Source organism: Streptomyces sp. NPDC003036 (assembly GCF_040611175.1).
GTDB lineage: Bacteria > Actinomycetota > Actinomycetes > Streptomycetales > Streptomycetaceae > Streptomyces.
In genome coordinates, this window is record NZ_JBEXNO010000001.1 from 112,984 (window position 1) to 170,238 (window position 57,255).

The 57,255-nt window shown below is 69.7% G+C and carries 53 protein-coding genes (2 of these 53 cut by a window edge); 22 read left to right on the top strand and 31 right to left on the bottom strand.

Translation table 11 applies throughout. The annotated features are described in order from the left end of the window. The 7 genes from gyrA to dnaA all read right to left on the bottom strand — a co-directional run. Positions 1 to 709: the 5' portion of a DNA gyrase subunit A gene (gene gyrA, locus ABZX67_RS00515; protein ID WP_355352149.1), read on the bottom strand. It extends 1,958 nt beyond the left edge of the window; the window shows 709 of its 2,667 coding nt (coding positions 1–709); it begins with the start codon at positions 707 to 709; its stop codon lies beyond the left edge, outside the window. A 41-nt stretch (positions 710 to 750) separates the two neighbouring features. Then, entirely contained in the window at positions 751 to 2,823 is a 2,073-nt protein-coding gene (gene gyrB / locus ABZX67_RS00520) for a DNA topoisomerase (ATP-hydrolyzing) subunit B (protein ID WP_355352152.1), read from the bottom strand. Positions 2,824 to 3,126: 303 nt separating this feature from the next. Further along, positions 3,127 to 3,759 (bottom strand): DciA family protein, encoded by a 633-nt coding sequence (locus tag ABZX67_RS00525; protein ID WP_355352155.1) that lies wholly within the window; start codon positions 3,757 to 3,759, stop codon positions 3,127 to 3,129. A gap of 11 nt (positions 3,760 to 3,770) precedes the next feature. Next, positions 3,771 to 4,892 carry a DNA replication/repair protein RecF gene (gene recF, locus ABZX67_RS00530; protein ID WP_355352158.1) on the bottom strand — a complete coding sequence of 374 codons (1,122 nt, stop codon included), beginning with the start codon at positions 4,890 to 4,892 and terminating at the stop codon, positions 3,771 to 3,773. Between the two features lie 69 nt (positions 4,893 to 4,961). Next, the gene (gnd, locus tag ABZX67_RS00535; protein ID WP_355352161.1) at positions 4,962 to 5,840 is read right to left on the bottom strand and encodes a phosphogluconate dehydrogenase (NAD(+)-dependent, decarboxylating); all 879 of its coding nucleotides are present in this window, start codon (positions 5,838 to 5,840) and stop codon (positions 4,962 to 4,964) included. A 136-nt stretch (positions 5,841 to 5,976) separates the two neighbouring features. After that, entirely contained in the window at positions 5,977 to 7,107 is a 1,131-nt protein-coding gene (gene dnaN, locus ABZX67_RS00540) for a DNA polymerase III subunit beta (protein ID WP_355352164.1), read from the bottom strand. 874 nt (positions 7,108 to 7,981) lie between these two features. Beyond that, complete coding sequence (gene dnaA, locus ABZX67_RS00545; protein ID WP_355352167.1) at positions 7,982 to 9,721, bottom strand: chromosomal replication initiator protein DnaA; 1,740 nt, start codon at positions 9,719 to 9,721, stop codon at positions 7,982 to 7,984. A 370-nt stretch (positions 9,722 to 10,091) separates the two neighbouring features. Between dnaA and rpmH the strand changes: the two genes are divergently transcribed. From rpmH to ABZX67_RS00590, 9 genes are all read left to right on the top strand, one after another. Then, on the top strand, positions 10,092 to 10,229 hold the full coding sequence (gene rpmH, locus ABZX67_RS00550) for a 50S ribosomal protein L34 (RefSeq protein ID WP_018846094.1): 138 nt from the start codon (positions 10,092 to 10,094) through the stop codon (positions 10,227 to 10,229). Positions 10,230 to 10,249: 20 nt separating this feature from the next. Further along, a complete protein-coding gene (gene rnpA / locus ABZX67_RS00555; protein WP_355352171.1) occupies positions 10,250 to 10,621 on the top strand; it encodes a ribonuclease P protein component in 372 nt (123 codons plus the stop codon). After that, complete coding sequence (gene yidD, locus ABZX67_RS00560) at positions 10,618 to 10,944, top strand: membrane protein insertion efficiency factor YidD (protein ID WP_355352174.1); 327 nt, start codon at positions 10,618 to 10,620, stop codon at positions 10,942 to 10,944. The genes rnpA and yidD overlap by 4 nt, the downstream gene beginning before the upstream one ends. Before the next feature lie 3 nt (positions 10,945 to 10,947). Then, complete coding sequence (gene yidC / locus ABZX67_RS00565) at positions 10,948 to 12,192, top strand: membrane protein insertase YidC (RefSeq protein ID WP_355352177.1); 1,245 nt, start codon at positions 10,948 to 10,950, stop codon at positions 12,190 to 12,192. Positions 12,193 to 12,206: 14 nt separating this feature from the next. After that, a complete protein-coding gene (locus ABZX67_RS00570; protein ID WP_355352180.1) occupies positions 12,207 to 12,716 on the top strand; it encodes a R3H domain-containing nucleic acid-binding protein in 510 nt (169 codons plus the stop codon). Between the two features lie 122 nt (positions 12,717 to 12,838). Beyond that, positions 12,839 to 13,549, top strand: coding sequence for a 16S rRNA (guanine(527)-N(7))-methyltransferase RsmG (gene rsmG, locus ABZX67_RS00575; protein WP_355352183.1), 711 nt, complete (start codon positions 12,839 to 12,841; stop codon positions 13,547 to 13,549). Between the two features lie 254 nt (positions 13,550 to 13,803). Beyond that, complete coding sequence (locus tag ABZX67_RS00580) at positions 13,804 to 14,880, top strand: ParA family protein (protein ID WP_355352714.1); 1,077 nt, start codon at positions 13,804 to 13,806, stop codon at positions 14,878 to 14,880. After that, entirely contained in the window at positions 14,877 to 15,989 is a 1,113-nt protein-coding gene (locus ABZX67_RS00585) for a ParB/RepB/Spo0J family partition protein (protein WP_355352186.1), read from the top strand. Before ABZX67_RS00580 ends, ABZX67_RS00585 begins: the two co-directional genes overlap by 4 nt. Positions 15,990 to 16,293: 304 nt before the next feature. After that, a complete protein-coding gene (locus ABZX67_RS00590; RefSeq protein ID WP_355352189.1) occupies positions 16,294 to 16,911 on the top strand; it encodes a GNAT family N-acetyltransferase in 618 nt (205 codons plus the stop codon). A gap of 63 nt (positions 16,912 to 16,974) precedes the next feature. Here ABZX67_RS00590 and trxA read toward each other — a convergent pair whose 3' ends face one another. The 7 genes from trxA to ABZX67_RS00625 form a co-directional block, all read right to left on the bottom strand. Then, positions 16,975 to 17,319: a thioredoxin gene (gene trxA / locus ABZX67_RS00595; RefSeq protein ID WP_355352192.1), complete on the bottom strand. Its 345-nt coding sequence runs from the start codon at positions 17,317 to 17,319 to the stop codon at positions 16,975 to 16,977. A 49-nt stretch (positions 17,320 to 17,368) separates the two neighbouring features. Next, on the bottom strand, positions 17,369 to 18,343 hold the full coding sequence (trxB, locus tag ABZX67_RS00600; protein WP_355352195.1) for a thioredoxin-disulfide reductase: 975 nt from the start codon (positions 18,341 to 18,343) through the stop codon (positions 17,369 to 17,371). Between the two features lie 126 nt (positions 18,344 to 18,469). After that, on the bottom strand, positions 18,470 to 19,411 hold the full coding sequence (locus ABZX67_RS00605) for a hypothetical protein (RefSeq protein ID WP_355352198.1): 942 nt from the start codon (positions 19,409 to 19,411) through the stop codon (positions 18,470 to 18,472). Continuing rightward, positions 19,408 to 20,115, bottom strand: coding sequence for an RNA polymerase sigma factor SigM (gene sigM, locus ABZX67_RS00610; RefSeq protein WP_355352201.1), 708 nt, complete (start codon positions 20,113 to 20,115; stop codon positions 19,408 to 19,410). Before sigM ends, ABZX67_RS00605 begins: the two co-directional genes overlap by 4 nt. Positions 20,116 to 20,142: 27 nt before the next feature. Next, a complete protein-coding gene (locus ABZX67_RS00615; RefSeq protein ID WP_355352204.1) occupies positions 20,143 to 21,870 on the bottom strand; it encodes a protein kinase family protein in 1,728 nt (575 codons plus the stop codon). Between the two features lie 129 nt (positions 21,871 to 21,999). Further along, positions 22,000 to 24,249: a murein biosynthesis integral membrane protein MurJ gene (gene murJ / locus ABZX67_RS00620; RefSeq protein ID WP_355352207.1), complete on the bottom strand. Its 2,250-nt coding sequence runs from the start codon at positions 24,247 to 24,249 to the stop codon at positions 22,000 to 22,002. Between the two features lie 46 nt (positions 24,250 to 24,295). Continuing rightward, positions 24,296 to 26,575: a DUF6049 family protein gene (locus ABZX67_RS00625; protein WP_355352210.1), complete on the bottom strand. Its 2,280-nt coding sequence runs from the start codon at positions 26,573 to 26,575 to the stop codon at positions 24,296 to 24,298. 162 nt (positions 26,576 to 26,737) lie between these two features. Between ABZX67_RS00625 and ABZX67_RS00630 the strand changes: the two genes are divergently transcribed. Beyond that, a complete protein-coding gene (locus tag ABZX67_RS00630) occupies positions 26,738 to 28,219 on the top strand; it encodes a CCA tRNA nucleotidyltransferase (protein ID WP_355352213.1) in 1,482 nt (493 codons plus the stop codon). 82 nt (positions 28,220 to 28,301) lie between these two features. On the opposite strand, the gene ABZX67_RS00635 is transcribed toward ABZX67_RS00630, so the two are convergent. From ABZX67_RS00635 to ABZX67_RS00650, 4 genes are all read right to left on the bottom strand, one after another. After that, a complete protein-coding gene (locus tag ABZX67_RS00635; protein ID WP_355352216.1) occupies positions 28,302 to 29,588 on the bottom strand; it encodes an MFS transporter in 1,287 nt (428 codons plus the stop codon). Positions 29,589 to 29,694: 106 nt separating this feature from the next. Then, positions 29,695 to 30,777 (bottom strand): inositol-3-phosphate synthase, encoded by a 1,083-nt coding sequence (locus ABZX67_RS00640; RefSeq protein WP_355352219.1) that lies wholly within the window; start codon positions 30,775 to 30,777, stop codon positions 29,695 to 29,697. A 50-nt stretch (positions 30,778 to 30,827) separates the two neighbouring features. Continuing rightward, positions 30,828 to 31,520: a helix-turn-helix transcriptional regulator gene (locus tag ABZX67_RS00645; protein WP_355352222.1), complete on the bottom strand. Its 693-nt coding sequence runs from the start codon at positions 31,518 to 31,520 to the stop codon at positions 30,828 to 30,830. A gap of 509 nt (positions 31,521 to 32,029) precedes the next feature. Next, positions 32,030 to 32,191, bottom strand: a complete 162-nt coding sequence (locus ABZX67_RS00650) for a hypothetical protein (protein WP_355352225.1) — start codon at positions 32,189 to 32,191, stop codon at positions 32,030 to 32,032. A 24-nt stretch (positions 32,192 to 32,215) separates the two neighbouring features. Here ABZX67_RS00650 and ABZX67_RS00655 point away from each other — a divergent pair, with 24 nt between their 5' ends. Together ABZX67_RS00655 and ABZX67_RS00660 are read left to right on the top strand one after the other, a co-directional pair. Next, positions 32,216 to 34,606: a transglycosylase domain-containing protein gene (locus ABZX67_RS00655; protein ID WP_355352228.1), complete on the top strand. Its 2,391-nt coding sequence runs from the start codon at positions 32,216 to 32,218 to the stop codon at positions 34,604 to 34,606. A gap of 202 nt (positions 34,607 to 34,808) precedes the next feature. Next, complete coding sequence (locus ABZX67_RS00660; RefSeq protein ID WP_355352231.1) at positions 34,809 to 36,317, top strand: glycosyltransferase 87 family protein; 1,509 nt, start codon at positions 34,809 to 34,811, stop codon at positions 36,315 to 36,317. Between the two features lie 48 nt (positions 36,318 to 36,365). Here the strand turns inward: ABZX67_RS00660 and ABZX67_RS00665 are convergent, their stop codons facing one another. From ABZX67_RS00665 to ABZX67_RS00675, 3 genes are all read right to left on the bottom strand, one after another. Further along, positions 36,366 to 37,397: an alanine racemase gene (locus ABZX67_RS00665; protein WP_355352234.1), complete on the bottom strand. Its 1,032-nt coding sequence runs from the start codon at positions 37,395 to 37,397 to the stop codon at positions 36,366 to 36,368. A gap of 72 nt (positions 37,398 to 37,469) precedes the next feature. Further along, a complete protein-coding gene (locus tag ABZX67_RS00670) occupies positions 37,470 to 38,588 on the bottom strand; it encodes a peptidoglycan bridge formation glycyltransferase FemA/FemB family protein (protein ID WP_355352237.1) in 1,119 nt (372 codons plus the stop codon). Positions 38,589 to 38,700: 112 nt separating this feature from the next. After that, positions 38,701 to 39,015, bottom strand: a complete 315-nt coding sequence (locus ABZX67_RS00675) for a hypothetical protein (protein WP_355352240.1) — start codon at positions 39,013 to 39,015, stop codon at positions 38,701 to 38,703. A 270-nt stretch (positions 39,016 to 39,285) separates the two neighbouring features. Here ABZX67_RS00675 and rpsF point away from each other — a divergent pair, with 270 nt between their 5' ends. From rpsF to rplI, 4 genes are all read left to right on the top strand, one after another. Then, entirely contained in the window at positions 39,286 to 39,576 is a 291-nt protein-coding gene (gene rpsF / locus ABZX67_RS00680; RefSeq protein WP_003956532.1) for a 30S ribosomal protein S6, read from the top strand. A 71-nt stretch (positions 39,577 to 39,647) separates the two neighbouring features. Beyond that, the gene (locus ABZX67_RS00685; RefSeq protein ID WP_355352243.1) at positions 39,648 to 40,226 is read left to right on the top strand and encodes a single-stranded DNA-binding protein; all 579 of its coding nucleotides are present in this window, start codon (positions 39,648 to 39,650) and stop codon (positions 40,224 to 40,226) included. 77 nt (positions 40,227 to 40,303) lie between these two features. Next, positions 40,304 to 40,540 carry a 30S ribosomal protein S18 gene (gene rpsR / locus ABZX67_RS00690; protein ID WP_005315025.1) on the top strand — a complete coding sequence of 79 codons (237 nt, stop codon included), beginning with the start codon at positions 40,304 to 40,306 and terminating at the stop codon, positions 40,538 to 40,540. Positions 40,541 to 40,558: 18 nt separating this feature from the next. Beyond that, positions 40,559 to 41,005 carry a 50S ribosomal protein L9 gene (gene rplI, locus ABZX67_RS00695; RefSeq protein ID WP_355352246.1) on the top strand — a complete coding sequence of 149 codons (447 nt, stop codon included), beginning with the start codon at positions 40,559 to 40,561 and terminating at the stop codon, positions 41,003 to 41,005. 110 nt (positions 41,006 to 41,115) lie between these two features. Here rplI and ABZX67_RS00700 read toward each other — a convergent pair whose 3' ends face one another. Further along, entirely contained in the window at positions 41,116 to 42,453 is a 1,338-nt protein-coding gene (locus tag ABZX67_RS00700) for an MATE family efflux transporter (protein ID WP_355352249.1), read from the bottom strand. A 423-nt stretch (positions 42,454 to 42,876) separates the two neighbouring features. Between ABZX67_RS00700 and dnaB the strand changes: the two genes are divergently transcribed. Next, entirely contained in the window at positions 42,877 to 44,367 is a 1,491-nt protein-coding gene (gene dnaB / locus ABZX67_RS00705; protein ID WP_355352251.1) for a replicative DNA helicase, read from the top strand. A 13-nt stretch (positions 44,368 to 44,380) separates the two neighbouring features. Here the strand turns inward: dnaB and ABZX67_RS00710 are convergent, their stop codons facing one another. The 3 genes from ABZX67_RS00710 to ABZX67_RS00720 form a co-directional block, all read right to left on the bottom strand. Further along, positions 44,381 to 45,385: a MerR family transcriptional regulator gene (locus ABZX67_RS00710; protein ID WP_355352254.1), complete on the bottom strand. Its 1,005-nt coding sequence runs from the start codon at positions 45,383 to 45,385 to the stop codon at positions 44,381 to 44,383. Between the two features lie 3 nt (positions 45,386 to 45,388). Next, positions 45,389 to 46,060 carry a HEAT repeat domain-containing protein gene (locus ABZX67_RS00715; RefSeq protein ID WP_355352257.1) on the bottom strand — a complete coding sequence of 224 codons (672 nt, stop codon included), beginning with the start codon at positions 46,058 to 46,060 and terminating at the stop codon, positions 45,389 to 45,391. Positions 46,061 to 46,133: 73 nt separating this feature from the next. Continuing rightward, positions 46,134 to 46,859 (bottom strand): dienelactone hydrolase family protein, encoded by a 726-nt coding sequence (locus ABZX67_RS00720; protein ID WP_355352260.1) that lies wholly within the window; start codon positions 46,857 to 46,859, stop codon positions 46,134 to 46,136. 141 nt (positions 46,860 to 47,000) lie between these two features. On the opposite strand from ABZX67_RS00720, the gene ABZX67_RS00725 reads away from it, so the two are divergent. Next, on the top strand, positions 47,001 to 48,041 hold the full coding sequence (locus tag ABZX67_RS00725) for a hypothetical protein (protein ID WP_355352263.1): 1,041 nt from the start codon (positions 47,001 to 47,003) through the stop codon (positions 48,039 to 48,041). Positions 48,042 to 48,149: 108 nt separating this feature from the next. Then, positions 48,150 to 49,526 (top strand): serine hydrolase domain-containing protein, encoded by a 1,377-nt coding sequence (locus ABZX67_RS00730; RefSeq protein ID WP_355352266.1) that lies wholly within the window; start codon positions 48,150 to 48,152, stop codon positions 49,524 to 49,526. 49 nt (positions 49,527 to 49,575) lie between these two features. Here ABZX67_RS00730 and ABZX67_RS00735 read toward each other — a convergent pair whose 3' ends face one another. Next, on the bottom strand, positions 49,576 to 50,028 hold the full coding sequence (locus tag ABZX67_RS00735; RefSeq protein WP_355352269.1) for a GNAT family N-acetyltransferase: 453 nt from the start codon (positions 50,026 to 50,028) through the stop codon (positions 49,576 to 49,578). 9 nt (positions 50,029 to 50,037) lie between these two features. After that, positions 50,038 to 50,505, bottom strand: coding sequence for a MarR family transcriptional regulator (locus tag ABZX67_RS00740; protein ID WP_355352272.1), 468 nt, complete (start codon positions 50,503 to 50,505; stop codon positions 50,038 to 50,040). A 140-nt stretch (positions 50,506 to 50,645) separates the two neighbouring features. Here ABZX67_RS00740 and ABZX67_RS00745 point away from each other — a divergent pair, with 140 nt between their 5' ends. Further along, entirely contained in the window at positions 50,646 to 51,860 is a 1,215-nt protein-coding gene (locus ABZX67_RS00745) for an MFS transporter (RefSeq protein WP_355352275.1), read from the top strand. Positions 51,861 to 52,343: 483 nt separating this feature from the next. Beyond that, a complete protein-coding gene (locus ABZX67_RS00750) occupies positions 52,344 to 53,888 on the top strand; it encodes a globin domain-containing protein (protein WP_355352278.1) in 1,545 nt (514 codons plus the stop codon). 11 nt (positions 53,889 to 53,899) lie between these two features. Here ABZX67_RS00750 and ABZX67_RS00755 read toward each other — a convergent pair whose 3' ends face one another. The 4 genes from ABZX67_RS00755 to ABZX67_RS00770 form a co-directional block, all read right to left on the bottom strand. After that, entirely contained in the window at positions 53,900 to 54,379 is a 480-nt protein-coding gene (locus tag ABZX67_RS00755) for an NUDIX hydrolase (RefSeq protein WP_355352281.1), read from the bottom strand. A gap of 41 nt (positions 54,380 to 54,420) precedes the next feature. Then, a complete protein-coding gene (locus ABZX67_RS00760; protein ID WP_355352284.1) occupies positions 54,421 to 55,317 on the bottom strand; it encodes a LysR family transcriptional regulator in 897 nt (298 codons plus the stop codon). Positions 55,318 to 55,551: 234 nt separating this feature from the next. Continuing rightward, a complete protein-coding gene (locus ABZX67_RS00765) occupies positions 55,552 to 56,697 on the bottom strand; it encodes a cystathionine gamma-lyase (protein WP_355352287.1) in 1,146 nt (381 codons plus the stop codon). Beyond that, positions 56,697 to 57,077, bottom strand: coding sequence for a phage holin family protein (locus tag ABZX67_RS00770; protein ID WP_355352290.1), 381 nt, complete (start codon positions 57,075 to 57,077; stop codon positions 56,697 to 56,699). Before ABZX67_RS00770 ends, ABZX67_RS00765 begins: the two co-directional genes overlap by 1 nt. A gap of 52 nt (positions 57,078 to 57,129) precedes the next feature. On the opposite strand from ABZX67_RS00770, the gene ABZX67_RS00775 reads away from it, so the two are divergent. Next, positions 57,130 to 57,255, top strand: partial view of a cupin domain-containing protein gene (locus ABZX67_RS00775; protein WP_355352293.1) — the 5' end (the start) only. It continues 192 nt past the right edge of the window; the window shows 126 of its 318 coding nt (coding positions 1–126); the start codon lies at positions 57,130 to 57,132; its stop codon lies beyond the right edge, outside the window.

Consider the following 57,255-nt stretch of genomic DNA (forward strand, 5'->3'; position numbering starts at 1 on the left):
AGTCCGGGCCCTTGATCCGCTCGATGAGCGCGTCGAGGAGCTCCTCGTGCGTGGCCTCGGGGTGCTCCAGCGCCCACTGGGCACCGGCGGCGACCTCGCGCAGGTTGTGCGGCGGGATGTTGGTCGCCATACCGACCGCGATGCCCGCGGACCCGTTCACCAGCAGGTTCGGGAAGCGCGCCGGCAGGACCGTGGGCTCCTGGTTGCGGCCGTCGTAGTTGTCCTGGAAGTCGACGGTCTCCTCGTCGATGTCCCGGAGCATCTCCATGGCCAGCGGCATCATCTTGCACTCGGTGTACCGCATGGCGGCGGCCGGGTCGTTGCCCGGGGAACCGAAGTTGCCGTTGGAGTCCACGAGCGGCATGCGCATCGACCACGGCTGGGCCAGGCGGACCAGGGCGTCGTAGATCGAGGTGTCGCCGTGCGGGTGGTACGTACCCATGACGTCACCGACGACGCGGGCGCACTTGTAGAAGCCCTTCTCGGGCCGGTAACCCCCGTCGTACATCGCGTACAGCACGCGGCGGTGGACGGGCTTGAGGCCGTCCCGTACATCGGGCAGCGCGCGGGACACGATGACGGACATCGCGTAGTCCAGGTACGAGCGCTGCATCTCCGTTTCGAGCCCGACAGGCTCGACACGCAGGCCCACACCGGGAACGGCGGGCTCCTCTTCGGGCATCACCACGGGGGTGTTCTCGTCGGCCATTGCTGGTCTTCAGTCCTTTCGTACGGTCAGCTGAGACCGACTCAGATGTCGAGGAAGCGGACGTCCTTGGCGTTGCGCTGGATGAACGAGCGCCGCGCCTCCACGTCCTCGCCCATCAGCACCGAGAACAGGTCGTCGGCCTGGGCCGCGTCGTCCAGCGTGACCTGGCCGAGCACCCGGTGGTCCTGGTCCATGGTGGTGATGCGCAGTTCCTCGGCGTTCATCTCGCCCAGACCCTTGAAGCGCTGGATGGAGTCCTCGCGGATGCGCTTGCCGTTCTGCTTGCCGAGCTCCACGAGCGCGTCGCGCTCACGGTCCGAGTACGCGTACTCGAAGTCGTCCCGGCCCCACTTGATCTTGTACAGCGGCGGGCGGGAGAGGTAGACGTGCCCCGCCTCCACCAGCGGCCGCATGAAGCGGAAGAGGAAGGTCAGCAGCAGGGTGTTGATGTGCTGGCCGTCGACGTCGGCGTCCGCCATCAGGATGATCTTGTGATAGCGGAGCTTCTCGATGTCGAAGTCCTCGTGCACACCGGTGCCGAAGGCCGAGATCAGCGCCTGGACCTCGGTGTTCTGCAGGATCTTGTCGATCCGGGCCTTCTCGACGTTCAGGATCTTGCCGCGGATGGGCAGGATGGCCTGGTACTCCGGGTTGCGGCCGGACTTCGCCGAGCCGCCGGCGGAGTCACCCTCGACGATGAAGATCTCGCACTTGGTCGGGTCGTTCGACTGGCAGTCGGAGAGCTTGCCCGGCAGGGACGCCGACTCCAGCAGGCCCTTGCGCCGCGTCAGGTCGCGCGCCTTGCGGGCGGCGACGCGGGCGGTGGCGGCCTGGATGGACTTGCGGATGATGTCCGCGGCCTCGTTGGGGTTGCGGTCGAACCAGTCCGTCAGGTGCTCGTTGGCGACCTTCTGGACGAAGGTCTTCGCCTCGGTGTTGCCCAGCTTGGTCTTGGTCTGGCCCTCGAACTGCGGCTCGCCGAGCTTGACCGAGATGATCGCCGTCAGACCCTCGCGGATGTCCTCACCGGTGAGGTTGTCGTCCTTCTCGCGCAGCAGCTTCTTGTCGCGCGCGTAACGGTTCACCAGACCGGTCAGCGCGGCGCGGAAGCCCTCTTCGTGCGTACCGCCCTCGTGCGTGTGGATGGTGTTCGCGAAGGAGTACACGCCCTCGGTGTACTGCGAGTTCCACTGCATGGCGATCTCGACCGAGAGCATGCGCTCCTTGTCCTCGGACTCCACCGAGATCACGGTCGGGTGGATGAGCTCGCCCTTGCGCGAGTTCAGGTACTTCACGAAGTCGACGATGCCGCCCTCGTAGTAGTACGAGACCGTCCGCGCGGGCGCCTCCTCGACCGACTCGGCGGCGTCCGGGTCGTCGGCGTTCATCGTCGCCTTGGCCGACTCCCGCTCGTCGGTCAGCGAGATCCGCAGGCCCTTGTTGAGGAACGCCATCTCCTGGAAGCGGCGCGAGAGCGTCTCGAAGGAGTACTCGGTCGTTTCGAAGACGTCCGGGTCGGCCCAGAACGTCACCGACGTCCCGGAGTCCTCGACGGCCTCGTGCTTGGCCAGCGGGGCGGTGGGCACGCCCAGCTTGTAGTCCTGGGTCCAGCGGAACCCGTCCCGCTTGATCTCCACGGAGACCCTGCTGGACAGCGCGTTCACGACGGACACACCCACGCCGTGCAGACCACCGGAGACGGCGTACCCGCCGCCGCCGAACTTGCCGCCCGCGTGCAGCACGGTGAGCACGACCTCGACGGCCGGCTTCTTCTCGACGGGGTGGATGTCGACGGGGATACCGCGCCCGTTGTCCACGACCTTGACGCCACCGTCCGCGAGGATGGTGACGTCGATGGTGTCCGCGTGCCCGGCCAGGGCCTCGTCGACGGAGTTGTCGACCACCTCGTACACCAGGTGGTGCAGTCCACGCTCGCCGGTCGACCCGATGTACATGCCGGGTCGCTTGCGGACCGCGTCCAGACCCTCGAGGACGGTGATCGCGCTGGCGTCGTACGACGATGAGGATGGCGTCGTCGCGCCGGCAGCAGTGGACGGAATGTTCTCGTTGGGGTTGCCGGAATCGGCCACGAAGCGCCCTTTCTGGCACAGCACAAGCCGTCTCTCCGGGTATCCGGGAGCGGCTGCGTCATTCGACATGTTCCGCAGTGGGCGGGATTACCTACCAGTGTACCGGTGACGCCGACACTCATGGGGGTTTGCCGGTACCTGAGTACGCATGTGCCGCCCTGAACCGGCGCCCACCTACTCCCCATATCCGGGAAGGGGCTCCAAGAGGCTCACGCCGCCACTCAGCGCTTCGACCTGTCAACCTCCAGCGACGGTGACGGGGGCCTCACTCTTCGCGTCCGCCGTCGCGTCCGCCGTCGCATCCGTCACCGGGGTCACGGGGCTCGGTCAGCCGTACGTGTCCCCCGGCCCCACACTCCCCGGCGCCCGCAGCGGCCCGTACCCCCGCCGCGGCCCCCCGGGCCCGAGCACCTTGATCACCCGCACGGTGCCCTGCCCCAGGTCCTCGTTCAACCGCGCCACCAGCCGCGGCGCCAGCAGCCGCAGCTGCGTCGCCCACGCCGTGGAGTCGCACTGCACCGTGAGCACCCGCTCCTCCGGGTCCTCGTCGTACCGCAGCGGTACGCAGTGCTTCGCCAGGTCCTCGCCCACGATCTGCGGCCACCGGCCCATCACGCCGCCGACCGCCGCCGGGGTCTCCCACCCGCGCTCGGTGATCAGCCGGTTGATCGCGGCGCCGAGCGGCAGCGGATCACGCCCGTCCGCCCGCGCGCCGGAGCGCAGGCCGCCGCCCCTGCGCGCCTGCTTCTTCTGCTGTGCCGCCGCGCCCCGCGCCTTCGCCTGCTCCTTCGCCGCGCGCAGCGCGACCCGCGCGAGGTCGACACCCGACGGCTCCGGCACGGAGGGCCCGGGTAGGGAAGGACCGGGCGGGTTCGTCCGGGGCAGATTGGTCCCGGGCAGATTGGTCCCGGGCAGGGCAGCTCCCGGTACGGAAGCCCCGGGGCGGGAAGGACCGGGCATCGAAGGTCCCGTCACAGCCGTTCCACCGTCCCTTCGGACACCGCATACCGCGCACCCGCCAGCACCCCCGGCACGTCGTCGTCGACCGCCGCCGTCACCAGCACCTGCTCCCCCGGAGCGACCAGCTCCGCCAGCCGCTCGCGCCGCCGCGCGTCCAGCTCCGCGAAGACGTCGTCGAGGACGAGCACCGGCTCGTTGCCCTCTCCGCGCAGCAGGTCGTACGACGCCAGCCGCAGGGACAGGGCGTACGACCAGGACTCGCCATGGCTGGCGTACCCCTTCGCGGGCAGCTCGCCGAGTTTGAGTACCAGATCGTCACGGTGGGGTCCCACCAGCGTGACGCCCCGCTCGATCTCCTGCTTGCGCACCTCGGCGAGCGCGGCGAGGAGCCCCTCGTACAGCGCCTCCCGCCCGTGCGCCCCGGCGGCCACCGGCCCCCGGTACTCCAGCGACACGGGCCCGCCGCCCGGCGCGAGCTGCTCGTACGCCTTGTCGGCCAGCGGCTGCAGCGTCGCCACCAGGTCGAGCCGCTGCGCGAGCAGCTCCGCGCCGACACGCGCCAGGTGCTGGTCCCACACGTCCAGCGTGGACAGGTCCATCGAGCGCCCGCCGTGCCGCCGCGCCATGGCCGCGGACTTCAGCAGGGTGTTGCGCTGCTTGAGCACCCGGTCGTAGTCGGAGCGCACCCCGGCCATCCGCGGCGAGCGCGCGGTGATCAGTTCGTCGAGGAAGCGCCGCCGCTCTCCCGGATCGCCCTTGACGAGCGCCAGGTCCTCCGGCGCGAAGAGCACGGTCCGTACGATCCCCAGCACATCACGCGGCCTGACCTGCGAGGACCGGTTGATCCGGGCGCGGTTCGCCCGCCCCGGGTTGAGCTCCAGCTCGACCAGCTGGGACCGCTCGCCCTGCCGGACCGCCGCGCGGATGACGGCGCGCTCGGCCCCCATCCGTACCAGCGGAGCGTCGGACGAGACACGGTGGCTGCCGAGCGTGGCGAGATAGCCCACCGCCTCGACGAGGTTGGTCTTGCCCTGGCCGTTCGCGCCCACGAAGACACCGACGCCCGGATCGAGCGGGACCTCGACCCGGGCGTACGAGCGAAAGTCGGCCAGCGACAGATGCGTGACGTGCATGGTGTGCGCCGACCTTCCCCCGGCATGCCGTGCACACCGAGGTGTGCACAGCCTGTGGATGCCTCTGTGCTAGTTCTTCTTCTCGACCGCGTGGCCACCGAACTGGTTGCGCAGCGCGGCGATCATCTTCATCTGCGGCGAGTCGTCCTGCCGGGACGCGAACCGCGCGAACAGCGACGCCGTGATCGCGGGCAGCGGCACCGCGTTGTCGATGGCCGCCTCGACCGTCCACCGGCCCTCGCCGGAGTCCTGGGCGTAGCCGCGCAGCTTCTCCAGGTGCTCGTCCTCGTCCAGCGCGTTGACCGCGAGGTCGAGCAGCCAGGAGCGGATGACGGTGCCCTGCTGCCAGGAGCGGAAGACCTCGCGCACGTCCGTGACGGAGTCGACGGCCTCCAGCAGCTCCCAGCCCTCGGCGTAGGCCTGCATCATGGCGTACTCGATGCCGTTGTGGACCATCTTGGCGAAGTGGCCGGCGCCGACCTTGCCCGCGTGGACGGACCCGAACTCGCCCTCCGGCTTGAGCGCGTCGAAGATCGGCTGGACCTTCGCCACGTCCTCGGCGGCGCCGCCGTACATCAGCGCGTAGCCGTTCTCCAGGCCCCAGACGCCGCCGGAGACGCCGCAGTCGACGAAGCCGATGCCCTTGGCGGCCAGCTCCTCGGCGTGCTTCTCGTCGTCCGTCCAGCGGGAGTTGCCGCCGTCGACGACGACGTCGCCGGGCGAGAGCAGCTCCGCGAGCTGGTCGATCGTGGACTGCGTCGCGGCGCCGGCGGGGACCATGACCCAGACGACGCGGGGGCCCTTGAGCTTGCTCACAAGCTCCTCGAGGCTGTGGACATCGGCGAGGTCCGGGTTGCGGTCGTACCCGATGACGGTGTGACCGGCGCGGCGGATGCGCTCGCGCATGTTGCCGCCCATCTTGCCGAGACCGACGAGACCGAGCTCCATCAGACATTCCTCAATCGTTTGTGTGCTGAGTTCGTACCCGCGTCCGAGACTACGCCCGGACGCGGGCGCACACCTGTGGGGTCGGGCGCTCACTCGGCCGCTCAGCCGAGCGGCCCCCGCCCCCGGTTCGCCGCGCTCAGCCGCTCAGGCGCACCGGCATGATCAGGTACTTGTACGCCTCGTCCGCCTCGGCGTCGACGGCCGGCTTGCCGCTCAGCAGCGCGGGCTTGGTCGACGTCGTGAAGGACAGCTGGGCGACCGGGGAGTCGATCGCGCTCAGGCCGTCCAGCAGGAAGGTCGGGTTGAAGGCGATCGAGATGTCGTCGCCCTCCAGCTGCGCGTCGACGCGCTCCACAGCCTGTGCGTCGTCGCTGGAACCGGCCTCCAGGATGAGGACGCCCTGCTCGAAGGTGAGCCGGACCGGCGTGTTCCGCTCGGCGACGAGGGCCACACGCTTGACGGCCTCGACGAACGGCGCGGTCTCGATCACCGCGACCGAGTTGAACTCCGTCGGGAAGAGCGTGCGGTACTTCGGCAGGTCGCCCTCGAGGAGGCGGGTGGTGGTCCGCCGCCCGGCGCCCTCGAAGCCGATCAGGCCCTCGCCCTTGCCGGAGCCCGACAGCGCCAGCGTGACGGTGTCGCCGCTGGTCAGCGACTTGGCGGTGTCCAGCAGTGTCTTGGCGGGCACCAGGGCGACCGCGGAGGCGTCCGGCGACTCCGGCTTCCACAGGAACTCTCGGACGGCGAAGCGGTAGCGGTCGGTGGACGCCAGCGTGACCGTGTCGCCCTCGATCTCGATCCGGACGCCGGTGAGGACGGGCAGCGTGTCGTCGCGGCCCGCGGCGATGGCGACCTGGGCGGCGGCGGAGGCGAAGACCTCACCGGGGACGGTGCCGGTCGCGGACGGCATCTCCGGCAGCGCCGGGTACTCCTCCACAGGGAGGGTGTGGAGGGTGAAGCGGGAAGAGCCGCAGACCACGGTCGCCCGTACACCGTCTGTGGAAATCTCCACCGGGCGGTTGGGGAGGGCGCGGCAGATGTCGGCCAGCAGACGGCCGGAGACCAGGACGGTGCCGTCCTCCTCCACCTCGGCCTCGACGGAGACCCGCGCGGAGACCTCGTAGTCGAAGCTGGAGAAGCTGAGCGCACCGTCCTCGGCCTTCAGGAGAAGGCCCGCGAGTACGGGCGCCGGCGGACGGGCCGGGAGGCTGCGGGCCACCCAGGCCACCGCCTCCGCGAGTACATCGCGCTCCACCCGGATCTTCACCGGAACCGCCTCCTGCTGTTGCTGGCTCTTCGTCGACTGCGAGAACCAGTCTGACGCACGCCACGGACAGTCGGTGCGGCTCGGGGTCAAGTCGAGCCAAGAGGCGCTTGGGGCTCCGGTGCCGAGTTGTGCACAGGGCCTTCTTCGAAGCGAATTCCCCGGTAACTCTGAGTGGGAGTAGTAGTAGGGCCTGTGGAAACCGTGGATAACGTCGTCCGCGCAGGTCAGGCCGCGCTTTTTGTCCACCGCCCCTGTGGGCGGAGCCCGTGGACAACCGGGGCTGTCTGTGGACGCGCGGAAGTTGTGCACACGCGATGCACAGACGACGCCGGGTTCTCCCCAGCGCTGTCCCCAGTTTTACCCCGCTTCCCCACAGCCCAATCCGGCATCTTCGTGTGACCGCTTTCACTCCGGCTGGTGACCTCGGGTGTTGCGTTGCCGAACAGTGGACAGCGGTGTGGAGAAGCTGTGGACCATGGACCACAGCCTGTGGGCCGCCGGTGGACAACCGAGCCGGCCCCCTGTGGACGAACTCTTCGTCCACAGGCTGTGGAGAGCGCTCGACCACAATTCCACAACCGGCTGACCTGCGGGGATGCGATACCAACAGGCTCGCCTGTGGACGCAGTCTGGACAACTCGGCAGTCCCCACCCTGTGGATCGAAGATCTCCCCCGAATCTGTGGAGAAGGGGCTCGACGCCGTACGTATTCGAACAGCGACGGGTCCGCGAAGGGCGCGGACATGACGAAGGGCGCCCCCGGGAGGTGTCCCGGGAGCGCCCTGGAAGGCTTCGGAAGCCGCTGGAAGGCCTTCCAAGGCCCATGGAAGGCCCTTGGAAGCGTTGGAAGCAGCCGGCCGCCGTCAGCCGCTCGTCAGCCGTTCTTGATCCGGTTGGTGAGCTCGGTGACCTGGTTGTAGATCGAGCGCCGCTCCGCCATGAGCGCGCGGATCTTGCGGTCCGCGTGCATCACCGTCGTATGGTCGCGGCCGCCGAACTGGGCCCCGATCTTCGGCAGCGACAGGTCGGTCAGCTCCCGGCACAGGTACATGGCGATCTGCCGGGCGGTCACCAGCACGCGGCTGCGCGACGAGCCGCACAGGTCCTCCACCGTCAGGCCGAAGTAGTCGGCCGTCGCCGCCATGATGGCGCCGGCGGTGATCTCGGGCGCCGCGTCCTCCCCGCCCGGGATGAGGTCCTTGAGGACGCTCTCGGTCAGGACCAGGTCGACCGGTTGCCGGTTGAGGCTGGCGAACGCCGTCACCCGGATCAGCGCGCCCTCCAGCTCGCGGATGTTGCGCGAGATGCGGGAGGCGATGAACTCGAGCACCTCCGGCGGGGCGTTGAGCTGCTCCTGCACTGCCTTCTTGCGGAGGATCGCGATCCGCGTCTCCAGCTCCGGCGGCTGTACGTCGGTGGTCAGGCCCCACTCGAATCGGTTGCGCAGCCGGTCCTCCAGCGTCATCAGCTGCTTGGGCGGCCGGTCGGAGGAGAGCACGATCTGCTTGTTGGCGTTGTGGAGCGTGTTGAAGGTGTGGAAGAACTCCTCCTGCGTCGACTCCTTGCTCGCCAGGAACTGGATGTCGTCGACGAGCAGGATGTCCACATCGCGGTAGCGCTTGCGGAAGGTGTCGCCCTTGCCGTCGCGGATGGAGTTGATGAACTCGTTGGTGAACTCCTCCGAGCTCACGTACCGCACGCGCGTGCCGGGGTACAGGCTCCGCGCGTAGTGGCCGATCGCGTGCAGCAGGTGCGTCTTGCCGAGGCCCGACTCGCCGTAGATGAAGAGCGGGTTGTACGCCTTGGCCGGCGCCTCCGCGACCGCGACGGCGGCCGCGTGCGCGAACCGGTTCGACGAGCCGATGACGAAGGTGTCGAAGAGGTACTTGGGGTTGAGCCGCGCGTGCGGTTCACCGGGCCGCCCGCCTCCGGTCCCCGCTCCCCCTCCGGGGCCGGTACCGCCGCCCGCGCCTGACGCGCCGCCAGGGCCCCCGGAGCCCGGGTGCGACTCGGGCAGCTCGTGCCGCCCGTCGCGCTGCGGGTCGTACGGCGAAGGCGCCCCGTGCTCGGAGCGCTGCGGGCCGCGGTAGTCGTGGTGCGGCTGCTGCGGGCGGGCCGTCGCGTACGGGTCGCGCTCCTGGAAGCCGCCGAGGCGCTGCTGCTGCCAGGAGAGGTCCTCCTGGGTGCGCGGCCAGGCGCCGGGCTCGGGGCGGTGCTGCTGGTACTCGGGGTAGGCCGGGCGCGCGGTCGGCAGCCCGTCGTCGGGCATCGGCCGGTGGCCGTAGTCGTCGTAGCGCGGCTGCTGCCGGCCGGGGGGCGCCGGGGGCACGGGCGGCTCGCCCGCGGAGTCGTCGACGGTGATCGCGATCCGGATGGGGCGCCCGCACTCGCGGCTGAGCGTGTCGCTGATCAGCGGCGCGAGCCGGCCCTCCAGGACCCGCTTGCCCCACTCGTTGGGTACGGCGAGGAGCGCCGTGTCGGCCACCAGTGCGAGCGGCTGGCACCGCTCGACCCACTGTTTGTCCTTGGGCTCGATGCCCTGCTGGCCTTCACCGAGGAGCTGCTCCAGCACTCGTGGCCACACTGCGGCAAGATCAGCAGGTACGTCAGCCACAAGGCACGCTCTCTCACAGGTCCCACGAATGTGTGGTTCTCGGGACGGGACGGGACGGACAGGCAAGGACACAACGGAAAAGAATCCGAGTTCAGCCACGGTAGTCGCGGCGGCTCGCGTGGTTCAAGTTGTTGTCCACAGCCTGTGCACAGCGGGCCCCGGCGCGGTGCCGGTTTGACCGGATGGCGTAGCCGCGCGTACCGTAACCAGGTCGAGTTGTCGATGGCTGCTGCCGCCTGCCTCCGATGGGCAAAGATCACGGTCAGTGATCGTGAAGCGGTGCACTCGGGCGTATTGCGAGCTACTCGTGGGCGCACGGTGACAGCCAGGCGATGTCCCGCCACCAACGAATCATTTCTGGAGCCCCCGAGTGAGCAAGCGCACCTTCCAGCCGAACAACCGTCGTCGTGCCAAGACCCACGGCTTCCGTCTGCGCATGCGCACCCGCGCCGGCCGCGCCATCCTGGCGAACCGCCGCAGCAAGGGTCGCGCCAACCTGTCCGCCTGATCGCTTAAACAGGTCATGACGTGCTGCCTACCGAGAATCGGCTGAGGCGGCGCGAGGACTTCGCGACCGCGGTACGCCGAGGACGCCGGGCCGGCCGCCCGCTCCTCGTCGTCCATCTACGCAGCGGCGCAACGGACCCGCACGCGTCAGGGGAGAGCGCTCCCCCGACACGTGCGGGTTTCGTCGTCAGCAAGGCCGTGGGTGGTGCGGTCGCCCGTAACCAGGTGAAGCGCCGACTGCGGCACCTGATGCGCGACCGGCTGCCCGTCCTGCCCCCCGGTAGCCTGGTGGTAGTACGGGCGCTGCCCGGATCGGGCGACGCCGACCACGCCCAGCTGGCCCGAGACCTGGACGCCGCCCTTCAGCGGTTGCTGGGAGGGGGCGCGCGATGAAGTACCCGCTGCTGGCTCTGATCAAGCTGTACCAGTGGACGATCAGCCCGCTGCTCGGCCCCGTCTGCCGGTACTACCCGTCGTGTTCCCACTACGGATATACGGCGATCGACCGGCACGGCGCGGTGAAGGGCACGGCCCTGACCGCCTGGCGGATCCTGCGGTGCAACCCGTGGTCGCCGGGCGGTGTGGACCATGTCCCTCCACGCAAGCGCCCGCGCTGGCACGAACTGCTGCGTGCCGCGCTGCGCGGTGGCAAGGGCGGGCACTCCGCCGACACGAGCCCGGCCGCAGAGACCTCGCCCAATGCTCAAGGAGCCTGATTAGTGGACACGATTGCCAGTCTGTTCGCCTTCATCACCACACCTGTCTCGTGGATCATCGTCCAGTTCCACAAGCTGTACGGGGCGATCTTCGGCCCGGACACCGGCTGGGCCTGGGGTCTGTCCATCGTGTCCCTCGTGGTGGTCATCCGGATCTGCCTGATCCCGCTCTTCGTCAAGCAGATCAAGTCGACGCGTGGCATGCAGGCGCTCCAGCCGAAGATGAAGGCGATCCAGGAGCGCTACAAGAACGACAAGCAGCGTCAGTCCGAAGAGATGATGAAGCTGTACAAGGAGACGGGCACCAACCCGCTCTCCTCGTGCCTTCCCATCCTGGCGCAGTCGCCGTTCTTCTTCGCCCTGTACCACGTGCTGAGCGAGATCGCCTCGGGCGACAAGATCGGCGTCCTCAACGACTCGCTGGTCAAGAGCGCGCGTGAGGCCCACATCTTCGGGGCTCCGATCGCCGCCAAGTTCATGGACGACCCGGGCAAGGTCACCGCGCTCAACGCTTCGCTGACGGATGTCCGCATCGTCACCGCGGTCATGATCATCATGATGTCGCTGTCGCAGTTCTTCACCCAGCGCCAGCTGATGCAGAAGAACGTCGACCTGACGGTGAAGACCCCGTACATGCAGCAGCAGAAGATGCTGATGTACATCTTCCCGGTGATCTTCGCCGTCATGGGCATCAACTTCCCGGTCGGTGTCCTCGTCTACTGGCTGACCACCAACGTGTGGACCATGGGCCAGCAGATGTACGTGATCAACCAGAACCCGACGCCGGGCAGCAAGGCCCAGGACCAGTACCTGCAGCGCCTGCTGAAGAGCGTCACCTCGCACGGTGAGGTCCGCGGTCGCCGCCGCCGCAGCGTCGTCCAGGCGATCGTGGCCAAGGGCCCGGACCGCAACGAGAACGAGCGCCGCTTCATCGGTGCCCTGGCCAAGGCCGGGTTCTCGGCCCAGGCGGACGGCTCCGTGGCCAAGGTCGACCCGGCCGTCGCCGAGGCGCAGAGCGCCGCGGCCGCCCGCCGTCAGCAGCCGAAGCGCCAGCCCAAGGCGAAGCGCCAGGCCGCTACGGGCACCCCGCAGGGTCCGGCGAAGACGTCCCTGGAGAAGAAGGCCGACGAGCCGCAGGACGCCAAGCCGAAGCAGGAGGGCGGGGCCGCCGGAGGTTCCGCACGCCAAGCCAAGTCCGGACAGCGCAAGGGCCAGCAGCGGCCCAAGCACCCGTCGTCCAAGAAGTAAGAAGGAGTCCATCCGTGACGGAAGGCACCACCTCCGCCGCCGAGGGTGGCGACACCCTGACCCGCCTGGAGCAGGAGGGCGAGATCGCGGCTGACTACCTCGAGGGTCTGCTCGACATCGCCGACCTCGACGGCGACATCGACATGGACGTCGAGGCGGACCGCGCCGCGGTCTCGATCGTCAGCGACACGGGCAGCCGCGACCTCCAGAAGCTGGTGGGGCGCGACGGTGAGGTGCTGGAGGCGCTCCAGGAGCTGACCCGGCTCGCCGTGCACCGGGAGACCGGCGACCGCAGCCGTCTCATGCTCGACATCGCCGGTTTCCGGGCCAAGAAGCGCACCGAGCTCGCCGAGCTGGGCGCGCAGGCCGCAGCCGACGTCAAGAGCACGGGAGAGCCGGTGAAGCTCAAGCCGATGACCCCGTTCGAGCGGAAGGTCGTGCACGACGCGGTGGCCGCCGCCGGCCTGCGCAGCGAGTCCGAGGGCGAGGAGCCGCAGCGCTTCGTCGTCGTGCTCCCTGCCTGAGCCCCTCTTCATGTCGGCCCCGTCTGTTCGCAGGCGGGGCCGATCTTTGTCAGCCTGATACTCAGCACTGCACTGCCGGTCGGTACTGCGGTGCGCCAATGCGGTACGGAAGGACGGTTCCCGTGACGGAGGCAGAAGAGCTTCCCCATGCGCCTCAAGAAGCGCGGACGGTATTCGGCGAGTTCTTCCCGGAAGCTGTCCGGTACGCGGAGCTTCTCGCGGACGCGGGGGTCAAGCGCGGCCTGATCGGGCCCCGTGAGGTGCCGCGGCTGTGGGAGCGCCACCTGCTGAACTGCGCGGTGCTTTCGGAGGTCGTGCCCGAGGGTGTCACGGTGTGCGACGTCGGCTCCGGTGCCGGCCTGCCGGGTATCCCGCTGGCGCTGGTCCGCCCGGACCTGAAGATCACGCTTCTCGAGCCGCTCCTGCGCCGTACGAACTTCCTCCAGGAGGTCGTCGAGCTGCTCGGCCTGGACCATGTGACCGTGGTGCGCGGCCGTGCCGAGGAGATGCTGGGCAAGCTCCCGCCGGTCCATGTGGTGACGGCCCGTGCCGTCGCGCCGCTCGACCGGCTGGCGGGCTGGGGTGTGCCGCTGCTGCGTCCGTACGGAGAGATGCTCGCGCTGAAGGGCGACACCGCGGAGGAAGAACTCCAGGGTGCCCGGGCCGCGCTCAGCAAGCTGGGCGTCGTCCAGACCTCGGTGCTGCACGTGGGCGAGGGCATCGTCGACCCGATGTCGACGGTCGTACGGGTGGAGGTCGGCGAGAGCCCCGGCGGCGTTCGATTCGCCGCCAAGCGCGCCAAGGCGGCGCGGACATCCCGTCGCCGCCGCTGAGGCCTTGGGTGGGGATCTTCCGGCTGTTGATCCTCATACGTACGCATTTCGGAGTGTCGTGATGCCTGCCTTGGGCGGCGGGTGCATCAATGTTTCACGTGAAACGTCGCTCACTGCTGCAGGGAATCATCAGCCGCGGTCGCGCGGCTGCCACGCCGCGCGACCGTAAGCCCCCGGTGGGGGGTACGGAGTTGTCCACAGAGGTGGAGTTCTCCACAGAACCACGGGCCTCGCTGGTTCACGACCCCGAAAGCATGGCAGGCTCTCTCCATCGCGAGCCTGAAGCCGAGGAGAGTGAATCCTTGCGGTCCAACGCCAACATCGCGGGACCGATGACCGATCCGGTCCCCGGTCCCCGTACCGAATCGGCGGGGGAGGATGTTTCACGTGAAACACCGCCCCCGATGGACGACACCCCCATTGGTCATGCTGCCCAACTGGCGGTGGAGGCGCTGGGCCGTGCCGGTGAGGGACTTCCCCGCCCTCAGCAGACCCGCATCATGGTGGTCGCCAATCAGAAGGGCGGGGTAGGCAAGACGACCACGACGGTCAACCTCGCCGCCTCCCTGGCCCTGCACGGCGCACGGGTGCTGGTCATCGACCTCGACCCACAGGGCAACGCCTCCACGGCGCTCGGGATCGACCACCATGCCGAGGTTCCCTCGATCTACGACGTCTTGGTGGAGAGCAAGCCGCTCTCCGATGTGGTCCAGCCCGTCATGGACGTCGAAGGCCTCTTCTGCGCCCCGGCCACCATCGATCTCGCGGGTGCGGAGATCGAGCTGGTGTCGCTGGTGGCGCGGGAGAGTCGACTCCAGCGGGCGATCCAGGCGTATGAGCAGCCGCTGGATTACATCCTCATCGACTGCCCGCCGTCGCTCGGCCTGCTGACGGTCAACGCCATGGTGGCCGGCGCGGAGGTCCTGATCCCCATCCAGTGCGAGTACTACGCGCTGGAGGGGCTGGGTCAGCTTCTGCGCAACGTCGAGCTGGTGCGTGGGCACCTCAACCCCACGCTCCATGTCTCCACGATCCTGCTCACCATGTACGACGGCCGCACCAGGCTTGCCTCGCAGGTCGCCGAGGAGGTGCGCAGCCACTTCGGTGACGAGGTACTGCGGACGAGCATTCCGCGGTCCGTCCGCATCTCGGAGGCGCCCAGCTATGGGCAGACGGTGCTGACGTACGACCCCGGCTCCAGCGGTGCGCTGTCGTACCTGGAGGCGGCCCGCGAGATCGCCCTGCGGGGGGCTGGTGTGTACTACGACCCGCAGCACGCCCATGTGGGCAGCCAGATCAGCAAGCACAGCATGTCGGAGGGGATCCAGTGAGCGAGCGACGTAGGGGACTGGGGCGTGGGCTCGGTGCGCTGATCCCCGCGGCTCCCCAGGAGAGGCAGGCGCCCTCGGTGGGGGTCGGGTCCACCTCTCCGGGGGCCATTCCCACACTGACGGCGGAGCGGGGGGTGGCGGCCGCCAAGGTCGCGACGCTGCCGAACGCCTCAGGGCCGATGGAGCCGGCGCTTTCAGCGCGGCCGGAGCCGGAGCCGGAGGAGGCGCCCGAGGCCGCGACGCCGGCCGGGGCGCATTTCGCCGAGCTGCCGCTAGACGCGATCACGCCGAACCCGCGCCAGCCGCGCGAGGTGTTCGACGAGGACGCGCTCGCCGAGCTGGTCACCTCCATCAAGGAGGTCGGCCTGCTCCAGCCGGTGGTCGTACGGCAGCTGGGTCCCGAGCGCTACGAGCTCATCATGGGCGAGCGGCGCTGGCGGGCCTGCCGGGAAGCAGGACTGGAGCGCATTCCGGCGATCGTCCGTGCGACCGAGGACGAGAAGCTGCTGCTGGACGCCCTGCTGGAGAACCTGCACCGGGCGCAGCTGAACCCGCTGGAAGAGGCCGCCGCCTACGACCAGCTCCTGAAGGACTTCAACTGCACCCACGACCAGCTGGCCGACCGGATCGGACGCTCGCGTCCCCAGGTCTCCAACACGTTGCGGCTGCTGCGGCTGTCGCCGCCCGTTCAGCGCAGGGTGGCCGCCGGTGTCCTGTCGGCCGGGCACGCCCGGGCGCTGCTGTCGGTGGAGGACCCCGAGACGCAGGACAAGCTGGCGTACCGCATCGTGGCCGAGGGCCTCTCGGTGCGCGGGGTCGAGGAGATCGTGAAGCTGATGGACTCGGAGCCCAGCAGTGCTCCGGCCAAGCCGAAGGGGCCGCGGGCCGGTACCCGGGTGGCGCCGGCGCTCAGCGAGCTCGCCACCCGTCTGTCGGACCGCTTCGAGACCCGGGTGAAGGTCGATCTCGGGCAGAAGAAGGGCAAGATCGTCGTCGAGTTCGCCTCGATGGAGGATCTCGACCGGATCCTCTCGACGCTCGCGCCTGGTGAAGGACGCGTCCTGGCACAGGGGCTGGCGGAGCAGGAGCGACAGGACGACCAGGACTGACGCCCGTTCGGCGCAGTCGTCAGGGCGGGCCGTGCTCCGGTGTTCACCGGAACACGGCCCGCCCTTTGCCGTCTTCCCGTATGCGCGTCATCACCCGATCGATACGATGCGTTCTGGTATGCGCATCCCCCTGACCGACTATGGAGGGAGAACCGGGCATGCGAGAGGTGAGCCGCGGCCGACTGGTGACAGCAGGCCTGGGACTCGGTGCGGTCGGTGGGTTCATCGGCAGCCTGCTCCGGGAACGGAGCGCGCTGGCAGCCGCTCTCGGGGCGGCACGCGAAGGAAGTGAGGAACAGCCTTCATGGGGCGTCGGCTCGTACCACTCACGCTGGACAACCTCCCGGATCTCCCCAAGCGTTGCCGAACGTGCGTCTTCTGGGAGCTTGACCCGGTCAGCGGAGAGGCTGCGGTAAAGGCCGGAACTCCCGAGCTGGAGAAGGAGGCCTGGATCTCCGCGGTCCTGCTGGACTGGGGATCCTGCGGGCGCGTCGTCTATGTGGACGAGGTCCCGGTCGGGTTCGTGCTCTATGCGCCGCCCGCGTACGTGCCGCGCTCGACCGCCTTTCCCACGAGTCCCTTGTCGCCCGACGCCGTGCAGCTGATAACAGCCTGGATCATGCCGGGGTACCAGGGCCAGGGGCTCGGCCGGGTGATGGTGCAGACGGTGGCGAAGGACCTGCTGCGCCGGGGGTTCAAGGCGATCGAGGCGTTCGGGGACGCCCGGTGGAAGGAGCCGGCCTGCGTGCTGCCCGCCGACCACCTTCTGGCAGTGGGGTTCAAGACCGTTCGGCCCCATCCGGTCCATCCCCGGCTGCGGCTGGAGCTGCGCACCACGCTCTCCTGGAAGGAGGACGTCGAGCTGGCGCTCGATCGTCTCCTCGGAGCGGTCCAGAAGGACCCGGTGCTGCGCCCGCTGTAAACAGTGAGCGGCCCATCCCTGACCGGGATGGGCCGCTCACTGTTTCACGTGAAACGTGAGGCGTCAGCCCTTGACCTCGTCACCGATGAAGGGCTCGAGGTCGCGGACGATCGCGGCCTTCGGCTTGGCGCCGACGATCGTCTTCACGACCTCGCCGTTCTGGTAGACGTTCAGCGTCGGGATCGACATGACGCCGTACTTGGCAGCGGTGGCCGGGTTCTCGTCGATGTTCAGCTTGACGACCGTGATGTCGTCGCCGTGCTCGGCGGCGATGGCCTCCAGCGACGGCGCGATCTGACGGCACGGACCGCACCAAGCGGCCCAGAAGTCCACCAGCACGGGCTTGTCACTGTTGAGGACCTCGTCCTCGAAGGAGTCGTCGGTCACGTTCTTCAGGGTGCCGGCCACGGCAGCCTCCTTGATTCAACGGGGTGTGGGAGTGGGGAACAGGGGGCGGTCAGACGACCGGGGTCTTCTCCGGCTCGGCGGCCTTCTCGCTGTCGCCGAGCGCGGCGAGGAAGCGCTCGGCGTCCAGAGCGGCGGAGCAGCCGGTGCCCGCGGCGGTGATCGCCTGACGGTAGGTGTGGTCCACGACATCACCGGCGGCGAAGACGCCCGTGATGTTCGTGCGCGTGGACGGAGCCTCCACCTTGAGGTAGCCCTCGTCGTCCAGCTCCAGCTGGCCCTTGAACAGCTCGGTGCGCGGGTCGTGGCCCACGGCGATGAACAGACCGGTCGCCGCCAGTTCGGACGTCTCACCCGTCTTGGTGTTGCGCAGGGTCAGACCGGACAGCTTCTGCTCGCCGTGGATCTCGGCGACCTCGCTGTCCCAGGCGAACTTGATCTTCGGGTCGGCGAAGGCACGCTCCTGCATGGCCTTGGAGGCCCGCAGGGTGTCCCGGCGGTGGACGATCGTGACGGACTTGGCGAACCGGGAGAGGAAGGTCGCCTCCTCCATCGCGGTGTCGCCGCCGCCCACCACGGCGATGTCCTGGTCCTTGAAGAAGAAGCCGTCGCAGGTGGCGCACCACGAGACGCCCCGGCCCGACAGCGCGTCCTCGTTCGGCAGCCCGAGCTTGCGGTGCTGTGAGCCGGTCGTGACGATGACGGCCTTGGCGCGGTGGACGGTCCCGGCGGTGTCCGTCACGGTCTTGATGTCGCCGGTGAGGTCCACGGCGACGATGTCGTCCGGAACGAGCTCGGCACCGAAGCGCTCGGCCTGGGCCCGCATGTTGTCCATGAGGTCGGGGCCCATGATCCCGTCACGGAAGCCGGGGAAGTTCTCCACCTCGGTCGTGTTCATGAGCGCACCACCGGCGGTGACGGCACCTTCGAACACCAGCGGCTTCAGCGAGGCACGCGCGGTGTAGAGCGCTGCCGTGTAGCCGGCGGGCCCGGAGCCGATAATGATCACGTTACGGACGTCGCTCACGGGTTTCTTCCTCGTCTCTGCAGACTGCCTACTGCCTACGGGGCCGGGTCAAGGACTCTCACCCCACCCAACGGATCCTACGGGGCTCGCATTCCCGCAGTGCCCAAGCAGCACGGCAGCGTGATGTCAGGAACGGGGATAGGAGTGCGTGAGCAGCACGTTTCCCTTGGGCGCCTTCGTCGTGGTGCAGGCCGCGTCGACGACGTACACCTCTACCTGTCGGGCGTCCGCGGAGTGCGGCAGGACCACGAGGAAGGCCTTCCTGCCCTGGTATTCCCCCAGCTCAGCGGCGAGAGCCTGCTCGGTGCGCCCGGTTCCCGCCTGGACACAGTCCGGGACGGACACCTCTCCGGAGCGCTTCACCGAGTTGTTCCCGAGGCTGCGCTGGTCCTGCTTCCCCGGCGTCGTGGTGAAGGTCTCCGTGCTCTCCGCGCCCTCCGTGGCGAGGAGGGCCTCGACCTGATCCCCGAGAGGGACGCCGGAGAAGGTCGCCGTGTCGGCGGCAGTGACGGGGGCATCGGCCTTCTGGGCGTTGCCGCTGCGGTCCCCCGACGACTGGATGCCCTGGAGGAACAGCCCGCTCACGGCGACCAGCGCGGCCCCGAAGACCGCGCCGAGAACCGTTCTCCGACGCCGCTGCCGCGTGGAACCGGCGCGGCCGGGACCCGTGGCGGCGCTCGGTCGACCGGCGGGCCGCCCGACAGGATGCCCGGCGGGACGGTCCGCCGCGGCCGCCGGGGCCGGCTCGGCCGACGTCGGCGGGGTCGATGTTTCACGTGAAACATGCTCGCCCTCGCCCGTGGCGGGAGCGGTGGCGTCCAGGAGCGCTTCGGCGGCCAGCGCGGCATCAATGCGCCCGGCGACATCGGCCGGCATACGGGCGGGTCCGGGCAGAGTGCCCAGCAGTCCGCGGATCTCCTCCAGCGAGGTGCGTACATCGGCGCACAGCGCGCAGTCGTTCAGATGCCGACGCAGATCGGCGGTCCGCGACGGTGAGAGAAGCCCCTCGGTGAGGTCGGAGATCTCCGAGACATCCGGATGCTGAGTCGTGTCGGCCGTGGATGTCACGTGCGTCCACCTCCGCCCTTCACAGCAGCAGGATCATGGGGTCCTGCATCACGGCTTGCTCCCGACGCAGGTGGGACGGATGTCCCTGGCGTCCGGTTCCTTCCCCCTTCGGCCCCACCCTTACCCACGGTGTCACCGCGCAGATGAGTGAGCAGGGGAACCAGTCTCGCCCGGCCCCGGGCACAGCGGCTCTTCACCGTCCCGGTGGGTACGTCGAGGATGCGAGCCGCCTCGGCGACGGGGTAGCCCTGCATATCGACCAGTACCAGCGCGGCGCGCTGATCGGCGGGCAGCTTCGCCAGCGCCGCCAGGAGCTCCCGGTGAAGGTCGTGCCGCTCGGCGGGCGCCTCGGCCGACTCGTGGGGCTCCAGCAGCTGCTCCAGCCGCTCCGTGTCCTCGACGGGCGAGGTTTTGCGGGACGCGGCCTTGCGGGCGCGGTCCAGGCATGCGTTCACGGTGATGCGGTGCAGCCAGGTCGTGACGGCCGACTGGCCGCGAAAGGTGTGAGCGGACCGAAAGGCGGAGACGAGGGCGTCCTGAACGGCGTCGGCGGCTTCCTCCCTGTCCCCCAGCGTCCGCAGGGCGACGGCCCAGAGCCGGTCGCGGTGGCGGCGCACGAGCTCGCCGAAGGCGTCCGGGTCACCGCCGACATGGCGAGCCAGTAGTTCCTGGTCGCTCGTGCCGCCCAGTTCGGCATGGTCCAACGGTGCGCCCCCTCCCGCGTCTCTCCGTCAGCCGGTGAACTTCACGTCCGTGATGGCCTGCTTGTAGCCGGCGCCGCTGTAGCCGTCCCGCGCCGAGTAGGGCATCGCGGTCATCCACAGCAGCACATACCGGCTCTTCACCGGCTCCTTGGCGGACACCTGCAGGCTCTTACCACTGCTCTGTCCGGAAGCGATCTTCTTCATGGTGTCCACAGAGCCGGACGGCGACAGCGAATCGGCGGCGTAGAGCGTGATCGTCGTGTGAGGTCCGCCGTAGCGCAGCCCTATGGAGACGCTGGAGACGTCCTTGTCCGCTCCGAGGTCGTACACGATGCCGACACCCTGCTTGATCGAGGGCTCGAGCTCCGGCCCGTCGAGGAAGTAGTTCGTCCGCCAGTAACTGCCGCTGTCGCCGTCGTAGGTCTTCTGGACGTCGTTGACGTTCTGCGGGGAGCCGTCGGGGGCGTACTCCCTGGCGTCCTGGACCTTCAGCGGAACGGGGACCTTCCTCTTCTGCTCGCCCCCGGACGTGGCGGTGGTCTGCCTGGGCTTGGGGTCCTCGGCGGCCTTGGGCTGGTCGAGCAGCTTGTCGGCCACCTGCCAGCTGCCGAGGCCCAGCGCGGCGATGAGCAGCGCCGACACGACCCACTTGAGGGCCTTGCCCGTACGGCTCTGCAACGGCGGAGGCGGCACGGGCGTCGGCTGGGTGGCCGCGGCGACCGGGCGCGGCTTCGGCCGGCCGTACGTGCCCTGCTGGTAGGTCGTGCGCTGGTAGTCCGGCGGAGCGGGGAACTCGGGCTCCGGCGGGCGGATCCGGGGCATCGCCGCGACGGCCTTGGCGAGCTCGTCGGGCGTGGTGCAGGCGGGCTCCTGGCGGGAGGCGGTCGCTCCGTCGTTGGCGAGGGCACGCATGGCGATCTCGGACAGGCCGCGGTGCACCCCCGCCCGGACCTGGTCGGGGGCGATGAGCCCGACGCCCTTGGGCAGCCCGGACAGACCGTGTGCGTCGTCCTCGTACGGCCAGCGCTGGGTCAGCGCCGCGTACAGCAGTGCGCCGATCGCCTCGGTGTCGGTCCGCTGCGGACGCTCGGCGCTGATGCCCCGCAGGGCGGCGTTGACGGCGAGCCCGCGGATGCGCCACTGGCCGCTGGAGGTGCGCAGGACGGCGCTGGGAGTGAGACGGAGATGGGCGAGGCCCTCGCGATGGGCTGCGGCCATGGCCTGCGAGATCTGGCTGACGAGCTGGTACGCGTCGTGCGGTTCCAGCGGCCCGGCCGCGAGGAGGGCGGTGAGCTCGGTGGCGTCCGGCAGCCATTCATGGACGACGTAGACGAGCTCGTTCTCCTCGACGGCGTCCAGGACCTGCACGAAGCGCGGGTCACCGAGCAGCGCCGAGGAACGCGCCGCGGCCAGCACCGAGCGGGCCCTGGGGTGGTTCGCGGGGAGTACGTGCACCCCCACCGCGCGGCGCAGTTTCTCGTCGACGGCACGCCAGCTGCTGAAGCCGTCCAGACGGGTGACGCACTCCTCGAGCCGGTAGCGTCTGGCCAGTTTGTGGCCGCTGTGCAGCTCGGGTGTCGCACGGGAGGGCTGACCGCCGGTCCGCCGCTCGCCGTCGGTGTTCTCGGCGGATGTGTCCGCCGTGTCCTGCGCTTCCGCCACCCCGTCGGCCGCGGCCTTGTCCGCCTTCGCGGTCAGCGGGTCGTCACCGCTGTTGTCGGCCACGTCGACGGCAGCCGTGCTACGTTCCGCCACCGTCGTTCCTGCCTCCCCATCCGTTGCGCCATATCCAACAGCCATGCCAATTGTGCCCACAGTCCGCCGCCATGCACGACACGCGGTGGCCCACGATGGTTGCGCTGGTGGCCCGATCGGTCCGGTCCGTCAGCGGCCCAGGCGGCCGCGGACCATGCCCACCATGGCGTTGAGCTCCTGGATCCGCATCTTCCTGGCCGCCACGTAGAAGACGCCGAGCAGGACCACGCCACCGGCGACGAGCGCGACCAGAGAACCGAAGGCATCCTCGCCCAGCGTCCTCAGGAGGACGAGACCGACGGCGCCGCCGGCCATCGCCGCCGGGACGGACGCCATGCACAGCCGCGCGTAGGTCCGGACGACGTGCGAGCCGTCCAGATCGCCGCCGAGCCGCTTGCGCAGCCGGCGCCACGCGACGCCCACACCGACGGCGTAGGCGAGTCCGTACGAGGCGGCCATGCCCACGACGGCCCACCGGGCCGGCAGTACCACGTAGCAGGCCGCGGACGCGGCCGCGTTGACGGCCGCCACGATGACCGTGTTGTAGAAGGGCGTCCGCGTGTCCTCGTACGCGTAGAAGCCGCGCAGCACGACGTACTGCACCGAGTACGGGATCAGGCCGAGGCCGAAGGCCATCAGCATGTAGCCCATGCCGCGCGCGGCCTCGTCGGAGGCGGAGGCGAAGAGCAGGGTGCACATCGGCAGGCCGAGCGCGAGGAAGGTGAACGCGATCGGCACGATCGCGACGGCCGAGTTCCGCAGCCCCTGCGAGATGTCGTCGCGGACGGCGCCCGGGTCGTTGTCGTGCGCGGCGCGGGAGATCCGCGGCAGCAGCGCGGCCATGACGGAGACGGTGATGATGGCCTGCGGCATGCCCCAGATCAGCTGGGCGTTGGAGTACGCGAGGATGCCCGCCCCGTCCTTGCCCGAGGCCTTGCCGGCCGCCGTCGCGAGCTGCGTGACGACGACGACGCCCGCCTGGTTGGCCAGGACGAAGAGAACGGTCCACTTGGCGAGCTTGACCGTCTTGCCGAGCCCCTGGCCCTTCCAGTCGAACCGGGGCCGGAAGCGGAAGCCCGCCTCGCGCAGGTAGGGGATCATCGCCAGCGCCTGGACGACCAGGCCGAGCAGCGTGCCGATACCCAGCAGGCGCACGCCTTCGTCCGGGATCGTCGTGACGGCCATCCGGGTCTCCGCGGACGTGCCGTAGACCCAGATGAACATGCCGAACGTGAAGATCACGACGATGTTGTTCAGGACCGGGGTCCACATCATGGCGCCGAACTTGCCGCGCGCGTTGAGGATCTGGCCCATGACCACGTGCACGCCCATGAAGAAGATCGTGGGCAGGCAGAAGCGGGCGAAGGTGACCGCGACGCTGTTGGCGGCCGCGTCCTGGGCGAGGGTGTCCGACATCGCCCGGATCAGCAGCGGGGCGCCGAACACCGCGAGAGCGACGATCACACCGAGCGCGACCATGACCAGGGTCAACAGTCGGTTGGCGTAGGCCTCGCCGCCGTCCTCGTCGTCCTTCATGGAGCGGACGAGCTGGGGGACGAAGACCGAGTTCAGACCACCGCCGACGGTGAGGATGTAGATCATCGTCGGCAGGGTGGCCGCGACGGTGTAGGCGTCGCCGAGCGTGGCGGCACCCAGCGCTCCGGTGATGACGAGGCTGCGGACGAATCCGGTCAAGCGGGAGACCAGCGTGCCGGCGGCCATCACGGCGCTGGACTTCAGCAGGCCGGAGGCGCGGCCGCCGGACTTCTTCGGCGCGGCGGGAGCCGGCGCCGCTGCCGGGACCGCTTCGGGTTCGGGTGCGGGGCTGGGTGCGGGGCTGGGTTCGCCGGGGCCGGGCGCACCGGCGGCGGGCGGGTGGGCGTAGCCCTGCTGGTCGCGGTAGAGGTGGGCGAAGGCGTCCGGCGCGGGCTCGTCTCCACCGGCGTGGGTGACGAGCTCGTCGACGCCGGTGTACTGCACGGTCCGCGGGTCGTCACCGTACGGAAGGTGACGGGAGGGGCCGTCGGGCTCGGGCGGCGGGGTCTGCGCCCAGATACGGGGATCGGGAGCGTACTCGGGAGCGGTGGGCTGCTGGTAGAGCGGCTGCGGCTCCGGATACGTGCCGGGCGGGGGAGGCGGGTGCGCGGCGCGGTCGTAGAGCGCCTCGCTCACCGGGTCCTGCGCGGAGAGATCGTGCGCCCGGTACGGGTCGTGGTCGTAGGCGTCCTGGACGTAGGGGTCCGGGACGTACGGATCCGTGGCAGGCGGCGACGCCGGTGGCGGTACCTGGCCCGCCGGGGGCGCCGCATGCGTCCCGCCGGGAGGCGTACCGCCGCCACCCGCGCCCTGGCCGCGGTCACCGTCGTACGGCGCGTTCATGGATAACCCCACCTCATCGTCCCCGGCCGGCCGGCCACGACATCGCTCAACGGTCCACTTTCTCACCCGGGCCGGACGGCTCGGTGCTTTGCGCTCGGGTGTCCGGCGTCGGGTCACCCGGCTGCTGCGGATCGTCATCCTCCGCGGCGGCCTCCCGGGCGGCGGCGCGCTTGCGCTGGCTGTACATCCTGACGCCCGCGAGGACCAGCAGCAGTACACCACCCGCGATGACGAGCATCACCGTCGGCGTGATCTCGGAGACCTTCACGGTGAAGTGCATCGGCTTGCCGTACGGCCTGCCGTCCTCCGTGTACAGCTGCGCCGTCATGGGGACCGGGCCGTTGGCGTTCGCGGAGGCGGTGAACTTCACCGACTGGCTGTGGCCGCCGTCGATCCTCACCGGCTGCTCGGAGACGGTGTCGCCCCCGTTGAGCTTCAAGCGGGTCGGCTTCGAGGACTTCAGGCGCAGCACCAGGTGGTCGACGCCCTGCAGCAGCTTGTTCTGCACGGTCACCGGGATCGTGGCGCTGCGGCCGGAGAGGGTCAGGTCGGACTTCTCGATCAGCTTGACCTCGGTGGTCAGGCTCTTCAGGTGCGTCAGCACACCGCTGCGGTATCCGGCCGCCGCGTCCGGCTGCCCGCGCCAGGACGTGGACATCTCGCGGTTGATCGCATTGCCCACGGGTGTCACCACCCGGTAGGCCGCGGTGAGGATCACCTTGAAGTTGTCCAGCGTCTCCCGCGTGGCCTTCATGTCCTGGAAGGCCTGGACGGGAAGCTCATGGCGGCGCAGCTTCTGCGGGTAGTGGGAGAAGCTGGGGACCTGGGTGGTTGCGCGCGGGTCGGGCTTGGCGCCCGCCGCCGTAACCAGGTCGGCGGTCTGCGTCCAGCGCTCGTGGGACAGGCCCCGCAGCGCGCTCGCCATCGACTGGGCCTGGGCGGCGGTCGGCATGCGCTGCGGTGCGACGACGACGCTGCGCGCGTTGCCCGGCTGCTGCTGCGTCACGGTCAGGGTGTGGGCGAGGAACCGCTGGACCGCCAGCGTGGAGTTCTCGGCCCTGGTCATGTCGCCCTGGAAGGCGGTGGACAGCGCCTCGTCGGCCACGACGGCCGTGGTGCCGCCGCCGATGGGCCGGGCGGCCGTCGGCGTGTACGGGAGAGTGTCGCGCACGCTGTCGCTGCGCGCGATCACCTTGTCGGCACCGGCGGAGGTGGCGATGTCGACGATCGACGGGTCGAGCGCTCCGTCGACCGGCCAGGCGAAGTCGACGGACGGCTTCACGTGCAGGATCGTCTCCACGGTCGTCTCGGCGAGCTCCGTGGCCGGCTGCAGATGGCTGAGGGAGCCGGAGACGTCCTTGCCGCGGTGGGCGAGCGACGCCAGGTCGGGGTCGGCGTAGGGCAGCGCGACCACCTTGCCGCCCTCCACCGCCTTCTCCAGGGAGTTCAGCCACTGCTTGGCGACGGCCTGGTTGCGGCCCGGGACGTCGGTCTCCCCGTCCTTGACCTGGTAATTCCGGGTCATCGCCTCCACGGTGGCGAGCAGGTCGGGGTCGATGACCCAGGTGACCGGCAGCTCGGCGCCGAGGGAGACGAGACGCTCCAGCCGCCCGCCGGGGGCGAGCTCGGCGGCCAGGTCGTCGTTCTCGAAGACCGGGGTCTGCTGGTCGTCGGAGCCGGTCTCCGCGGACAGCCGCGTCGAGGAGATCAGCGGCCAGAGATAGGTGAGCTGGGTCTTCTTCTTGGTGCCTTCGGGCTGCCACGGAAGGAAGGTGCGCTCGATGCCGAGGACCTGGTTGTAGGGATCGCTGGGCGTCCGTCCGGTCAGCGAGACCCCGAGCTGGTACACGCCCTCCTTGCCGAGGCCCAGCTCGTCCACGGGCACGGTGAGCCGGAAGTCCTCGGTGGTCCCGGCGGGGAGAGTCGGGATCTGGTACGCGAAGGTTGGGGCGACCGCCGTGCCGTCACTGCTGGGCGTGAAGCCCTTGCGCCGGGCCACCTCGTCGATCGCTCCCCGGTTGGGCAGCGCGGAGCCCACCCGCAGATCCACCGTCGCCCCGCTGACCGTCTGTTTTCCCTCGTTGGTCACCGAACCGGTGATGGTGAGGGTGTCCCCCTCCGCCGGGGCGCTGGGGGTGAACGTGTCCAGAGACACATCCACGGTCGGTGATCCAGGAGCCTTCTCGTCGGCGTGAGCGGAGGGGGCGAGGGGGCCGTACAGCAGGGAGGCGAGCAGCGGCACACCAGCGAGCACCGAGGCCGAACGCCGCAGCCACCGGCGGGCAGGGGAGGGGCGGGTGCCCTGGAAGTCTGCCGCCTCGGCCACGCGCTGCCCGTCCCTCGTCGTCTGGTTGCCGTTGGTGGTTGTCGGATTCTGCGTCCACGCATGGTAACGAGACCGGCTGGGGCTAAGTGCCGCGGAGTGCTCCACACGGCCGGGCCGAAACGAGGACGCCCCGGCGGGCCCGGGCACGTAACCTTTTCTGCTGTGCCGAACCCCAACGAAGAGAACCCGACCGCCCTGAGCCAGGCGCAACGCCGCGCGGTCAGTGAACTACTGCGCGTGTCCCCCGTCGCCGACGATCTCGCCCGCCGCTTCAAGGAGGCCGGGTTCAGCCTCGCCCTCGTCGGCGGCTCGGTGCGGGACGCGCTGCTCGGGCGGCTCGGCAACGACCTGGACTTCACCACCGACGCCCGCCCCCAGGACGTGCTGAAGATCGTGCGGCCGTGGGCGGAGTCCGTCTGGGACGTCGGCATCGCGTTCGGCACGGTGGGGGCCCAGAAGAGCGCCCGCGTCGGAGACGCTGTCCAGCAGTTCCAGATCGAGATCACGACGTACCGCTCCGAGGCGTACGACCGGACCTCACGCAAGCCTGAGGTCGCGTACGGCGATTCCATCGAGGACGACCTCGTGCGCCGCGACTTCACGGTCAACGCGATGGCCGTCGCGCTGCCGGAGAAGGAGTTCATCGACCCCCACGGTGGTCTCCAGGACCTCTCCGAGCGTGTCCTACGGACACCCGGCACACCGGAGGAGTCCTTCTCGGACGACCCGCTGCGGATGATGCGCGCCGCGCGGTTCGCCGCGCAGCTCGACTTCGAGGTGGCCCCCGAGGTCATCACCGCGATGACGGAGATGGCGGAGCGGATCGACATCGTCTCCGCCGAGCGTGTGCGCGACGAGCTCAACAAGCTCATCGTCTCCGCGCACCCGCGCAAGGGCCTGGGCCTGCTCGTTGTGACCAGTCTCGCCGACAGGGTGCTGCCCGAGCTGCCCGCGCTGCGGCTGGAGAGCGACGAGCACCACCGGCACAAGGATGTCTACGAGCACTCGCTGATCGTGCTGGAGCAGGCCATCGACCTCGAAGAGGACGGCCCCGACCTGGTTCTGCGGCTGGCCGCGCTGCTGCACGACATCGGCAAGCCGCGCACGCGGCGCTTCGAGCCGGACGGACGGGTCTCGTTCCACCACCACGAGGTGGTCGGGGCGAAGATGGTCAAGAAGCGCATGACCGCGCTGAAGTACTCCAACGACATGGTCAAGGACGTGGCGCGCCTGGTGGAGCTCCATCTGCGCTTCCACGGCTATGGGACCGGCGAGTGGACCGACTCGGCCGTACGTCGTTATGTGCGCGATGCCGGGCCGCTGCTGAACCGGCTGCACAAGCTGACCCGCTCTGACTGCACGACACGGAACAAGCGCAAGGCGGCCGCTCTCTCCCGGGCGTACGACGGGCTCGAAGAGCGCATCGCCAAGCTTCAGGAGCAGGAGGAGCTGGACGCGATCCGGCCGGACCTGGACGGCAACCAGATCCAGGAAGTACTGGGCATCCGTCCGGGCCCTGCCGTGGGTCAGGCGTACAAGTTTCTGCTGGAGCTGCGCCTCGAGAACGGCCCGATGGAGTACGACGCCGCCGTTGCTGCGCTCAAGGAGTGGTGGGCAACGCAGGACCAGAGCGCTCGTACGTGACCGCACCGCCATGTTTCACGTGAAACGTGGCAGCCGCGACCGGAAGCCGAGGGCGATGTTTCACGTGAAACATCGCCCTCGCTCATGGGGTGACGGAGGCGCTGGCGCGCGGCCCCGATGCCTTCCAGCGCAGCAGCAGGACGGCGAGGCCCGCGTACAGCGCGGCGACCATGATGACCAGCGCGGCCGAGCGGCCGTCGGGTGGCAGCATCAGCGCGGCCATGCCCGCGGCGCCGACGAAGGCGACGTTGAAAAGCACGTCATAGAGGGAGAAGACGCGCCCCCGGTACGCGTCGTCCACCGCCTTCTGGACCACCGTGTCCGTGGCGATCTTCGTCCCTTGTGTGGTGAGCCCCAGCACGAAGGCGGCGATCAGCATCGGTGCCAGCGTGAAGGGCAGCGCCAGCGCAGGCTCCAGCACCGCGGCCGATCCCGCGCACACCGCCATCCAGCCGTACTGGCCCAGCCGCCCGACCGCCCACGGGGTGCAGACCGCGGCGGCGAAGAACCCTGCGCCCGAGATCCCGATGGCCAGCCCCAGCAGGGTGAGCCCTTCCTTCTCGGTCGCGGCCCAGGCGTACCGGCACAGCATGAGCACCATCACCGTCAGCGCGCCGTAGCAGAAGCGCATGACGGTCATCGCGGCCAGCGCCCGTGCCGCGTCCCGTCGCTCCGCCAGATGGCGCAGCCCGCTCGCCAAGCCCCGGACGGTCGAGGCGAGCGCCGCCCCGAGCCGCGGCTGCACCACATCGGGGTCAGGCCCGAGCAGGCCGCGTCCCATGCGCAGGGAAGCGAGCGCCGCGGACAGGTAGAGCAGCGCGCCCAGTACGACCACCGCGGCGTCGGAGTCGGCGATGAGCAGCCGTACGGCGAAGGCGAGGCCACCACCCGCGGTCGCGGCCAGGGTTCCGGCGGTGGGCGACAGGGAGTTGGCCACCACGAGCCGTTCCGCGTCGACGACCCGGGGCAGCGAGGCGGACAGCCCGGCCAGGACGAAGCGGTTGACGGCGGTGACCGAGAGGGCCGAGGCGTAGAAGAGCCAGTCAGGCACGGAGGCGAGGACCAGGAACGCGGTCCCGCCGGCGAGCAGCGCGCGCAGCAGGTTTCCGTACAGCAGGACCTGGCGGCGGCGCCAGCGGTCGAGCAGGACACCGGCGAACGGGCCGACGAGCGAGTAGGGCAGCAGCAGGACCGCCATGGCGGAGGCGATCGCCGCGGGCGAGGTCTGCTTCTCGGGCGAGAAGACGACGTAGGTGGCGAGGGCGACCTGGTAGACGCCATCGGCGCACTGGGAGAGCAGTCGTACGGCGAGCAGGCGGCGGAAGTCCGCGAAGCGGAGGAGTACGCGCAGATCACGTACGACAGGCATGGCCCAAGGGTCACATACGGCGAAGGCCCCCGGGCAGATGCCACGGGGACCTTCGTCAGAGCGGGTGCCGCTCACGCGTTCGCGCCGCTCAGCGCTCGGCTGCGGCTTAGCGCTCGACCTCGCCACGGATGAACTTCTCGACGTTCTCGTAGGCCTCGTCGTCGAAGTACTGGACCGGCGGGGACTTCATGAAGTACGAGGACGCGGAGAGGATCGGGCCACCGATGCCCCGGTCCTTGGCGATCTTCGCGGCGCGCAGGGCGTCGATGATGACACCCGCGGAGTTCGGGGAGTCCCAGACCTCGAGCTTGTACTCCAGGTTCAGCGGGACGTCACCGAAGGCACGGCCCTCGAGGCGGACGTACGCCCACTTGCGGTCGTCCAGCCAGGCCACGTAGTCCGACGGGCCGATGTGGACGTTGTTGTCACCGAGGTCACGGTCGGGGATCTGGGAGGTGACGGCCTGCGTCTTGGAGATCTTCTTGGACTCAAGGCGGTCACGCTCGAGCATGTTCTTGAAGTCCATGTTGCCGCCGACGTTCAGCTGCATGGTGCGCTCGAGACGGACACCGCGGTCCTCGAACAGCTTCGCCATGACGCGGTGCGTGATGGTGGCGCCGACCTGCGACTTGATGTCGTCACCGACGATCGGGACGCCGGCCTCGGTGAACTTGTCCGCCCACTCCTTGGTGCCGGCGATGAAGACCGGGAGGGCGTTGACGAAGGCGACCTTGGCGTCGATGGCGCACTGGGCGTAGAACTTCGCGGCTTCCTCGGAACCCACCGGCAGGTAGCAGACGAGCACGTCGACCTGCTTGTCCTTGAGGACCTGGACGATGTCGACCGGCGCCTCGGAGGACTCCTCGATGGTCTGGCGGTAGTACTTGCCCAGGCCGTCCAGGGTGTGGCCGCGCTGGACGGTCACGCCCGTCGACGGCACGTCGCAGATCTTGATGGTGTTGTTCTCGCTGGCGCCGATGGCGTCCGCGAGGTCCAGGCCGACCTTCTTCGCGTCGACGTCGAAGGCGGCCACGAACTCGACGTCCCCGACGTGGTAGTCGCCGAACTGGACGTGCATGAGACCCGGCACCTTGCCCGCCGGGTCGGCGTCCTTGTAGTACTCGACGCCCTGCACCAGCGAGGCGGCGCAGTTGCCCACGCCGACGATGGCTACGCGAACCGAACCCATTCCGGTTGCTCCCTGTGTTGATCTTCGAAGCCCTGCGGGGTCGCAGGGCCTCACTTGGCGGTGTCGTCGGACGGATCCGGCCGGGTGCTGCCCCCGTGCCGGGGCAGGCCGCCCGTCTCTCCAGATGTGTTGTCCTGCTGAGCGGCGTCCCCCGGGGCCTGCGAGCCGGATCGTCTCTGATCCCGCCCCGCCCGCTCGCTCTCGATGAGCTCGTTCAGCCAGCGCACTTCGCGCTCCACGGACTCCATGCCGTGGCGCTGGAGCTCAAGCGTGTAGTCGTCCAGGCGCTCCCGCGTCCGGGCCAGGGAGGCACGCATCTTCTCCAGGCGCTCCTCCAGGCGGCTGCGGCGCCCCTCCAGCACGCGCATCCGCACCTCGCGCTCGGTCTGCCCGAAGAAGGCGAAGCGCGCCGCGAAGTGCTCGTCCTCCCACGCGTCCGGGCCGGTGTGGGAGAGGAGCTCCTCGAAGTGCTCCTTACCTTCGGCCGTCAGCCGGTAGACGATCTTCGCCCGGCGCCCCGCCAGTGAGGCGGCGAGCGCGTCCTCGGGCGCGCTGCCCGGCTCCTCGACCAGCCAGCCGTTTGCGACCAGCGTCTTGAGGCAGGGGTAAAGCGTCCCGTAACTGAACGCCCGGAAGATCCCCAGCGAGGTGTTGAGCCGCTTGCGGAGTTCGTAGCCGTGCATCGGGGCCTCGCGGAGCAGGCCCAGAACAGCGAACTCGAGGATGCCGGAGCGCCTGCTCATGCGTCGCCTCCTCCGTCACCGTCACGCGCGCTCAGCCGGTGCTTATGCCGTGCTGATGTATCGACTCGATACATCCAGACGATAGAACGGTGATCTCCTCACGACAAGTGAGGCCATAGTGAGCGGCGTCACATCACCGATTCACAGCAAACGAGTTGCCTGATTTGGGGTGAACTTCGCCTCTAGGTGGGTTTTGACCGTGCGTAGTCTGTGCGGCATGCACAGCACCGGGAACCAAGCGGCGTCAGGGGGCGTCCTCGTCCTGAGTGCACTCTGTGCATGGCGGATGAGCTCGAGCCAGGGCTGGTCCGTAGTCATTTCGGGGGGACCGGAACTCACTGCCGCTTCCAGGCGTACTCGCCTGCCCGAGGAGTAGTCGTTCGATGAGCGAGCACCGTCGCAAACCGCCGCAGCCACAGGGTGGCGGGCGTGCCGCGGCCAGGCGAGCCGCCCAGCAGCCCTCAGGCCGCCGGGCGGCTCAAGCACGGGGAGCCAGTACGGGGTCCCCCTCAGACGCGTACGGTACGGAGGCCCCTTACGGTGGCCGTGCCGAAGCCCGCCGCGCCGCCCAGCGCGGTGGCGGGCGGGGCCGCGGCGGGGGCGGCGGCCGTGGAGGCCGTGGTGCCGGGGGGCAGCCCGGCAAGAAGCGCCTGATCGACTACCCCCGCCACGACAAGTACGGGTGGCGCCGCTGGATGCCGTCGTGGAAGCTCGTGGCGGGGCTGTTCCTGGGGTTCGCGGGAGCGCTGATGGGCGCTGCGACGATCGCGTACGCGTGGGTCGATCTGCCCGACGAGGACAAGATCGCCAAGGCGCAGAACAACGTCTACTACTGGTCCGACGGCACGCAGATGGCCGCGACCGGTGGTGAGATCAACCGGCAGATCATCGCGTACGACCAGATCCCCGAGGCCATGCGGAACGCGGTGATCTCGGCGGAGAACAAGACCTTCTGGACCGACTCGGGTATCGACCCGAGGGGCATCGGCCGCGCCGTGGTCAACATGGCGATGGGTGGGCAGACGCAGGGTGGCTCGACCATCACCCAGCAGTACGTCAAGAACGCCATGCTCAACGACCAGTCGCAGACCTTGAGCCGCAAGGCCAAGGAGCTGTTCATCTCCATAAAGGTCGGCAACGAGGTCGAAAAGCCCCAGATCATGGCGGGCTACCTGAACACCTCGTACTACGGCCGCGGGGCGTACGGGATCCAGGCCGCGGCCCGGACGTACTTCAACAAGAACGCGAACGAGCTGGACGCCAGCCAGTGCGCGTTCCTCGCCACGCTCCTGAAGGGCTCCACGTACTACGACCCGGCCGGCGCCCCCGAGATCGACCCGGCCGCGAACGCGAAGGACAACACCGAGCGCGCCACCAAGCGGTGGAAGTGGATCCTCGACGAGATGGTCAAGGACAACCATCTCGACGCCTCCGAGCGGGCCAAGTACACCGAGCTGCCGAAGATCGAGCCGCCGAAGAAGAGCGCGACGCTGGGCGGCCAGACCGGTTACCTGGTCGACCTGGCCAAGGCCTACTTCATCAACAACAACGAGCAGAACATCTCGGCGCAGAAGCTGGCCGAGGGCGGCTACGAGATCTACACGACCTTCGACAAGGAGAAGGTCAAGCAGCTCGAAACGGCCGTCAAGAGCGTCCACGACAAGCACATCGACCCCAAGAAGCGCCCGGACACGGACACGCACGTCCAGTTCGGCGGCGCTTCGGTCGACCCGAAGACGGGTGCGATCGTCGCCATCTACGGCGGCACCGACGCGACCAAGCACTTCACCAACAACGCCGACCAGACCGGTGCCCAGGTCGGATCGACCTTCAAGCCGTTCGTGCTGGCGGCGGCGATGCGCGACGGCGTCCGGAACCCGGAACTCGGGGCCGAGCAGGACGAGAGCCAGCGCCGGATCATCGACCCGGACACCGCGATCTACAACGGTGACAACAAGCTCAAGATCAAGAACTACGACGGCACCGTCTGGCAGAACGAAGAGGGCAAGGAGTGGCTGCAGGTCAACGACGGTGATCAGAGCTACGGCGACATCAACCTCCGCAAGGCCATGATCCACTCCGCCAACTCGCCCTTCGTGCAGCTCGGCATGGACGTCGGCATCCCGCAGGTGCGGCAGGCGGCCATCGACGCCGGCCTGCGGCCGGAGAGCCTCGCCAAGGGCAACGTGCCGTCGTTCTCGATCGGTATCTCCGACCCGAGCGCCATCCGTATGGCGGGTGCGTACGCGACCTTCGCGGCCAACGGCGAGCAGCGCGAGCCCTACTCCGTCAAGGAAGTGAAGAAGGCCGGGCACACCGTCTACAAGCACGAGGACAAGGCCTCCAGGAAGTTCTCCTCCGCCGTCGCGAGCAATGTCACCGATGTGCTGAGGGACGTCGTGGAACACCCGGACGGCACCGGTAACAACGCCGCCATCCCGGGCCGCCATGTCGCCGGAAAGACCGGTACCACCGACGGCAACCGGTCGGCCTGGTTCGTGGGCTACACGCCTCAGCTGTCGACCGCCATCGACATGTACCGGATGGACGACAACGCGTCGAACAAGAACCGCGAGTTCCTGAAGATGTTCGGCACCGGTGGTCAGAAGAAGATCCACGGTTCGTCGTTCCCGTCCGAGATCTGGCAGAAGTACATGTCCGAGGCGCTCAAGGGCGAGAAGGTCATGAAGTTCCCGGAGCCCGAGGACCTGGGCGCCGAACCGGTGTGGGGCGGCGGTGCCGAGAGCCCGAAGCCCTCGCCCTCCCCGACGCCGTCGCAGAGCCCCTCGGAGACGCCGTCCGCGTCCCCGTCGGCGACGATGCCGTCCGAGAGCCCCAAGCCGTCCGACTCCTGCGGCCCGCTCGACTGGGACTGCAAGGGGGAGAACGGCGGCGGCCAGACCGGTGGCGGTGAGGACACCGGCGGCGGCGATACGGACACGGGCGGAACGGCCGACGCGGGCACCACCGGAGGCCTGACACCCACACCGACGCCGCCGACCGGGGGCGGCGGAAACGGCAACGGTGGCAACGGCAACGGCGGTGACGGCAACGGAGGAGGCTGGTTCGGCGGAGTGGACGGCTAGCGCCGGACCGCCCCGCGGACGAGCAATACGAGCAACACAAGCAGCACGCGCCGCACCAGCAACACGAGCCGGACGAGCCGGATGAGGGCCGCCGCGCCTGCCGCGTACACGACGTACGCGGGCGGGTGCGGCGGCCCTCGCCGTTGCTCGCGGTTGTCCACAGGCCGCACGGATCCACAGAGGCGTACGGCAGGATGTCCCCATGCCGAGCCCACAGGAGACGCACGTGCACCAGGACCGGCCCGTCGTGCCCCCGACGCGGCGGGACGAGGTCGCGGCCGCCGGCAGCGAGCTGATCGGCGGGCCGTTCGGCCGCTGGGCGCGGTTCGGCAGCAGTCCGCTCACACCCGTGCGGGTCGTCGCGCTCGTCGCGATCGGGATGTTCGCGCTGGGCATGGTCCAGAAGCTGCCCTGCTACAACTGGGCGTGGTTCCGGGGCACCAGCTCGCAGTACACCCACGCCTGTTACTCCGACATCCCGCACCTGTTCCTGGCGCGCGGGTTCGCCGACGGCCTGATCCCCTACTTCGACCGGCTCGGCGGCGACATGGAGTACCTCGAGTACCCCATCCTGACCGGGCTGTTCATGCAGGTCGCGGCCTGGCTCACCAGTCCCTTCGGAGACGGTGTCCAGGCACGCGAGCAGGCGTACTGGATGGTCAACGCCGGCATGCTGATGGTCTGCGCCGCCGTGCTCGCCGTCTGCGTCGCGCGCACGCACCGCCACCGCCCCTGGGACGCGCTGCTCGTCGCCCTGGCACCGGCGCTCGCGCTGACCGCCACCATCAACTGGGATCTGCTCGCCGTGGCCCTGACCGCCGCGGCCATGCTGATGTGGTCACGCGGTCGGGCGCTCGCGTGCGGGGTGCTCCTCGGCCTCGCCACGGCTGCCAAGTTCTACCCGTTCCTCCTGCTCGGGCCCCTGTTCCTGTTGTGCTGGCGAGCCTGGAAGTGGCGGGAGTTCGGGGCCGCCCTGCTGGGCACGGCCGCCTCCTGGCTGGTGGTCAACCTGCCGGTGATGCTGCTGGCCCCCGAAGGCTGGAAGAAGTTCTACTCCTTCAGCCAAGAGCGGCGCATCGACTTCGGGTCCTTCTGGCTGATCATCACGCAGCGCACGGGCGTGGACATCGACGTCGACGCGGTCAACACCTACGCGATCCTGCTGATGGTGCTGGCCTGCGCCGGAATCGCAGCGCTGGCCCTCACCGCGCCGCGCCGCCCGCGCTTCGCCCAGCTGGCGTTCCTGGTGGTCGCGGCGTTCGTCCTCACCAACAAGGTCTACTCGCCGCAGTACGTGCTGTGGCTGATCCCGCTCGCCGCCCTCGCCCGCCCGCGCTGGCGGGACTTCCTGATCTGGCAGGCCTGCGAGGTCATGTACTTCCTCGGGATCTGGATGTACCTGGCGTACACCACCAGCGGCAACAAGCAGGGGCTGCCGACCGAGGGGTACCAGTTCGCGATCATCCTGCATCTCGCCGGGACGCTGTTCCTGTGCGCCATGGTCGTACGCGACATCCTGCTGCCGGAGCGGGACGCGGTACGCCGTGACGGGAGCGACGACCCGTCCGGGGGCGTCCTGGACGGCGCGGAGGACGTCTTCGCACTGGGCCGCGGTGCGCATCCGCCGCAGCACGCGGCGCACGCGGTCGAGGGGTCGCGCGTGGAGTGGGGCGTGGGGCGGGACGTACGGCGGCATGCCGTACGGGACTGAGCCCCCGGCCCGGGCGGTCACGCCCGGACGCGAGGGCAACCAGGACGGCTAGCGGTCGACCAGGCGGTCGAACTGGGTGGTGGTGTGCCGCAGGTGGGCCACCAGCTCGTCGCCGACCTTCGGCTCCTGCGCGTCGGACGGCACGAACAGGATCGACACCTGCATGTGCGGCGGCTCCGCGAACCAGCGCTGCTTGCCCGCCCAGACGAACGGCGAGAGGTTGCGGTTGACCGTCGCCAGGCCGGCGCGGGCCACGCCCTTGGCGCGCGGCATCACGCCGTGCATCGCTTTGGGAGCCTCCAGGCCCACCCCGTGCGACGTACCGCCCGCGACGACGACCAGCCAGCCGTCCGACGCCGCCTTCTGCTGCCGGTAGCCGAAGCGGTCGCCCTTCGACACGCGCGTCACGTCCAGGACGGCGCCCCGGTACTGCGTCGCCTCGTGGTCCCCGAGCCACAGCCGCGTACCGATCCGCGCCCGGAAGCGGGTCTGCGGGAACTGCTGCTGGAGTCGTGCCTGCTCCTCGGCCTTCAGGTGGCTGACGAACATGGTGTGCAGCGGCAGCCGGGCCGCGCGCAGCCGGTCCATCCAGCCGATGACCTCCTCGACGGCGTCGGTGCCGTCCGTGCGGTCCAGCGGGAGGTGCAGCGCGAAGCCCTCCAGGCGTACGTCCTCGATGGCGCTCTGCAGCTGGCCCAGCTCGTGCTCGCCGATGCCGTGCCGCTTCATCGAGCTCATGCACTCGATGACGACCCGGGCGCCGACCAGCGCGTGCACGCCGTCCACCGACGACACCGACCGGACCACCCGGTCCGGCAGCGGCACCGGCTCCTCACCGCGCCGGAACGGCGTCAGGACCAGCAGGTCACCGCCGAACCAGTCCTTGATGCGCGCCGCCTCGTACGTCGTGCCCACGGCGAGCATGTCGGCGCCGAAGCGGGACGCCTCGTCCGACAGCCGCTCGTGACCGAAGCCGTAGCCGTTGCCCTTGCAGACCGGGACCAGACCTGGGAACTGGTCGATCACAGTCTTCTGGTGCGCCCGCCAGCGAGCGGTGTCGACGTAGAGGGAGAGCGCCATGGCCGGCCCGGAACCTTTCTGTGGCTGCGGTGAATCAAAGGTGTGTACGAGGCTTACGAGATTACGCAAGCCTCAGCGGCGCGACATGTAGATGTCGAGCGCCTTGTGCAGCAGCTTGTTCAGCGGGAAGTCCCATTCACCGATGTACTCGACGGCCTCGCCGCCCGTGCCCACCTTGAACTGGATCAGGCCGAAGAGGTGGTCGGTCTCGTCGAGCGAGTCGGAGATGCCGCGCAGGTCGTAGACGGTCGCGCCCATCGCGTACGCGTCGCGCAGCATGCGCCATTGCATCGCGTTCGAGGGCCGGAACTCACGGCCGATGTTGTCGGACGCGCCGTAGGAGTACCAGACGTGCCCGCCGACGACGAGCATGGTCGCGGCCGACAGGTTCACGCCGTTGTGGCGGGCGAAGTACAGCCGCATGCGGTTGGGGTCCTCGTTGTTGAGGACGGTCCACATGCGCTGGAAGTAGGAGAGCGGCCGCGGGCGGAAGCGGTCGCGGACGGCGGTGATCTCGTACAGCCGCTGCCACTCCTCCAGGTCCTGGTAACCGCCCTGGACGACCTCGACGCCGGCCTTCTCGGCCTTCTTGATGTTGCGCCGCCACAGCTGGTTGAAGCCCTTGAGGACGTCGTCGAGCGAACGGTTCGCCAGCGGGACCTGGAAGACGTAGCGGGGCTGTACGTCACCGAAGCCGGCGCCGCCGTCCTCGCCCTGCTGCCAGCCCATCTTGCGGAGCCGGTCCGACACCTCGAAGGCGCGCGGCTCGATGTGGGTGGCCTCGACGTCGCGCAGGCGCTTGACGTCCGGGTCCTGGATGCCGGACTTGATCGCGGCCGCGTCCCAGCGGCGGATGACGACCGGCGGGCCCATCTTCACCGAGAAGGCGCCCTGGTGCTTCAGGTGCGCCAGCATCGGCTGCAGCCAGTCGTCGAGGTTCGGCGCGTACCAGTTGATCACCGGGCCCTCGGGGAGGTACGCGAGGTACCGCTTGATCTTCGGGAGCTGGCGGTACAGCACCAGGCCGGCACCGACGAGCTGACCGCTGGCGTCGAACCAGCCCAGGTTCTCCGAGCGCCACTCCGTCTTCACATCCGCCCACGCCGGGACCTGGCAGTGACTCGCCGCCGGCAGGCTCTGGATGTACGCCAGATGCTGCTCACGGCTGATGGTCCTCATGGTCAGGCTCATTGCGGGGCGCTCCTCGGCAGGTGTGTCCCCATGGGATCAGGGGCTCCGGCTCTCGCGCCGAAGCCTACTGGCACCGGGGAGCGCCCCGTATTGCTGGAGGTTCGATCAGGCCCTAGCCGAGGACACCGCCGAACAGGCCTCCGTGCGCCATGCCGAGGAAGAAGCCGACCGCCGACGCTCCCAGACCGATGATCAGCAGCGTCCGTTCACGCGTCGTCTCGGAGATGTACTGGCCGTAGGCGCCGGTGAGGATGCCCACCAGCCCCGCCCAGGAGCTCACCAGGTGGAGGCCGTGGAACTGCGCGGTGATGAAGGCGAGAGCGCCCAGGACCAGGGTCACGACCATCAGCGTGTCCTGGACCGGATGGGGCTTGCCGTCCGTGGCGAGGAGGGACGAGGAGGGATGACGGTGAAATGCCTGAGCCATGAGGTACCTCCTGGCTGTGCCGAAGGCGGCGCATCGTAGCGCCGCACGCACCCGATGTGTACAGATTGCGTCCCCTCACCACGGGATTTCAACCGGAAGCCGCTGTGCGGGTACTCTGTACGGTCTGCGGCGGTGTCTGCCCATGCCCTGATCACGAGCTCTCACTCACTGAGGGCGATTGTCAGTGGCGGCGGATAGCGTTGCTACGCATCACGACCCTCCTGCCACGGAACGACCGTGGCCGCTGAGTCCAAAGGAGGTGGGTTCCACATGCGTCACTACGAGGTGATGGTCATCCTCGACCCCGATCTGGAGGAGCGCGCTGTCGCCCCCCTGATCGAGAACTTCCTCTCCGTCGTCCGTGAGGGCAACGGAAAGGTGGAGAAGGTCGACACCTGGGGCCGTCGTCGTCTCGCTTACGAGATCAAGAAGAAGCCCGAGGGCATCTACTCGGTCATCGACCTGCAGGCCGAGCCTGCGGTCGTCAAGGAGCTCGACCGCCAGATGAACCTGAACGAGTCGGTCCTCCGGACCAAGGTCCTCCGTCCCGAGACCCACTGAGCTTCCGCTCAGAGGTCGTCGGGTTCGAGTAGCAGCAAGCAGCCAGAAGCAATCCCGCCGAGAGGTTCCCCATGGCAGGCGAGACCGTCATCACGGTCGTCGGCAATCTTGTCGACGACCCCGAGCTGCGCTTCACCCCGTCCGGTGCGGCGGTCGCGAAGTTCCGTGTCGCGTCCACTCCCCGCACCTTCGATCGCCAGACCAATGAGTGGAAGGACGGCGAAAGCCTCTTCCTGACCTGCTCGGTCTGGCGCCAGGCGGCGGAGAACGTCGCCGAGTCGCTCCAGCGCGGCATGCGCGTCGTCGTGCAGGGCCGGCTGAAGCAGCGGTCCTACGAGGACCGCGAGGGCGTCAAGCGCACGGTCTTCGAGCTGGACGTCGAGGAAGTCGGCCCCAGTCTCAAGAACGCCACGGCCAAGGTCACCAAGACCACCGGTCGCGGTGGCCAGGGCGGCTACGGCGGTGGCCAGCAGGGCGGCGGCAACTGGGGCGGAGCCCCGGCTGGTGGCCAGCAGGGTGGCGGCGCTCCCGCCGACGATCCCTGGGCGACCAGCGCGCCGGCCGGTGGCGGCCAGCAGGGTGCCGGTGGCGGCGGAGGCGGCTGGGGCGGAAGCTCCGGCGGCGGCTACTCGGACGAGCCCCCCTTCTAGGCCTCAGGGCCTTTGGGGTCAGGCCTTCACGGGCCATGGCTCGCACCACAACTTCTTGATCACACAGGAGATACATCATGGCGAAGCCGCCTGTGCGCAAGCCGAAGAAGAAGGTCTGCGCATTCTGCAAGGACAAGACCGCTTACGTGGACTACAAGGACACGAACATGCTGCGGAAGTTCATTTCCGACCGCGGCAAGATCCGTGCCCGCCGCGTGACCGGCAACTGCACGCAGCACCAGCGTGACGTCGCCACGGCCGTCAAGAACAGCCGTGAGATGGCGCTGCTGCCCTACACGTCCACCGCGCGCTAAGGAGAGGGTGACCGAATCATGAAGATCATCCTCAAGCACGAGGTTTCCGGCCTCGGCACCGCCGGCGATGTCGTCGAGGTCAAGGACGGCTACGCTCGCAACTACCTGGTCCCGCGTGGTTTCGCGATCCGCTGGACCAAGGGTGGCGAGAAGGACGTGGCGCAGATCCGCCGCGCCCGCAAGATCCACGAGATCGCGACCATCGAGCAGGCCAACGAGGTCAAGGCCCGGCTCGAGGGCGTCCAGGTGCGTCACGCCGTGCGCGCCGGTGACTCCGGTCGTCTCTTCGGCTCCGTGACTCCGGCTGACATCGCCTCGGCGATCAAGGCCGCCGGTGGCCCGGACGTGGACAAGCGCCGTGTCGAGCTCGGCTCGCCGATCAAGACGCTGGGCTCGCACCAGGTCTCCGTGCGTCTGCACGCCGAGGTCGTCGCGAAGCTCAACGTGGAGATCGTCGCCGCCTAAGCGTCGCGTTCAGCGTTCAGCAGTGCAGAAGGGCCGCACCCAGCCGGGTGCGGCCCTTCTGTCGTGTTTCACGTGAAACATGCTTTTCCGTGGACAGCCCTCGCGATGGTTCAGCGGGTGGCGCCGGTGACCAGCCAGCGCCCCGAGCGGGCCCGCAGCCAGAGCGTGAGCATGCGGACGGTCATCATCAGCGCCATCGCCCACCACAGCGTGGTCAGCCCGCCCCCCAGGACGGGGACCAGCAGGGCGACCGGTGCGAAGACGGCCAGCGTCAGCACCATCGCCCCTGCCAGGTAGGGTCCGTCGCCCGCGCCCATGAGGACGCCGTCGAGGATGAAGACCACCCCGGAGACCGGCTGGGACAGCGCCACCACGAGCAGCGCGGGCAGCAGCGTGTCCTGCACGGTGTCGTCGCCCGTGAACAACGGGATGAACAGCGGCCGCGCCAGCACGATCAGAGCGCCGAGGACCAGGCCGGAGGCGATGCCCCACTGCACCATGCGCCGGCACACCTGGCGGGCCCCTTCGGTGTCGCCGGCGCCGAGGTAGCGCCCTATGATCGCCTGCCCGGCGATGGCGATCGCGTCCAGCGCGAAGGCCGTCAGGCTCCACAGGGAGAGGATGATCTGGTGAGCGGCGACCTCCGCGTCGCCGAGGCGTGCCGCGACGACCGTGGCGATCATCAGGATCGCGCGCAGCGACAGCGTACGGACCAGGAGCGGGACTCCGGCCTGAGCGCTGGCGCGTATGCCGGCGGTGTCGGGCCGCAAGGAGGCGCCGTGGCGGCGTGCTCCGCGTACGACGACGACGAGATAGGCGGCGGCCATGCCGCACTGGGCGATCACCGTGCCCCAGGCGGAGCCCGCGATGCCGAGGCCGGCACCGTAGACCAGGGCCGCGTTGAGGACCGCGTTGGCGGCGAAGCCGGCGATGGCCACGTACAGGGGCGTCCGGGTGTCCTGGAGGCCGCGCAGGACGCCGGTGGCGGCCAGCACCACGAGCATGGCCGGTATGCCGAGGCTGGAGATGCGCAGATAGGTGACCGCGTACGGAGCCGCGGTGTCGGAGGCGCCGAAGACGTCGACGAGCCCGGGTGCCATCGGCAGGGTGACGGCGATGACGGCGATGCCCAGGATCAGCGCGAGCCAGATGCCGTCCATGCCCTGGCGGATGGCGGCCGGGAGGTCTCCGGCGCCGACGCGGCGGGCGACGGCGGCCGTGGTGGCGTACGCGAGGAAGACGAAGGCGCTCACGGCGGTGGCCAGGAGGGCCGCCGCGATGCCGAGGCCGGCGAGCTGGGGCGTGCCGAGGTGGCCGACGATGGCGCTGTCGACCATCAGGAAGAGCGGTTCCGCGACGAGGGCTCCGAACGCGGGAACGGCGAGCGCGATGATCTCGCGGTCGTGCCGGCGGCGGGCGCTTCGGGATGGCGCGGGGGCCTGGGTCATGGGTTCAATCTAATCGTCCACAGGTAAGAGATGCAACGGCTTAGTGATCCTTACCTCTGGCTGGGCGGGCGCCTCGGCTGTGGGCCGTTTGTTCTGATCTTGTCGGCGTCGGGAAAGTTTTTCTCCCCCACAGCCGGTGGATGGAAAAAGGCCAGGTCAGAGGCGGTGTTGCGGCGGGGCTATGAGTTTGTCCACACGGCTGTCCCCCGCTCCGTGCACAGGTTCCGTGGAGTTCTCCACAGCATCTGGCTCTTCACCCACAGGCCCTGTGGATAACCAGATTGGCTGACGGTGCCCGCGGGCCTAACGTGGTCCGGCGCTCGCCACGCGAAAAGCGGAGTCGAGCGCCTCGTTTTGTCAGTGCCGTGCCGTAGAAAGAGTGGCACGGCGAGGTCCGCGGAGCGGACGGGAGGAGGTGGGCCGGTGAACATCCCCGAGCCCTTGGACGACCCCTGGGCCGACGCCGGTCCCGGTGACCGTCTGCCCGTCACCCGCCAGCGCGGCAGCGATGCCCGCGGCCGCGCCCGGAGTCGTGAGGAGCAGCACGAGCGCGGCAGCGAAGGCGGCCCGTGGGACGGCGGTGCCGGTGGCTTCGAGCGGGTGCCGCCGCAGGACCTGGACGCCGAGCAGTCGGTGCTCGGCGGCATGCTGCTCTCCAAGGACGCCATCGCGGACGTCGTGGAGATCATCAAGGGCCAGGACTTCTACAAGCCGGCCCACGAGACCATCTACACCGCGATCCTCGACCTGTACGCCAAGGGCGAGCCCGCCGACCCCATTACGGTCGGCGCCGAGCTGACCAAGCGCGGCGAGATCAACCGTGTCGGCGGCGCCCCCTATCTCCACACGCTGGTCCAGTCGGTCCCGACCGCGGCCAACGCGTCGTACTACGCGGAGATCGTCCACGAGCGCGCGGTGCTGCGCCGCCTCGTGCAGGCGGGCACGAAGATCACGCAGATGGGATACGCGGCCGACGGGGACGTCGACGAGATCGTCAACCAGGCCCAGGCGGAGATCTACGCCGTCACCGAGCAGCGCACCAGCGAGGACTACCTCCCCCTCGGCGACATCATGGAGGGGGCGCTCGACGAGATCGAGGCGATCGGCTCACGCAGCGGAGAGATGACCGGTGTGCCCACCGGCTTTACCGACTTCGACGCCCTGACGAACGGCCTCCACCCCGGCCAGATGATCGTTATCGCGGCCCGTCCCGCCATGGGTAAGTCGACGCTCGCGCTCGACTTCGCCCGCGCGTGCTCGATCAAGCACAACCTGCCGAGCGTGATCTTCTCGCTCGAAATGGGCCGCAACGAGATCGCCATGCGTCTGCTGTCGGCGGAGGCGCGCGTGGCGCTGCACCACATGCGCTCCGGCACGATGACGGACGAGGACTGGACCCGCCTGGCACGCCGCATGCCGGACGTCTCCCAGGCGCCGCTCTACATCGACGACTCGCCGAACCTGTCGATGATGGAGATCCGGGCGAAGTGCCGCCGCCTGAAGCAGCGCAACAATCTGAAGCTCGTCGTCATCGACTACCTCCAGCTGATGCAGTCGGGCGGCTCCAAGCGCGCCGAGAGCCGCCAGCAGGAGGTCTCGGACATGTCGCGAAACCTGAAGCTGCTGGCGAAGGAGCTCGAGCTCCCGGTCATCGCCCTCTCCCAGCTGAACCGTGGCCCCGAGCAGCGTACGGACAAGAAGCCGATGGTCTCGGACCTCCGTGAGTCCGGCTCGATCGAGCAGGACGCGGACATGGTCATCCTGCTGCACCGCGAGGACGCCTACGAGAAGGAGTCGCCCCGCGCGGGCGAGGCGGACCTGATCGTGGCCAAGCACCGTAACGGCCCGACGGCGACGATCACGGTGGCCTTCCAGGGCCACTACTCCCGCTTCGTGGACATGGCCCAGACGTGATCGGAGGGCTCCGCTAGCCCGCGGCGCGTAGCTGGAGAAGGTACGCCGCAGTCAGCGCGACGTAGCGGTCCACATCGCGCGAGAGCTCCGCGAGGGCATGTGACGCCCGTGTCCCGGGAATGCCCGCCAGCGCCTGGGTCAGCCGTCCGCGTGCAGGCGCGCCGGTGGCGCCCTGGGCGAGGCGGTCGAGGAGTCTCGTCGCGATCCGGTCCGCCGTCGCCGTGTCGCTCGCCAGCACGCTCAGGGCATCGACCGCATCGCCGTCGTTCCTTCCCTCCACGATCATGTCGACGAGCGTCGGGACCGCATCGGCCGCACCACGTGGCCCGAGCGCCAACGCGGCACACCCGCGCACCACGGCGTCGGGGTGCGCGAGGGCGTCCCGCAGGTGCGCGGTCGCCTCGCCCCCTGGCATCTCGGCGAGGGCCCGGACGGCACGCTCCCGCACCGCGGCCACCGGTGAACCGAGGCCCTCGGCCAGCAGTGCCGAGCCGCCGTCGCCAGACCGCGCGAGCGCCCAGCGAAGGGCCCCGGCGACGTTCGGCTCCGTCTCGGCCAGGGCCGCCTCGACCAGGGCCTCGGTCGGCACCGGAACCGCGTCGACCGAGGCGAGAGCCGCGCGCTGACGGGCGTTGGCGCTCTTCGACTTCAGCGCCTGGAGGAGCGCGACGACCTGGAGGACGTCCTCCCAGCCGGCGGGGTCCGCGGCATCGATCCGGCGCAGCCGCGTGAGCAGCTCGGTCTCCGCGGCGATGCGGGCGCGCGTCTGACGGATGAGGTGGTCCACGAGCGCAGAGGGCGCGAAGCCGGGATCATCGAACGCGCGCCCGATCTCCCGTAGGGACAGACCCAGCGACCGCAGGGTCTCGATGTGGAAGATCCGCTGGATGTCTTCCCCGGAGTACTCCCGATAGCCGGAGCCGGTACGCCCCGAAGGACGCACGAGACCGAGCGACTCGTAGTGCCGGAGCATGCGGGCACTGACCCCGGACCGTCGCGCCACCTCACCGATCAACACGTCCTACAGTCCCTCCTGGCCTGACCCGCCGAGGGCCACGACGCGCTTAGCCTCCTCGATCGCGAACTCGAATCCGGTGTCCGGGTCGCGCAGCAGCCGCTGGGTGGCGAGCGCGTGCACGCGTACCCGCGGGTCGGGGGCGGTCGTCGCGGCGAGCAGAGTCGGCACCATCACCTCTCCCAGCGCGACCAGCGCCCGGCTGAGACTCAGCTGCGTCTCCCGCTCGCCGCGCCCGAGCTGCGTCGCCAGTACCGTGGCCAAGCCGGCCTCCTCGCCTTCCGGTACGAGCACGACCGCGGCCCGCCAGGCGCTCCGTGCCACCTCGTCGTCGGAGTCGGACAGCACCGCCCGGGTGATCGCCGGCCACGCCCGCCGATCCCCGATCTTGGACAGCGTGTGCAGCGCCTGGCTCCGTGCCTGCGCCCGCTCCGAGCGGACTTCGCCGACCAGCCGGGGAAGCGTGAGGGACACCGGGTGGCGGGCGAGCGCCCAGGTCAGCATGTCGCGGACGAAGAACTCCGGCTCGGTCGCGCATCGCTCGACGAGCTTGTCGACGAACCGCGGGTCAGGCGTCGTGCCGACCGCCAGAGCAGTCCGCAGGCGCACGGACGAGCGAGCGTCCTCCAACCCCTGGAGCGCCTGTGTCGCATCCGTCTCCCGTCGTGTGATCGCCATCGAGACCACCTCCTCGGCACGCAGTGAAGGCCTTGCCACCGTGTCAAGGTCAAGCGCCGCCCGCTGCGGGGTGTCAGTCACCGCTTACGGGAAGGCACTCGGCGAGCAGGCCGACGATGTCGCGCCAGGCTCGCTGGGCGTGCTGTGGGTGGTGGCCGACGCCGGGGACCGTGGGATGGTCGACCGGCGGGTGGTGGAAGGCGTGCAAGGCGCCGCCGTAGACCGCGAGGCGCCAGTCGACGCCCGCGGCCTGCATCTCGGCGGTGAACGCGTTCCGTTGCGCGGGCGGCATGATCAGGTCTTCCGACCCGACCCCGGCCCACACCGGGCAGCGAATGCGCGCTGCCTCCCCCGGTCGGCCCGTGGTCAGTGCGTTGACTGTCCCGATCGCGCGCAGGTTGACGCCGCCGCGCCCGAGTTCCAGCCCGACGGCGCCCCCGGTGCCGTAGCCGATGGCGGCGATCCGGTCGGGGTCGGTCCGCGGTTCGGCGCGCAGCACGTCGAGCGCCGCATGGCCGATGCCCCGCATCCGGTCGGGATCAGCGAGCAGCGGTATGCAACGGGCCAGCATCTCCTCGGGGTCGCCCAAATAGCGCCCTCCGTGAAGGTCGAAGGCCAGCGCTATGTATCCCAGCTCGGCGAGGGCGTCGGCTCGGTGGCGCTCGACGTCGCTGAGCCCCATGCCCTCTGGTCCGAGCAGCACCGCGGGCCGGCGGTCGATACCGGCGGGGAGTGCGAGGTGCCCGACCATCGTGAGGCCGTCGGCGGGGTATTCGACCGTGCGTGTGGTGACCGTCATGCGGTGGGACTGTAGTGAGGGCCGAGCACGGCCGGGCCGGTCTTCACCGTCGGCGGAACAGCGGGGTGCGGCAGCCGCTCTCCCGCAGCATCCGCTCTCGCACCGGAACCGCTCCGCACAGGGTGATCGTCGGTTACGGATGTGACTGAAGCGACGCCCACACTGCCGGCCGACCACCGCGAGCTGATCTCGGACCTGTCCGGGATCGTCAGCGACTACCCCTATGGGGACCCGGAAGCGACCCTCGCCGTCCTTGTCTCCGATGCGGCGGAAGCGGTCGGCGGCAGCGGCACCCCGGAGGGCCGCCGGGAGCGGACCGGGTACACGATCCTCCTCCATGCCACCTGCTGGTATGCCTCCGCGCGCGTCTTCAGCAAGTCGCTGTTCGCGTCGTACATACAGGTCCTGGACGCGTTCCGTGCCGAGCTGGACCGGTCCTCCTGCACCTGCCCCGCGGGCGCCCACCCCGTGGACCTGGACTCGGAGTACGAGGTCGAGGCCGGGGCGAGCATGCTGACCGAGGCCGGCCGGGCCGCGTTCGCCGAGGACTACGGTCTCGCTGACGAGGAGATGGCGGCGTTCGACTGCGAAGGCTTCCTCGCGGACCTCATCGACGAGGGTGTGCACCACATGCGCGAGGCTCACCAGGAGCGCTTCGGCGACATCGACGTCTCCTATCTGGACGCACGGTTCGTCCGGGACGACGGCGGCGTCGACGTCGTCGCCATGCAGGAGGCGATCAGTCGCAGCTGGGAGAACAACACGGGCCCGGTCGCCTTGTGGTGCGCCCGCCGCTGGCTCTCAGGGCAGGTCCGGGATGAGGACCGGATCGGCCTGTTCCTGTGCTTGTGGATGGGCATCGCCCAGACGTATGAAGGCCTGCCGCCCTCCTACGCGCGTGACGTGGCCGCCGCACTCGCCACCATCGACGTGGACGCCACCTGCGGACACCCGCAACACCCCTGGTCCACCGCGGACTCCAACGTGCAGTCGCGGTACCGCGCGGTCGTCCACTTGTACGCGCCGGACGACCACCCGGACACCCCCGTGCCCGCCGAGCTCTCGGCCCGCGAGCTGTGGGAGTGCCCGGTGCAGTACGCCCAGTTGGCGCGAACGGCGCTGCACAACGTCAAGGCATGGCGCACCATGCGCGGCGGCGACGACGAGGACTGGGAGAGCTGAGCGGTCCGGCGGAGGCCGGAACGCCCGGTCACGGCTCCCCTCACGTCGGATCACGCCCCTCCGGAAAGCCGGTCGACGCCCGACGTCCCCGGCCGATACACCTGGGGCATGACCTCAACCTTCGAAGCACTGTTGCCCAGCACCGAACGCGCCCTTCTGCACCGGGTCGCCACAGCGCAGGCCGAGGGGCGCACGCCGTCCCTCGTCGGCGCCGTCGTCCGGGACGGAGAGGTGGTGTGGACGGGCGCGCGCAGCTGTGTGGACGGGCATGCGCCGGACGCCGATACGCAGTACCGCATCGGCTCCATCACCAAGACGTTCACGGCCGTGCTGGTGATGAGACTGCGGGACGAGGGGCTCCTCGATCTGGCGGACCCGCTGGAGAAGCACCTGCCCGGCACGGGGGTGGGCGAGGTGACGATCGCTCAGCTCCTCGGTCACACGGCCGGCCTCGCTGCCGAGTCCCCCGCGCCCTGGTGGGAGCGGACGCCGGGGGCGCTGCGGCCGGAGCTCGCCGATGTACTCGGCGAGCGCCCGCTCCTGCACCCGTCCGGCCGTCGGCACCACTACTCCAACACCGGCTACACGCTGCTCGGTTCACTGGTGGAGGCGGTGCGCGGGGTGTCGTGGGAAGAGGTGCTGCGGAGGGAGATCCTGGAGCCGCTGGGGCTCCTCCGTACGAGCACGCAGCCTGTCGCGCCGCACGCGGGCGGCTGGGCGGTGCACCCGTGGGCCGACGTCATGCTGCCGGAACCGGCTGAGGACCTCGGGCTGATGGCGCCGGCCGGCCAGCTCTGGTCGACGGCCGGTGACCTCTGCCGGTTCGCGGCCTTTCTCGCCGAGGGCGACGACCGTGTGCTGCGTGCGGAGACGGTGCGCGAGATGCGGACGCCCGCCGCGCCGCCGGAGACCGGCGACTGGGACAGCGGCTACGGCCTCGGACTGCAGTTGGGCCGCAGGGACGGCCGCACGCTCGTCGGGCACAGCGGTTCACTGCCGGGGTTCCTCGCCGGGCTGTGGATGAGCGTGGAGGACGGGCTGGCCGCCGTGGTGCTCGCGAACGCCACCTCCGGGCCGGTTCCCGGCGCCGTCGCCGCCGATCTCGTACGGATCGTGGCGGACGCCGAGCCGCGCCTCCCCGAGCCGTGGCGCCCGCTGCCCGACATCGCCCCGGAGCTGCTTGAGCTGACCGGCCCCTGGTACTGGGGGACGTACGCCTACGGCCTCGCTGTGGTGGCCGGACGGGGAGTGGAGCTGCGCCCTCTGCGGGGCCAGGGACGTGCGTCGCGCTTCCGGGCGGAGAGTGATTCCACCTGGATCGGTCTCGACGGCTACTACGCGGGGGAGACACTGCGGGTGGTGCGGCGCGAGGACGGCTCGGTGAGCCATCTCGACCTCGGGTCGTTCGTGTTCACGCGGGAGCCGTACGAGGCGGGTGACGCGGTGCCGGGCGGGGTGGACGAGGGTGGCTGGCGCGGCCTGTGAAGGCCCGCCCTGCCCTCATGTTTCACGTGAAACATGAGGGCGGGACTTTCTAGAGGGCCATCTTGAAGCCGACGTGGGAGGCTTCGAAGCCGAGCCGCTCGTAGAAGCGGTGGGCGTCGGTGCGAGAGGCGTCTGAGGTGAGCTGGACCAGCCGGCAGTTCTGGCGCCGGGATTCCGCCACGGCCCATTCGATGAGCTGGGTGCCGAGACCGCTGCCCCGTTCGTCGGCGTGGATCCGTACGCCCTCGATGATCGAACGGGTGGAGCCCCGCCGAGAGAGCCCCGGGACGATCGTCAGTTGCAGGGTGCCGACCACGCGGCCGTCGCGTAGGGCGACGACGAGGTGCTGGTGGGGGTCGGCGGCAAGGCGCTCGAAGGCGGTTGTGTACGGGGAGAGGTCGTCCGGCGACTCGCGCTCGGCTCCCAGCGGGTCGTCGGCGAGCATCGCCACGATCGCGGGGAGATCGGTGGAACGGGCCGGCCTGATGTCGAGAACGCTCATGGGCGCACGCTAGGCCAGGGAGGCGGGGGCGTGCAGCTCCTCCACCGCCTTGACCAGGGGGGCGAGGTCGGGGTTCTTCGCGGCCTCGTCGAGCGCCTCGCGCAGGGCGGCGTCGTTGGTGGGTCGGGCCTTCTCGAGGAGGGCCAGGCCGGCCGGTGTGACATCCGTGTAGATGCCCCGCCGGTCGGTGTCACACAGATAGCGCGTGAGCAGGCCTCGGTCCTCGAGGCGGGTGACCAGGCGGGTGGTCGCGCTCTGGCTCAGTACGACGGCGTCGGCCACCTGCTTCATCTGCAGGTGGCCGCCCGGGCCGTTGTGCTGGCGGCTGAGGACGTCGAGCAGGGAGTACTCGCGCACGCTCAGGCCGTGCTGCCCCTCGAGTGCCCGCTCGATATGTGCCTCGATCTTCCCGTGCAACAGGGAGAGGGCGCACCAGCCCTGCGAGAGCGCGGTGAGGGCCGGGTCTGTCGCTGTCATGGGGTCTCTCCTCCGTCCCGGAGCGGCTTGCCACCAGGATAGACGACGTCTGCAATAGCCCGCGCTTGCAATTAACCAGCGTCTGCAATTATTGTCGACGCTCGTAAGGCGCACACGCAATCGTCTGGAAGGCAGAACCCATGCCGCTAGCGCTCCTCGCCCTGGCCATCGGGGCGTTCGGTATCGGAACCACCGAGTTTGTGATCATGGGACTCCTGCCCCAGGTCGCTGGTGACTACGGAGTGTCGATCCCCACGGCCGGTTACCTCGTCACCGGCTACGCCCTCGGCGTCGTCCTCGGTGCCCCGGTGATGACCGTCCTGGGCACCCGGGTCTCCCGCAAGCGCATGCTCATGCTGCTGATGGGGCTCTTCATCGTCGGCAATGTGCTGTCCGCCATCGCCCCCGCCTTCGGCCTGATGCTCCTTGGCCGGGTCGTCGCCTCCCTCGCCCACGGCGCCTTCTTCGGCATCGGCTCCGTCGTCGCGGCCGATTTGGTCGCCCCGGAGCGGAAGGCCGGCGCGATCGCGATGATGTTCACCGGTCTGACCGTGGCCAATGTCGTCGGTGTGCCGGCCGGCACGTTCATCGGCCAGACGGTCGGCTGGCGCGCGACCTTCTTCGTCGTCGCCGCCCTCGGCGTGCTCGGCCTGCTGGGCGTCGCCAAGCTGGTGCCCGAGCAGCCCAAGCCCGAAGGCGTGCGGCTGCGTCATGAGCTCGCCGCATTCCGCAACGTGCAGGTGCTGCTCGCCATGGCGATGACCGTGCTCGGCTTCGGTGGCGTCTTCGCCGCGATCACCTACATCACGCCGATGATGACCGAGGCCGCCGGTTTCGCGGAGTCCTCCGTCACCTGGCTGCTCGTCCTCTTCGGCCTGGGCATGGTCGGCGGCAACCTGGTCGGCGGCAAGCTGGCCGACCGCGCGCTCATGCCGCTGCTGTACGGGTCGCTGGGCGCCCTCGCCCTGGTGCTCGCCGTCTTCACTGTGACCGCGCACCACCGGATCGCCGCCGCGGTCACGATCTTCCTGATCGGCGCCCTCGGATTCGCGACCGTACCGCCGCTGCAGAAGAGGGTCCTGGACCAGGCTTCCGGCGCGCCCACCCTCGCCTCCGCCGTCAACATCGGCGCCTTCAACCTCGGCAACGCGCTCTCCGCCTGGCTCGGCGGCATCGTGATCGCCGCCGGCTTCGGCTTCACCGCTCCGAACTGGGTCGGTGCCGTGCTCGCCGCCTCCGCCCTCGCTCTGGCCGTCCTGTCCAGCGCCTTGGAGCGCCGGGCCGGTCACCGCGCGAGCCGGGTCGTCGCCGGTGCCACGAGCCCGGAGTCGGCCGCCGAGACCGCGGCCGTCTGAGGCGTCGGTCGGGTTCCTTCACCTCCGTCCTCCCGGCCCGGGTGCCACCCAGGCCGGGAGACGCGCATGTGAGCGAGGTTTCACGTGAAACATCGCCCTTGTCCGCCCCAAAAGTGAAGATCAGGGACCGGCCCTGTGCAGAGTTGGAGGTAGAGCTGGACGGGTGTGTCGCATACGGTGATTCCATGTCCGACGCGGAGATCCGGTTGGCAGGACATGGAGGCAAGGGAGCCTAACGGGAGACGGGTGCGAAAATCCGGGCTTTCCACACTTACTCCGGCGAACCGGCGACTGGTGCCATGCTGCGACGACAGCAGCTGCGGTCAACGTCACAAAGGGTGACGGTCATCCCAGTCCATAGTGCGCCGAGGCTACTGTGGCGGCGGGCAGCGATGAGATGACGGGCAGAGCGGGGATTCAGCCACGTTCCGGACCCGCGGAAGTCCGGACACCGACCGAAAGATGTTCGAGGCGAGGCACTCTATGGACGCTCCGACCACCACGTCGGCCGACAACGGCACTTCCGGTGACAGCGGCGGGGGCGGCGGCTGGTTCACACCGCGCAAACCTGTCACGGCCGGAAGCGCGGCCGGTGGGGCCGGTGCGGCCGGACCGGCCGCGCCCCACGCCGAGCCCCCGCGGGAGGATGGCCCGGCCCAGGAGCGAATAGGCGGCCCCCGCCGCCCGCTGACGTCGATACGGATGGTGCGCGACAGCGTGGCCCGTACACCCGGGCCCAGCGTGCACCCCGCCGACGAGCCCGCTGCCCCCGGGAGCCGGCCGGGGCAGGACCGGCCCGCCGAGCACCCGGCCGCCGAGGACCACCCGGCCCCGACGCCCACCGCAGCACCCGAGGCGAGCTCTCAGGAGTCCGAAGCCGCCCAGCCGGAAGCCCTCCAGCCGGAAGCACCCGAGACCGGCTCTCCCGACGCCCGGCGCGTACGGCGCACGCTTGCCGAGGTGGGCCCCCTGGCCGACAAGGTGACCTCGTACTTCTACGCCCTGCTCTTCACGCGCCACCCCGGGCTGCGGTCCCTCTTCCCCGCCGCCATGGACGCCCAGCGCGACCGGCTCCTCAAGGCGCTGCTGACCGCCGCCGAGCACATGGACAACCCCGCGGTGCTCACCGAGTACCTCCAGCACCTGGGGCGCGGCCACCGCAAGTACGGCACGGAGGCGTCGCACTACCCGGCCGTCGGCGAGGCCCTCCTCGGAGCGCTGAGCCGGTACGCGACGACGACCTGGGACGACGAGACCGAGGCCGCCTGGGTCCGGACGTACACCACCATCTCCCAGATCATGATCGACGCCGCCGCCGAGAACGAGAAGCACGCCCCCGCCTGGTGGCACGCCGAGGTGGTCTCGCACGACGTGAGAACGCCGGACATCGCCGTCATCACGGTCCGCCCGGACCAGCCGTACCCCTTCCTCGCCGGGCAGTACACGAGCGTGGAGACGCCGTGGTGGCCCCGGATCTGGCGGAACTACTCGTTCGCCTCCGCCCCGCGCGCGGACGGTCTGCTCACCTTCCACGTCAAGGCCGTCCCGGCCGGCTGGGTGTCCAACGCGCTCGTCCATCACGCCCGCCCCGGTGACGTCCTGCGCCTGGGCCCGCCCGCCGGCTCGATGACCGTCGACCACACCACCGACAACGGCCTGCTCTGCGTGGGCGGCGGCACCGGCATCGCGCCCATCAAGGCGCTGGTCGAGGACGTCGCCGAGCACGGGGAGCGGCGCCCCGTCGAGGTCTTCTACGGTGCGCGCACCGACCACGACCTGTACGAGATCGACACGATGCTGCGGCTCCAGCAGTCGCATCCGTGGCTGGAAGTGCGCGCCGTCATCGACGGCAAGACGCAGCTGCCCGACATGGTGCGCGAGTACGGACCGTGGAACGAGTACGACGCGTACCTCTCCGGTCCGCCCGGCATGATCCGCAGCGGCGTCGACGCGCTGCGGGGCGTCGGCATGCCGTACGAGCGCATCCGGCACGACTCCCTGGACGAGCTGGTCGCCGCGGCGGGCTGACCGGGGCCCGGCTACCCCAGGTCGGGGGCGTGCATCGCGCGCACGCCCTCGATGTTGCCGTCCAGGTAGTGCCGCAGCGACAACGGCACGAGATTGACGGCGGCGATGCCGACGCGGCTGAACGGTACCCGTACGACCTCGTACTCGCCCTGCGGCTCGTCCACCTCGGGACCGTGCCGCTGGCCCGGGTCCATCGACTCCAGCCGGCAGACGAAGAAGTGCTGCACCTTCACGCCGGAGACACCACCGTCCACGATGTGCTCGACGGTGTCGACGAAACAGGGCACCACGTCGGTGATCTTCGCGCCGAGCTCCTCGTGGACCTCGCGGTGCAGCGCGTCGACGACCGTGGAGTCCTCCGGCTCGACGCCCCCGCCCGGTGTCAGCCAGTACGGGTCCATACCGGGCTTCGTGCGCTTGATCAGGATCAGGTCGTCGCCGTCGAGGAGGATGGCGCGTGCGGTGCGCTTGACCACTGGACGTTCGGTCATGGCTTGAAAATGGCCCGCGACGACCCTCCTGAAACTCCTTCTCACCAGTCGGCGGCGGCGCGCAGCAGCGACTCGTGCGCCCGCGCGATGTACGGCAGGCCCAGGGTTCCGGTGCGTACGACGAGGAAGTAGGTGCGGAGCGGGGGCACGGGCGGGTCGAGCAGCGCCACCAGTCGGCCGCGTTCCAGAGCGTCCTCGCACAGGTAGCGGGGCAGTACGGCGAGCCCCGCGCCCGAGGCGGCCGACTCCAGGACGGCGCGCAGGTCCGGTGCGATCACGGTGGCCGCGGCGGCCGGCTTGGAGTCGAAGACAGCAGCCCAGTAGCGGGTGACGAACGGCAGTGACTCGTGGACCTCGACCACCGGCAGCTGCTCCAGGACGACCGCGCCCTTGCGCAGCAGGACACCGGGAGCGAGCCGGGCGGCCCAGCGCGGGGAGGCGACCAGCACGTGCTCCTCGTCGCAGATCGGGGTGGCGGTGAGCAGGCCGCCGCGCGGCCGGGCCGTGGTGAGAGCGAGATCGTGGTGCCCGGCGGCCAGCCCCTCCAGCAGCTCCTCCGCAGCCCCGACCAGGGACGTCCGCAGCGTGAGCCCCTGCGAGATCAGCGGCGTGAGGGCGGGCAGGGCGCGTACGGCGGTGAACTCCGGCGGCCCGGCGAGATGGAGGGTGCGTACGCCGGTCTGTTCGTCGAGGCCCGCCTCCACGATCTCGACCAGCGCGTCCAGGTGCGGGGCCGCGCGATGGGCGAGCTCGTCGCCGATCGTGGTGGGCGTGACGCCGCGGGCCTGGCGCAGGAACAGCGGGCGGCCCAGCTGCCGCTCGAGGCTGCGGATCTGGCTGGTCACGGCGGGCTGGGAGAGCCCCAGCAGGGCGGCGGCACGGGTGAAGGAGCCGGCCCGGTGCACCGTGACGAACGTGCGCAGCAGGGCAAGGTCCATGCCCGACCCCCTCCCACCTTCCCGGCGCGTCGGCAGGACGGCGCTTGCCTGACGGTTCATCAGAGCCGTCCAACTATAAATAAGTCGATAGGTCGCTGTCGCTACTGTGATTGGACACTGACGCAGAGTCAACTAGCCTTGTTCACGCGGAATCTCCGCGCGTAAAGGGGGAGGGCGGTCCGAGCCACGAGGGGGGAGGCTCGGACCGCCCTTTCCGCGTACCGTCGTCCCCGGTCATGCCGGCTGAGGCGCCGCCTCGTCCAGTGCCCGCAGCACATCGGCCACCAGATCGCCGGCGTCCTCCGCGCCGACGGAGAAGCGGATGAAGCCCTCCGGTACCGCGTCCCCGCCCCACCGCGCGCGTCGCTCCGCCGTGGAGCGCACTCCGCCGAAGCTGGTGGCGTCGTCCACGAGCCGCAGCGCGTCGAGGAAGCGCTCCGCCCATGCCCGGTCCGGCAGGACGAACGAGACGACCGACCCATAGCGCCGCATCTGACTCGCGGCCACCTTGTGGGACGGGTCCTCCGGCAGCCCGGGGTAGCGCAGCCCGGTCACGTCGTCGCGGCCGGCCAGGGCTTCGGCGAGCGCCAGCGCGTTCGCGCACTGGCGGTCGACGCGGAGCGCCAGTGTGGCCAGGGAGCGGTGGGCGAGCCACGCTTCCATGGGGCCCGGAATCGCGCCGACGATCTTGCGCCAGCGCCGTACCGACGCGGCCAGCCGTGTGTCGCGGCAGGCCACATGGCCGAACATGATGTCACCGTGGCCGGTCATGCCCTTGGTGTCGCTGGCCACGGAGAAGTCCGCGCCCAGCTCCAGCGGACGCTGCCCGAGCGGGGTGGCGAGGGTGTTGTCGACCGCGACGAGCGCGCCCCCGGCGTGCGCCTCCCGCACCAGCCGCCGGATGTCGCACACCTCCAGGCCCGGGTTCGACGGCGTCTCGATCCACAGCAGCCGCGCGCCCTCCAGGACGGTCAGCTGCGCGTCGCCGCCGGTCGGCGCGGTGCGTACCTCGATCCCGTACGCCTCCAGCTGCTCGCGCACCAGGGGCAGCGCCTGGTAGCCGTCGGCCGGCAGGACGACCGCGTCCCCGGCCTTCAGTTGCGAGAACAGCACCGCCGAGATGGCGGCCATGCCGGAGGCGAAGGCCACGGTCTCGACGCCGTCCGGGTCCTCGGGCGCCTCCAGTTCACCGATGGCCCGCTCCAGCAGCGTCCAAGTCGGGTTCTCGTCCCGCCCGTACGTGTACGGGCCGGTCGGCTCGCCCGGGAGGTGGTAGTGGGCGGCGAACACCGGCCCGGGCAGGGTCGGCTCGTACTTCTGCGGATCGGGCAGCCCGGCCCGTACCGCTCTGGTCCCGTCTCCGATGCGCGTGCCGGCCATCAGTCCCTGCCCTCGGGAAGGATGACGTTGAGGGCCCACGACACGATCGAGATGATCAGGCCGCCCAGGACGGCGGTCCAGAAGCCCTCGACGTGGAAGTTCAGGTCGAGCTCGTCGGCGAGCCAGGACGTCAGCAGCAGCATCAGCGCGTTCACGACCAGGGTGAACAGGCCGAGCGTGATGACGAACAGCGGCAGTGTGAGCAGCTTCACCACCGGCTTGACGAGGAAGTTCACCACGCCGAAGACCAGGGCGACCAGGACCAGCGTCAGCGTCTTCTTGCCGGTGCTGTCACCGGTCAGCGTGATGTCCTGGAGCAGCCAGATCGCCACCGCCAGGGCGGCCGCGTTCGCGATCGTCTTGACTACGAAATTCATCATGTGTCTGATCGTGGCAGACAGGACCGGAGCGAGCGCAGGGGCGGGACGGGCGATGAAGGCATTCCGACTGGACGAGCTGGAGGCGGAGCGCGCCGCCAACGACGGTGCGTATCTGCAGTTCCTGCGTGAGCGGAACATGTCGGTCGGCCTGTACGCGCTCGACGCCGGCGATCTCGAC

Coding starts and splice junctions, on each gene's coding strand:
- ABZX67_RS00525 (WP_355352155.1), bottom strand. CDS start 3,759: ATGCCCGGTCCTTCCCGCCCCGGGGCTTCCGTACCGGGAGCTGCCCTG.
- recF (WP_355352158.1), bottom strand. CDS start 4,892: ATGCACGTCACGCATCTGTCGCTGGCCGACTTTCGCTCGTACGCCCGG.
- gnd (WP_355352161.1), bottom strand. CDS start 5,840: ATGGAGCTCGGTCTCGTCGGTCTCGGCAAGATGGGCGGCAACATGCGC.
- yidD (WP_355352174.1), top strand. CDS start 10,618: ATGAAGTACCCGCTGCTGGCTCTGATCAAGCTGTACCAGTGGACGATC.
- ABZX67_RS00580 (WP_355352714.1), top strand. CDS start 13,804: ATGGCAGGCTCTCTCCATCGCGAGCCTGAAGCCGAGGAGAGTGAATCC.
- ABZX67_RS00590 (WP_355352189.1), top strand. CDS start 16,294: ATGGGGCGTCGGCTCGTACCACTCACGCTGGACAACCTCCCGGATCTC.
- murJ (WP_355352207.1), bottom strand. CDS start 24,249: ATGAACGCGCCGTACGACGGTGACCGCGGCCAGGGCGCGGGTGGCGGC.
- ABZX67_RS00635 (WP_355352216.1), bottom strand. CDS start 29,588: ATGCCTGTCGTACGTGATCTGCGCGTACTCCTCCGCTTCGCGGACTTC.
- ABZX67_RS00640 (WP_355352219.1), bottom strand. CDS start 30,777: ATGGGTTCGGTTCGCGTAGCCATCGTCGGCGTGGGCAACTGCGCCGCC.
- ABZX67_RS00645 (WP_355352222.1), bottom strand. CDS start 31,520: ATGAGCAGGCGCTCCGGCATCCTCGAGTTCGCTGTTCTGGGCCTGCTC.
- ABZX67_RS00655 (WP_355352228.1), top strand. CDS start 32,216: ATGCCGTCGTGGAAGCTCGTGGCGGGGCTGTTCCTGGGGTTCGCGGGA.
- ABZX67_RS00660 (WP_355352231.1), top strand. CDS start 34,809: ATGCCGAGCCCACAGGAGACGCACGTGCACCAGGACCGGCCCGTCGTG.
- ABZX67_RS00665 (WP_355352234.1), bottom strand. CDS start 37,397: ATGGCGCTCTCCCTCTACGTCGACACCGCTCGCTGGCGGGCGCACCAG.
- ABZX67_RS00670 (WP_355352237.1), bottom strand. CDS start 38,588: ATGAGCCTGACCATGAGGACCATCAGCCGTGAGCAGCATCTGGCGTAC.
- ABZX67_RS00675 (WP_355352240.1), bottom strand. CDS start 39,015: ATGGCTCAGGCATTTCACCGTCATCCCTCCTCGTCCCTCCTCGCCACG.
- rpsF (WP_003956532.1), top strand. CDS start 39,286: ATGCGTCACTACGAGGTGATGGTCATCCTCGACCCCGATCTGGAGGAG.
- ABZX67_RS00685 (WP_355352243.1), top strand. CDS start 39,648: ATGGCAGGCGAGACCGTCATCACGGTCGTCGGCAATCTTGTCGACGAC.
- rpsR (WP_005315025.1), top strand. CDS start 40,304: ATGGCGAAGCCGCCTGTGCGCAAGCCGAAGAAGAAGGTCTGCGCATTC.
- rplI (WP_355352246.1), top strand. CDS start 40,559: ATGAAGATCATCCTCAAGCACGAGGTTTCCGGCCTCGGCACCGCCGGC.
- ABZX67_RS00700 (WP_355352249.1), bottom strand. CDS start 42,453: ATGACCCAGGCCCCCGCGCCATCCCGAAGCGCCCGCCGCCGGCACGAC.
- ABZX67_RS00715 (WP_355352257.1), bottom strand. CDS start 46,060: ATGGCGATCACACGACGGGAGACGGATGCGACACAGGCGCTCCAGGGG.
- ABZX67_RS00720 (WP_355352260.1), bottom strand. CDS start 46,859: ATGACGGTCACCACACGCACGGTCGAATACCCCGCCGACGGCCTCACG.
- ABZX67_RS00730 (WP_355352266.1), top strand. CDS start 48,150: ATGACCTCAACCTTCGAAGCACTGTTGCCCAGCACCGAACGCGCCCTT.
- ABZX67_RS00735 (WP_355352269.1), bottom strand. CDS start 50,028: ATGAGCGTTCTCGACATCAGGCCGGCCCGTTCCACCGATCTCCCCGCG.
- ABZX67_RS00740 (WP_355352272.1), bottom strand. CDS start 50,505: ATGACAGCGACAGACCCGGCCCTCACCGCGCTCTCGCAGGGCTGGTGC.
- ABZX67_RS00745 (WP_355352275.1), top strand. CDS start 50,646: ATGCCGCTAGCGCTCCTCGCCCTGGCCATCGGGGCGTTCGGTATCGGA.
- ABZX67_RS00750 (WP_355352278.1), top strand. CDS start 52,344: ATGGACGCTCCGACCACCACGTCGGCCGACAACGGCACTTCCGGTGAC.
- ABZX67_RS00755 (WP_355352281.1), bottom strand. CDS start 54,379: ATGACCGAACGTCCAGTGGTCAAGCGCACCGCACGCGCCATCCTCCTC.
- ABZX67_RS00760 (WP_355352284.1), bottom strand. CDS start 55,317: ATGGACCTTGCCCTGCTGCGCACGTTCGTCACGGTGCACCGGGCCGGC.
- ABZX67_RS00765 (WP_355352287.1), bottom strand. CDS start 56,697: ATGGCCGGCACGCGCATCGGAGACGGGACCAGAGCGGTACGGGCCGGG.
- ABZX67_RS00770 (WP_355352290.1), bottom strand. CDS start 57,077: ATGATGAATTTCGTAGTCAAGACGATCGCGAACGCGGCCGCCCTGGCG.